Source organism: Hydrogenophaga flava NBRC 102514 (genome assembly GCF_001571145.1).
In the GTDB taxonomy this organism is placed as follows: Bacteria; Pseudomonadota; Gammaproteobacteria; order Burkholderiales; family Burkholderiaceae_C; genus Hydrogenophaga; species Hydrogenophaga flava.
In genome coordinates, this window is the sequence record NZ_BCTF01000019.1 from 1 (window position 1) to 53,377 (window position 53,377).

Consider the following 53,377-nt stretch of genomic DNA (forward strand, 5'->3'; position numbering starts at 1 on the left):
CACGAGGAACTCAAGTCTCTGTTCTGATCTGCGGGAGATCTGATCGGTTCCCCTACACCGTTTCCCGCTGTTCAAACCCTCCAGGCAATTCCCCGTCATCCCACTCGCTCACGATCACTCCATCCACCCGCGCCAAGTCCGGCCCACGCCGCGCCCAGTCGATCAGCGCCTGCACCGCCTCCGCAGACCCGCCAGCCAGCGCCTCCACGCTCCCGTCCCGCCGGTTGCGCACCCAGCCGGTGATGCCCAGTGCCTGGGCCTGTTGCGCCATGCTCCAGCGGTAGCCCACGCCTTGCACGCGGCCGGTGATGCGCAGATGGCGAACGATGGTGATGGCGTCCATGAGTTCTCCGTCAGCGCGTCAGCAGACGCCAGCCGGCCCAGGCCGCGATGGCACCGGGCAGGGCGAGCAGGAAGCCGCCGACGATGAAGATCGACGACAGGCCGCGGAACTCCGCGTCGGCGCCGCCGCTGTTCAGGCCGTTGAGAGCGCCGAGCAGGAAGTAGGCGCCGAAGAACAGCGCGAGGCCGCCCGAGGCCAGCAGGAACAGGCCGAGGAGCGGTCGGGGTTGGGGTGTCGCGGAGCGGGTCAAGGCATCGCCTCACTGGGCCGACAACGGCAGCCCGAACACCCTGTCGAACGCCCAGTTGAAAACGAAGGTGTAGAGCAGGAAGAACATCGCCAGCCCGATCTCCAGCACCAGCGCGTGCTCCAGGCTGATGCCAAGCCACCAGGCGAACAGCGGCACCAGCAGCACCAGGAAGCCCAGCTCGAAACCGACGGCGTGCGCCACACGGCGCCCGACGCTGCGGCCGCGCACGCGCTGGCGCGACTCCCAGCGCTCGAACAGGGTGTTGTAGACCAGGTTCCACACCACGGCGATCACCGCCGAGACCACCGCGACCACACCGGCGCGCTCCAGGCTGGCGCCTGAACCGGCGGCCAGACCGGTGCTGCTGATGGCGATGGCGAACAGTTCGTAGAGCGTGACGTAGACGACTTTGCGGCGGGCGCCTTGCATGGGGACAGAGGGTATGGGGTACGGGGTTACTGGAGCCGGCAGGGCGCGGCTATGCTCCCCCGATTGTGATGTCTGGGCTGGAGCGCGCGATGCTGGATGTGGTCTGTCTGTGTGCCGAGTGGTGCAGTGCCTGCCGGGCCTGGCGGCCCGACTGGGACGCGGCCGCCGCGCGCCACCCGCAGCACCGCTGGCAGTGGCTGGACATCGAGGACGAGCCGGACCTGATGGACGAGGTGGGGCTGGACATCGAGACCTTCCCCACGATGCTGATCGCGCGCGGCGGCCAGGCCCTGTTCCTCAGTGCGATTCCGCCGCAGCCGGCGTTTCTGGACCACCTGCTGGCCCGTCTGGGCGCCTCCGATGCCGCCCCGCAGGGCGTGGCGCCAGAGGCGGTGGCGCTGGCGCAGCGCCTGGCCGCCCGCCACCGCGCCTGAGCGCCCTTCTTGCAGCAAAGCACCGGAACCGGGCGGCCCGATGTGCCGAATCGGGGCATCCGCCTGTCGGAAACCCCCGTCTTGCACCGATCTGATGCACCAATCTTGCATACAAGCCCTGTAGACAGGCTGGCACGGTTCTGGCAACAATGGTTTTCAACCACCCTTGCCCACCATGACCTCCAGCGACATCGCCGACCGCATTGTTGAAGCCATCCTGGCGCAGAAGCTCGCGCCGGGCGCGCGCCTGGGCGAGCAGGCGCTGTCCATGCTGTTCGACTGCAGCCGCACCCTGGTGCGCGAGGCCATGATGCAGCTGGCCGCGCGCGGCATCGTCACCGTCAGTTCGCGCCGCGGCTGGTTCGTGGTGGAGCCGTCGGAGACTGAGGCGCGCGAGGCCTTCGAGGCGCGGCGCGTGATCGAGACCGGTCTGATCCGCAGCGCCGCACCGATGGACAAGGCCAAGCTGGACAAGCTCAAGCGCCACATCCGCGAGGAGAAGCAGGCGCTCAAGGGCACGGACGTGGGCCGGCGCAGCTACCTGCTGGGGGACTTCCATGTGTGCCTGGCCGAATGCCTGGGCAACCAGTTGCTGGCCGACACGCTGCGCGACTTCACCGCGCGCACCACGCTGATCGCCATGCTCTACCAGAGCACGCACGACGCGGCGCATTCGTGCCAGGAGCACGTGGACATCGTCAAGGCGCTCGAAGCCGGCGACACCGCGCGCGCCGAGGCGCTGATGGCCCAGCACATCGGCCATGTGCAGCAGGCGCTGCGCCTGGACACGGCCGCGGCCGACCCGCTGGCCAACCTGCGCGCCGCGCTCGCGCCCGTCTCAGGCCCGCGCAACGACCCCGACTCCCCTTCCTCCCCCACCTACCTAGGAGCTGTTCTATGAAGACCACCAAACGCCACCTGCTCGTCCTCTCGGCCAGCCTCGCCATTGCCGCGCTCGCGGGCGGCGCGCAGGCGCAGACCGCGCTGGACGACGTGATGAAGGCCAAGGCGATCAAGATCGCCATCCCGACCGACTTCCCGCCCTACGGCTTCGTCGGTACCGACCTGCAGCCCCAGGGCCTGGACGTGGACATGGCCAAGTACATCGCCACCAAGCTGGGCGTGAAGGTCGAGCTGGTGCCGGTGACCAGCGCCAACCGCATCCCGTATCTGCAGACCAAGAAGGCCGATCTGGTCATCTCCACGCTGGGCAAGAACCCCGAGCGCGAGAAGGTGATCGACTTCACCATCGCCTACTCGCCGTTCTTCCAGGCGGTGTTCGCGCCCAAGTCCATGCCGCTGGCCTCGTTCGCCGACCTGGCGGGCAAGTCGGTGGGCGTCACGCGCGGCGCCATCGAAGACCAGGAGCTGACCAAGGTCGCACCGGCCGGTGCCGACATCAAGCGCTTCGAGGACAACAACGCCACCGTCTCGGCCTTCGTCTCGGGCCAGGTGCAGGTGATCGCGACCGGCGCCTCGGTGGCCGGCAACATGATGGCGCGCAACCCGCAGCTGGGCACCGAATACAAGCTGCTGCTCAAGGACAGCCCGAACTTCATCGGCGTGGCCAAGGGCGAGGACGCGCTGCGCACCAAGGTGAACGAGGTCATCCTCGCCGCGAAGAAGGCGGGCGACATCGATGCGATGGCCAAGAAGTGGCTGGGCCGCCCGGCCGGCACGCTGCCGGAATAACGCGCGCTGACGCACACGAAGGACGGGCGCCATGCGCATCGAACTCGACTTCCTGGCCGTGCTGGAGCAATGGCCGCTGCTGGCCACCGGCGTGGCCTGGACGCTGGGGCTGACGGCGGTCTCGGCCCTGCTGGGCGTGGCCGTCGGCGTGGCCTGCGGCTGGGCGCGCAGCCATGGCCCGCTGTGGCTGCGCTGGGTGGTGGGCAGCTATGTGGAGATCATCCGCAACACGCCCTTCATCGTGCAGCTGTTCTTCGTGTTCTTCGGCCTGCCGGCGGCGGGCGTGAAGCTCACGCCCGAAATCGCCTCGGTGATCGCGATGGTGGTCAACCTCGGCGCGTATGCGGCCGAGATCGTGCGCGCCGGCATCGAGGCCACGCCCAAGGGGCAGTACGAGGCCGCGGCCAGCCTGGCGCTGAACAAGGCGCAGACCTTCATCCACGTGGTGCTGCCGCCCGCGCTGCGCAAGGTCTGGCCGGCACTGACCAGCCAGATCATCATCGTGATGCTGGGCTCGGCGGTGTGCGGCCAGATCGCCACCGAGGAGCTGAGCTACGCGGCCAACCTGATCCAGAGCCGCAACTTCCGCGCCTTCGAGGCCTTCATCGTCGCCACCGGCATCTACCTGTTGCTGGCGATCGGCGTGCGCGCCTTCCTCAACTGGCTCGGCCCGCGCTTCATCTTCGGTCAGGGAGGTGCCCGTGGTTGATTTCACCCTCTGGGACATCCTGCGCAACCTGCTGCTGGCCGCGCGCTGGACGGTGGCGCTCTCGCTGGTCGCCTTCGTCGGCGGCGGTCTGGTGGGCATGCTGCTGCTGGTGGCGCGCACCGCGCGCTGGCCGGGCGCACAGACCTTCGTCGCCGGCTACGTGCAGCTGTTCCAGGGCACGCCGCTGCTGATGCAGCTGTTCCTGGCCTACTTCGGCCTGGCGCTGTTTGGGGTGGACACCTCGGCCTGGGTCTCGGCGGCGCTGGCGCTCACGCTCTACACCAGCGCCTTCCTGTGCGAGATCTGGCGCGGCTGCGTGGCCTCGGTGCCCAAGGGGCAGTGGGAGGCGGCGCAGAGCCTGGCGCTGAGCTTCGCCGAGCAGCTGCGCTACGTGGTGCTGCCGCAGGCCACGCGCATCGCCATCGCGCCCACCGTCGGCTTCCTGGTGCAGGTCATCAAGGGCACGGCGCTGGCGTCCGTCATCGGCTTTGTCGAGCTGACCAAGGCCGGCACCATGATCACCAACGCCACCTTCCAGCCCTTCCTGGTCTACAGCTGCGTGGCCCTGATGTATTTCGCGCTCTGCTTCCCCGTGAGCCTGACCGCGCGCCGCCTCGAAAGGAAATTGAATGCCGTCCGCTGACACCGCCACCCCCATCGTCGACATCCAGGCGCTGCGCAAGTCCTACGGCGCCAACGAGGTGCTCAAGGGCATCGACCTGCAGGTCAAGCCCGGCGAGGTGATCGCCATCATCGGCAAGAGCGGCTCGGGCAAGAGCACGTTGCTGAGGTGCATCAACGGGCTGGAAACCTTCCAGTCGGGCGCGCTGACGGTGGACGGCCAGCCGCTGCTGCACGAGGACGCCGCCGCCATGCGCGCGTTACGCCAGCGCGTGGGCATGATCTTCCAGCAGTTCAACCTGTTCCCGCACCTGAGCGTGGGCCGCAACGTGATGCTGGCGCCCGGCCTGGTGAAGAAGACGGCGAAAGACGCGGGCGAGCAGCAGGCGCGCCAGCTGCTGCAGCGCGTGGGCCTGGGCGAGAAGTTCGACGCGTATCCCGAGCAGCTCTCGGGCGGTCAGCAGCAGCGCGTGGCGATTGCGCGTGCGCTGGCCATGGAACCGAGCGTGCTGCTGTGCGACGAGATCACCTCGGCGCTGGACCCCGAGCTGGTGGGCGAGGTGCTGCGCGTGGTGGAGTCGCTGGCCGACGAGGGCATGACGCTGCTGATGGTGACGCACGAGATGGGCTTTGCGCGCAAGGTCAGCGACCGCGTGATCTTCATGCACCAGGGCCGCGTGCACGAGAGGGGCCCGCCCGACGAGCTGTTTGCGGCACCCAAGACGCCGGAGCTGCAGCAGTTCCTGGCGTCGATCCACTGAGCGGCGCGCAGCCGTTCACTCCTGCAGGGTCCACTGCGCCTGGCCCTGCGCATCGCGCACGCCCACTGCGGTGCAGGGTCGGCGTTCCACCGACACCGGCCGACGGCCCTGGGCCAGCGGGCCAAGCAGCTGCGAGGGGTGGTGCACGAAGCGCACGGCCTGCGGCGCGGGCTCGTCGGTGCGCGCACGCTGCAGCTCCAGGTGGGCGCGCTCGAACGCCGCCACCTCGTGCAGGTAGGGGTCGTGCGAGGCCCGGGCCAGCAGGAAGTCGCAGAACTCGATGGCCTCGGGCAGGAAGTAGAAGGTCCTGGGCGGGTGCTGTGCCCAGAAGTCGGACAGCGCGGCCTGCAGCGCCTCGCCCTTGAGCAGGGTGGTGGTCAGCGGCAGCAGGGCCTTGATCTTGCCCAGGCGGAATCCTTTGTGCAGGGTCTGGTTGGTGTCCAGCCCGGTGCTGGCGGCGATGGCGTTGAGCCGGCGCCGCTCCAGCGCGCTCAGGTCCGCGTCCTCCGGAAACCCTTGCGCCAGAACCGACGCGCGCCACGCCGGGTCGATGACCAGTCGGGCCATCACTGACTGGAATGTTGCCAAGCTCATGCCGCCACCTTGAAGTCCAGTTCGCAGGTGACCGCAGGCTGCGGCTGGCACGACTGCCAGAGCCGCTTCATGCGGCGCAGGTCGGCGCGCACCCGGGCCTCGCCCACCACGTCGAACCACGAGCCGAACAGCTCGAACACCACCGCGCCGACGTTGGGGCAGCGGGGCAGGGTGTATTCCAGCAGCGCCCACACGGCGTCGGGCACCGCGTCGCTGTGGGCGTCGAGGTAGACGCCGTCGAGCATCATGCCGCCGGCCACGTGGATCTCGCCCACGTTGTTCAGGTCCAGCGCGTCGACGAAGGCGCGCGCGTCAAAGCCGTGGTTGACCGCGTTGGTGTGCACGTTGTGCAGGTCCAGCAGCAGGCCGCAGCCGCAGCGCTCGCACAAGGTGTTGAGGAAGTCCGCCTCGTCCATCTCCGCCTCGGGGATGTCGAAGTACCAGACGTTGTTCTCCAGCAGGAAGGGCACCGGCACCGCCGCCTGCACCTGCCGCACGCGCGGGCGGATGAGGTCGATGGTGGCCAGATCGCGCGGCAGCGGCAGCGTGATGCCGACATTCACGGCCTCGCCGCGGTGATCGGCCACGTGAAACGCGAGGTGGTCGCTGTGCCAGGGAAAGCGCAGGCGCTGGTGCCAGCGGCGCAGCTGCTGCAGGTGCTGCGGGTCGAAGTGGGCGGCGCTGCCGATGGACAGGCCGATGCCGTGGGGGATGACCGGCATGCCGCGCGCGATGCCATCGAGCCAGGCGACGTGCTCGGTGTCGTCGAGGTAGCGCGGTTCGTGCCCGGGACCGAGGTCGGTCCACAGGATGTCGGGCACCACCTCGACCATGTCGAAGGCCCCGGCCGGCCGTTCGATCAGACCCCGCAGGGGGGTCTGAAAGGCCAGTCCCACGCCGAGCTTGGGCAGCGGCAGCATGGCGGTCTCCGGCTCAGCGGATGCGACCGTTGACGATGTCTTCGATCACGAAGCGGTCCAGCCCCGAGAGGCAGGGCCGGCAGCCCTTGAGGCCCGGCAGCTCCGGGATGGTGAGGGTCTGCTTGAGCACGTCGACGATCTTGTCGAAGGGCATGTCGTTGGACAGCGCGAGCCGGACTTCGCGCACCTGCGGCGTCTTCTTGATGGTGGCCATGTGTCTCTCCTGCGTGGGGTTGTGCCGCCCGACATGGAACGGCAGGGCCATGCTAGGAGTCGACCCCGGCAGGGTCATCCCTCGCCTGAATGAGCGCGGCGCGGGTGTTTCATCAAACGGATGGAGACGCGGTCAGTCCGAGAAAGCTGTCGAGGATGTGGAAGTGGTCGTCGTGGAAGCGGTCTTCCATCGCCGCCAGGTCGGCGATGGGCACCCACTGCGCCGAACGCGCGTCGTCGCTGCCCTGCACCTCGGGCAGCGGGCGGTGACCCAGGTCGAAGTGGTGGGCGTGGGTGATGACGCGGCCGCGCGCGCTGCGGTCGGGGTGGTCGAACACACGCACGCCCCTGAGCGCGTGCGCGATGTCGGCCGGCAGCAAGTGCAGGCCGGTCTCTTCGTGCAGCTCGCGCAGGGCCGACTGGTAGACCGTCTCGCGCGGCTCCAGAAAACCGCCGGGCAGCGCGAACAGGCCCTGGCCGGGCGCGCGGCCGCGCACGATCAGCAGCACGCGGTCGGCGCACTGGATCAGCGCATCGACCGTGACGAACACCGGCGGATAGGGCGCGCTGGCCCACAAGGCCTTCTCGGCGCGCAGGCTGGCCCACTCGTCCGCCAGTTCGCGGTAGCGGGGCAGCTGGGCCCAGGCGCGCAGGAAGTGGATGGTCGAGGGCGGCACCTGGCTGACCAGGGCCGCGAGCGCAGGCTCCAGCGGATGGCCGGCGGCGCCGAACAGCGCGTCGCGCACCGCGCTCGAATGCAGCGCGCCCTGCGAGCCCACGTCGTCCAGCAGCCAGCCGGGAAAGTCGTCGAGGTAAGTGCTGGTGGCGTCCTTGTGGTGGCCCACCAGCACGGTCTGCCCGGGCGGCAGAGTGCCCAGCTGCGCCAGCACGCCTTCGCGCACCGCCTGCACCCAGCGCTGGCCGTCGTAGTGGTCGCGCACTGGCAGAAAGCCCACGCGCGCCGCCTCGTCGGCGCCCAGCGCCAGGCGGATCATCTCGACGCGCTCGGCCCAGGTGAAGGGGTTCTTGGGGCTGCGCGCCTGGAAGGCGGAACCGATGACGACCACCACGCGCGGTGCGAGCGCGAGGGCACGGCGGATCACGGCGAGCTGGCCCAGGTGCAGGCCCTGGAAACGGCCGATGCAGACGGCGGCGGCGAAGGTCGGGGTAGTGGCGTTCATGGTGCTCAGAAGTGTTGGGCGGCGATGGGCATCTGGCGGCCGGAGCCGAAGGCACGGGCGCGCACACGGATGACGGGCGGGGCCTGGCGGCGCTTGTACTCGCTGCGCGCGACCATGCGGCGCACACGGTCCACCAGCGCGGCGCCCTCGGGCTGCTGCAGCAGGCGGGCCACGAAAGTCTCGACCTCGACGCGCTCCTCGCGCGCCAGGCCGTGGCCTTCGATCAGGTGCTTGAGGACTTCGTCCAGCACCTCGTAGGGCGGCAGGCTGTCGGTGTCCTTCTGGTCGGGCGCGAGTTCGGCCGAGGGCGGCTTCTCGATGATGGCCTGCGGAATGATGTCGCGCCCGGCGGCGTCGTTCAGGTGGCGCGCGAGCGCGAACACCTCGGTCTTGTAGAGGTCGCCGATGAGGCCCAGGCCGCCGTTGGTGTCGCCGTAGAGCGTGCAGTAGCCGACCGACATCTCCGACTTGTTGCCGGTGGTCAGCAGCAGGTGGCTCCAGGTGTTGGAGTACTCCATGAGGATGGTGCCGCGGATGCGGGCCTGCAGGTTCTCCAGCGCCAGGCCCTGCAGCGGCGCACCGAAGGCGGCTTCGAAGCCCGCGCTGTAGCCCTGCACCAGCTCGACGATGGGGTGGCGGTGCAGGCGCACACCCAGCGCGTCGCACAGCGTCTGCGAGTCGTCCACCGAGCCCGCCGACGAATACACCGAGGGCATGGTGATCGCCGTCACACCGTCGGGGCCGAAGGCTTCGGCGGCGAGCGCGAGGGTGATGGCCGAGTCGATGCCGCCGGACGAGCCGACCACCGCCTGCGTGAAGCCGCAGCGGCGCGCGTAGTCGCGCAGGCCGAGCACGATCTGCTGGCGGTAGAAGACCATCGTGGACAGGCCTTCGGCGGGGACGGCGGGCAGGGCGCCACCCCGCGCGTCGCGGAAGCCGCTGGCCTCGAAACGCAGCGTTTGCACGTCCTCCACAAAGCGCCGCGCCTCGAACACCACACCGGCCTTGGGCTCCACCGCGAAGGAGGCGCCGTCGTAGACCAGCTGGTCGTGGCCGCCGACCTGGTTGACGTAGAGGATGGGCAGGCCGTGGCGGCGGCTGGCGGCGCCGAAGATCTGGTGGCGCTGTTCGCGCTTGCCGATGTGGGACGGGCTGGCGTTGATGGAGACCACCAGGTCGGGCGCGGCGTCGCGCAGGCGCTCGAACGGGTTCACCGCGTAACCGCTGCCGTCGTCGTTCCAGCCGTCCTCGCAGATCAGGAAGCCGACCTGCGCGGTGCCAATGCGCAGCACCTTGGCCACGTCGGGGCCGGGCTCGAAGTGGCGCCGCTCATTGAAGATGTTGTAGGTGGGCAGCAGCTGCTTGGCGTATTCGAGCAGCACCTCGCCCGCACGGACCACGCGCAGCACGTTGCTCAGCGGCTTGCCCGGGCCGCCGTGCGCCACCGGCAGGCCCACCACCCAGTGCAGCGCGGGCATCTGGCGCGACGCTTGCAGCAGCGCTTCGAAGCCGGCGTCCACGCGGGCCATGAAGTGCGGCTCGTCCAGCAGGTCGCCGGGGTAGTAGCCGGTGAGGGAGAGTTCGGAGAAGACGACCAGCTCGGCGCCGTCGTCGCGCGCGCGCTGCGCGGTCGCGACCATCTTGCTCACGTTGCCGTCCATGTCGCCCACGGTGACGTTGAGCTGGGCCAGGGTGATGGTGATCATGAGGCCTCCGCGGGCACGTTGAACACCTGGCGCAGGTAGGCCAGGAAGGTGGCGTCGTCGCACAGGGTCTTGCCCGGCGAGTCGGACAGCTTGGCCACCGGCTGGCCATTGGCGCTGGTGAGCTTCATGACGATGTTGAGCGTCTGCAGGCCAACGTCATTGGACAGGTGGGTGCCGATGCCGAAGCCCAGCTGCGTGCGGTCGCCCAGCGCGCGGTAGAGAGCGATGGCCTTGTCCACGGTCAGGCCGTCGGAGAACACCAGACGCTTGGTGTGCGGGTCGATGCGCAGCTTTGCGTAGTGCGCCAGCGCCTTCTCCGCCCAGACCAGCGGATCGCCCGAATCGTGGCGCAGACCGTCGAACAGCTTGGCGAAGTAAAGGTCGAAGTCGGCGAGGAAGGCGTCCATGCCGACCACGTCGGTCAGCGCGATGCCCAGGTCGCCGCGGTACTCCTGCACCCAGTCTTCCAGCGCGGCCTTCTGCGAATCGCGCAGGCGCACGCCCAGCGCCTGGTAGGTCTGCAGGTACTCGTGCGCCATGGTTCCGATGGGCACCAGGCCCAGGTCGGCGGCCAGCCGCACGTTGGAGGTGCCTTTGAACACCTGGGGCAGGCGCGCGCTGAAGGCCTGCACCACCTCCCGCTGCCAGGGCCGCGAGAAGCGGCGGCGCACACCGAAGTCGAACAGCTCGAAGGGGTGGCGCAAGGGCGGTTGCTGCACGAAGGCCTCGATGGCAGCGATCTTGGCGTCCAGCCGGCGGCGCCCTTCGGCCTCGGCCGCGGCGCGGTCGAAGCGGCGGAAGTACAGCTCGTTGACGATGGCCAGCACGAAGATCTCGAAGGCCATGACATGCACCTGCGGCCCCTTGGCCACGATGCGCAGCTGATCGCCCTCGGCGTAGGCCTCGATGAAGCCGCGCTGGAAACGGAAGATGCGCAGGAAGTCGACGAAGTCGCTCTTGATGTAGCGCAGACCGCCGAGGTAGCGCAGCTCGTCCTCGCTGAACGAGAGCGCGCACAGCGCATCCAGCTCGGCGTTGACCTCGTCCAGCAACTCGGTCAGCGGGTAGGCGGGCTGGTTGCGGCAGACGAAGCGGTACTCTGCCTGCGTCTGCGGATGCCGGTGCAGCATGGTCTGCCACATCGTGAACTTGTAGAGGTCGGTGTCCAGCAGGCTGGTGATGACGGGTTCCATGGTGGCTCCGGGTTCAGGCATCGGCCTGCAGAAGGGGAAGGACCTCGGCGCAGGTGGCCAGGCGCGCGCCCTGGCGCTGCAGATCCGAAAGGAAAGCGGCTGCTTGCGCCTCGAAGCCGGTGACCGGGCTCATCGCGTCGGTCAGCAGCACCAGCTTGTCGAGCCGGCGCGAGGGCAGGTGCTGCGCCAGGTGTTCGACGGAGGACTTGACGCAGTGGCTGCTGGCCTCGCCCGCGATCACGATGCGCTCGGCCTCGTCGAGGCGGGCGATCAGCGCGGTGTTGAGCTGCGTGTCGGCATCGGCCGCGTCGGGCACCTCGGCCTGCAGGGCGCTGTAGTGCTCGGTCCAGGGGTTGCTGCCCTTGCCGACCTTCTGCACCACGGCCAGTCGCCGGTCTTCCCAGCGGTTGTAGGCGGCCCGGACGGCGGGGTGCACGTTGTGACCCCAGCTGCCGATCTCGCAGTGCACGGGCCAGACCATCAGCGTGTAGCGGCCGGCCTGCTCCAGCGCGTCGAGGTAGGCCAGCGTGCGGAGCAGGGCGCTCGCGTCGCGCGGCCGGTATTCGCCTGCGCGGACCTGGGCCGCGGTGATGGCGGTGAACGGATTCACGGCCGCACCTTCGCCGGTCTGCCAGAAGGTGGGGTGGGCGATGTCGTAGCGCTGGTGCGAATCGAGCGTGACCACGATGCGATCAATGCCGTCACCCCCGGCGTCGATCAGCGCGGCCAGGCGCAGCATGTCGGCATGAGCACCGCTGACCGGCAGCGCGGGCGCCGTGGTGGCCTGGCGCAGCGGGTCCAGGGCGCGCCAGCCCTCGGGCAGGTCACAGAAGTCGTTCTGCGGGTCGATGATCAACAGGGTGGTGCGGCTGCTCATGGTGTCCTCCTGGGTCGATGGTAGGTGAAGGCGGCTCCTTCATCCACCGCATAAGTTGCACTGTACAACTTATATGGGTTGTATAGTACAACTTAATTCCGGAGTGTCAAGCCATGTCCTCTTCGAGAGCGGTTTCCAGCAACCTGAACTTCGAACGGCCCCTGGTGACGGTCGATGTGGTCATCTTCACCGTCGTCGACGAGCAGCTGTGCGTGCTGCTGGTGCGACGGCCCGAGGGCGATGGCGAGCCCTTCCCCGGGCGCTGGGCGCTGCCCGGCGGTTTCGTCAATGTGCACCAGGACGCCTCGCTGCAGGCCTGCGCCGAACGCAAGCTGCGCGAGAAGACCGGCGTGGTGGCGCCCTATCTGGAGCAGCTGGGCAGCTGGGGCGACGCCCGGCGCGATCCGCGCGGCTGGTCGGCCACGCACGCCTACTTCGCGCTGATCGCACAGCCCGCGATCTCCACCGGCAGCGGCGCCGTCACCGAGTGGGTGGCCTGCGACCAGGCGCTGCGCCGGCGCCTGGCCTTCGACCACCACAGCCTGCTGGACGCTGCGGTCGAGCGCCTGCGCGGCAAGGTGGAATACACCTCGCTGCCGGCCTTCCTGCTGCCCGAGCCCTTCACCCTGCCGCAACTGCAGCGCATCTACGAAGTGGTGCTGGGCCGTCCGCTGGACAAGAGCGCCTTCCGCAAGCGCATGCTCGATGCGGACTTCCTGGTCGAAACCGGGACCCTGGCCCGCGAGCATGGGCGGCCGGCGGCGGGCTACCGGCTGCGGGACCGCGAACAGGCCACCCTGTTTCCGCGCACCTTCAAGGCCGCAGAATGAGTCGCCTTTAAAACCAGGAAAAATAAAAGTCTGGCTTTTTATCTATTCAAGGAATATGATGCGGTGGTGAGCGGGGTTCGCTGGCATGCGCCAACCGAAGCCTCAAGGCTGGTGGCCCCTGTGCCGCACAGCCCGTCTCCGTGCCCTGCGGCCTTGCGGCTCTGGCGGCATCTGTCCTCGCGGCATCCTTTGAAGCCGCTTCTCTCTGCGCCACCGGGCTGTGTCCCGACCACGGCGCCATCTCTCTGAAAGGCTCGCCATGAGCACCAAACTGTACGTGGGCAACCTGCCCTACTCCGCCGACGAACATTCGTTGCGCAACAACTTCGCCGAGTTCGGCGATGTGGCATCCGCCAAGATCATGATGGACCGCGACAGCGGTCGCTCCAAGGGCTTCGGCTTCGTGGAAATGGGCTCGGCCGACCAGGCCGAAGCCGCGATCAAGGGCCTGAACGGCCTGTCCGTCGGAGGCCGCAACATCGTGGTCAACATTTCGCGCCCGAAAGAGTCGACCGGTGGTGGCTACGGCGACCGCGGCGGCCGCGGCGGCTACTGAGCCCTCCCGCTCCTCGCGAAGAAGCCGGCCCTCTGGGCCGGTTTTTTTTTCGCCTGCGCGCAGGACGGCGTCAGGCCGTGGCCCGGTCCAGCGCCTGGTCGATGTCCCAGAGGATGTCGTCGATGTGCTCCAGGCCGACCGAGATGCGCACCATGTCCGGCGGCACGCCGGCCGCGAGTTGCTGCGCCTCGTCGAGCTGGCGGTGGGTGGTGCTGGCGGGGTGGCTGATGAGGGTGCGCGTGTCGCCGATGTTGACCAGGTGGCTCATGAACTGCGCGCTCTCGATGAACTTCACGCCCTGCTGCAATCCACCCTTCACCCCGAACGCCAGCAGGCCCGAAGCGCCGCGCATCTGCCGCTTCATCAGCTCGTGCTGCGGGTGGTCGGGCAAGCCGGGGTAGTTGACCCAGCCCACGCGCGGGTCAGCCTGCAGGTACTGCGCGACGGCCAGCGCGTTGGCGCAGTGGCGCTCCATGCGCAGCGGCAGGGTCTCGACGCCCTGCAGGATCTGCCAGGCGCTGGTGGGCGCCAGCGACGCGCCGAACACGCGCAGGCCTTCCATGCGGCAGCGCATGGTGAACCCGAAGTTGCCGAAGGTCTCGTAGAACTTCACGCCGTGGTAGCCCGGCGAGGGCTCGGTCATGCCGGGGAACTTGCCGTTGTCCCAGGGGAAGCTGCCGCTCTCGACCACCACGCCGCCCAGCGTGCTGCCGTGGCCGGCGAGGTACTTGGTGGCGCTGTGCACCACGATGTCGGCGCCGAATTGGATCGGGTTGCAGAGGAAGGGGCTGGGCACGGTGTTGTCCACCACCAGCGGCAGGCCGTGCGCGTGCGCCACGTCGGCGATGGCGGGAATGTCGAGCACCACCATGCTGGGGTTGCCCAGGGTCTCGGCGAACAGGGCGCGGGTGTTGGGGCGGATGGCGGCGGCGAAGGCCTCGGGGTCGGTGGCGTCGACGAAGCTGGTCTCGATGCCGAACTTCTTGAGGTTGACGGCCAGCATGGTGACACTGCCGCCGTAGAGCGCGCCGGCGGCGACCACATGGTCGCCGGCCTGCAGCAGCGTGGTCAGCGCCAGCGCCTCGGCCGCCATGCCGCTGGCGGTGGCTACGGCGGCGCGCCCGCCTTCGAGCGCGGCCACGCGCTCTTCCAGCGCCGCGACCGTGGGATTGGACAGGCGCGAGTAGACGTTGCCGAAGGTCTGCAGGTTGAACAGGCTGGCCGCATGGTCGGCGCTGTCGAACACGAAGCTGGTGGTCTGGTAGATCGGCAGGGCGCGCGCGCCGGTGGCCGCGTCTGGGATCTGGCCGGCGTGGATGGCGAGCGTCTCGGGCTGGAAGTTGCGGTCGGCCATGGGGTCAGCCCTGCTTCGGACGTTGCGACGAAATCACCTTGGTGTTCACGCCGGCCCAGTTCAGGCCGCCGAAGAGGCGCGCGTGTTCGATCTTCACGCAGCGGTCCCACACGGAGTCGAGCCCGCCCTCGGTGGCGATGCGGTCGGCCTCTTCGCTCATCAGGCCCAGCTGCTGCCACAGCGTTTTCGCGCCGATGGCGACCGCGCTCTTCGCAATCGCCGGAATCTCCTCGACCTTGCGGAACACGTCGACCATGTCGACCGGGAACGGAATGTCTTCCAGCCGCGCATAACTCTTCTCGCCCAGGATCTCGGGGTAGCGCGGGTTCACCGGCACGATGCGGTAGCCGCGCTCCTGCATGTACTTGGCGGCGAAATAGCTGGGGCGGTGCCATTCGGCCGAGAGGCCGACCACGGCGATGGTGCGGTCGCGCGCAAGGATGCGGCGCAGGGTGGGGATGTCGTCTTGCATGGACCGACACAATACCGCCATGGCCAGCGAACGCAAGGCACTGCCTGTCATCGACCCGACGCGCTGCACCGGCTGCGGCTGGTGCGTGGCGGTGTGCCCGCCGCATGTGCTGTCGCTGGCGGTGGTGCCAGGCTGGCAGAAGAAGAGCACGCTGCACGACGAGGTCGGCTGCACCGGCTGCGCGAAGTGCGCGGTGCGCTGCCCGTTCGATGCGATCTCGATGCTGCGTATAGCCGATTTGCCGTCCGGACGCTGAGGGCGCGCCACATGGGCGGAACACGGCACGTCCTCCCGGCGACACGCTGCGCGGTTTGCTGCACCGCGGCATGATTTCGTCATGCGCCTGCATCCGGCGGGCGCCCCACCTCCCCGGAGCACCCGTTTCATGAGCGACCTGTCGCAACCCACCCACGCCCCCGTCCTGCTGGACAAACTGCAATGGCGCTACGCCACCAAGAAGATGGACCCGTCCCGCGCAGTGCCGCAGGACAAGGTGGACCGCATCATCGAGGCCGCGCGCCTGGCGCCCACCTCCAGCGGCCTGCAGCCCTTCGAGATCTTCGTGGTCACCAGCAAGTCCGTGCGCGAGCAGATCCAGCCCATCGCCTGGAACCAGGCGCAGATCACCGACGGTTCGCACCTGCTGGTGTTCGCCGCCTGGGACACCTACACCGCCGAGCGCATCAACCACATGTTCGACCTGGTGAACACCGAGCGCGGCTTCACCAACGAGGGCTGGGAAAACTACCGCCAGATGCTGCTGAAGACCTACCCGCAGCGCGACGCGCAGGTGAACTTCGAGCACGCCGCCCGCCAGGCCTACATCGGCCTGGGCGCCGCGCTGATCGCCGCCGCGTTTGAAGAAGTGGACGCCACGCCGATGGAAGGCTTCGACCCCGCCAAGCTGGACGAGATCCTGAAGCTGCGCGAGCGCGGCCTGCGCAGCGTGGCCATCGTGCCGCTGGGCTACCGCGCCGAAGAAGGCGACTGGCTGGTGAACCTGAAGAAGGTGCGCCGCCCGCTGGAGCAGTTCGTCACCGAAGTGAAGTGACCCCCCCGGGCGGCTGCGGGCCTCAGGCGGCCTGCAGCGCCCCGCGGTGAATCTGGAACGCCGCCACCGAGGCCACCAGATCCCGCGCCTGGTCGTCCAGGCTCTGTGAGGCGGCGGCAGTCTCTTCCACCAGGGCCGCGTTCTGCTGCGTGGCCTGGTCCAGCTGGGTGATGGCTTCGCCCATCTGGCTCACGCCGGTGCTCTGTTCCTGCATGGCGGCGGCAATGTCCACCACCAGCTGGTTCACCCGGCGGATGGACGCCACCACCCCGGTCATCGCGGTGCCGGCCTGGTCGGCCAGCGCGGCGCCCGTACCGACCTGGTCCACGCTGGCCTCGATCAGCTGCTTGATCTGCCGCGCCGCATCGGCCGAGCGGCCGGCCAGCGCCCGCACCTCCGAAGCCACCACGGCAAAGCCGCGCCCCTGTTCGCCGGCCCGCGCCGCCTCCACCGCCGCGTTGAGCGCGAGGATGTTGGTCTGGAAGGCGATGCCGTCGATCACGCCAATGATCTCGGCGATGCGCCGAGAGGCCTCGTCGATGCTGCGCATGGTGCGCACCACCGCCGTCACCGTTTCGCCGCCGGCCTCGGCCGCTCGCGAAGCGTCGGTGGCCAGCGTGCGGGCCGCCTGCGCGCTGTCGGCGTTGAGGGCGATGGCGCTGCTGAGCTGCTCCATCGACGCGGCCGACTGTTCCAGCGCGCTGGCCTGTGCTTCGGTGCGGGCGCTCAGGTCCTTGTTGGCGCTGGCGATCTGCGCCGAGGCCGAGCCCACATGGTCCACCCCGCGGTGCACCTGGCCCACCAGGCTGCGCAGCCCGTCCTGCATGACGGCCAGCGATTGCAGCAGCTCGGCCACTTCGTCGCGGCCCTGCACCTGGACATCTTTCGTGAGGTCACCGGCCGCGATGCGCCCGGCCACCGCCACGCCTTCGCGCAGCGGCCGCACGATGCTGCGCGCCAGCACCGCCGAGGCCACCAGGCCCAGCACCAGCGCGGCTGCCCCCAGACCCAGCTGCAGCAGCTGGGCACCGTCGATGGCGCCGCCCACGGCCTCGCCGCGCTCCTGTGCCAGCTCGTCCTGCAGCGCGCGCAGGGTGTCGATGGGTTGCTGCAGCCGCGCCAGCGCCGGCAGGGTCTCGCTGCGCAGCAGCTGCCGGGCTTCATCGATGCGGCCGGCCTTCACCAGCGGACCCACCTGGACGAACGAAGCCACATAGGCCGCGCGGGACGTGCGCAGCTCGGCCAGCGCGGCCTTGCCTTCGGGCCGCACCACCAGCCGGTCCAGCGTGAGCAGGGCCTCGTCGATGGCCTTGCGGTTGGCGTCGATGCGCGCCTGCACCACGGGCAACTGCGAGGGCTCCATCAGCAGCAGTTCGGCCGTGTTCAGGCCATTCGCCCGCGTGGCCGTGTCGATCACCGACACCGCCGTCACCTTCACCATTTCGTGTTCGATCAGCTGGCGGTTTTCCTGCCCGATCTGTCTCAGCGACAGCAGCGACGAGGCCACCAGCCCCGCGATGAGCAACAACATCAACCCGAAACCGGCCGCCAGCCGCACACCGATCCGGAACCTGGACACACTCCCCATGCTGAACTCCTGGCGCGCGCACACCGCGGCCTGATGCGGAGTTCTTCGGCGCGGCATGGGCCGCGCTGAATACTTCTGAAGAACTATGCCGCCAGCGGCGACCCGCTCTCGGGGAAGCAAAGGTCTGCGCAGACGCCGCTGTGGTCGCTGGGCCGCACACCCCGGGCGTCCGGGCGGTCGAGCACCACCCCCACAGGCTCTGCAGCCAGCGTGCGGCCGCCGGCCGGACGGCGCAGCAGGATGTGGTCCAGGTTCCTGGCATGGCCCGCCGCATCCACATGGGTCGCCTTGGTCCGTCCGGCAAAGGCATCGATCAGGCGGCCCTCCCGCAGGAAGCCGGCGAGTTCTTCGTCCTCGGGGCCGGCGTTGAGGTCTCCGCACAGCACCACCGGCCGCGCCGGATCGGCGCCGTCCATCGCCGCCAGCGCGGCGGCGAGTTGCTCGCGGCGCAGGTCGGCACGATCGCTCAGGTGCGTGAGGTGCAGGTTGACCAGCCACCAGTCGCCCGCCGGGCCCGGCAGACGCACGCATTGCGCCAGGCGCTCGCCGTCCCGCGCATCCTGCGGCAGCACCAGCACCCGCTGCTCCAGCAGGGGCTGGCGGCTGAGCACGGCCAGGCCCGAGGTCGTGGGCGTGCGGCGCAGGCCCACCGTGCGCAGCTTGGGCCGCGCGGGCACCCAGGACAGGTGCATGCGCAGCGCGCGCGCCAGCGCCAGGGCGGTGTGGGTGAGTCCGTCCGCGCTGCGCAGGTCCTCCTGCAGGGCGATCGCGTCGGCCGACAGCGCCGCCAGCCCGCCCACCATGGCGTGGACCCGCCGCGGGTAGTCGCCTTCGGCCTTCCAGGTGTTGAGCGAGACCAGCCTCATCGCGCGCAGGCGGCGCGATCACCGAAGCGCACCCGCAGCGCCGCGAACAGCATGTCGACGGCCTCGGTGAGGGGGCCGTCGTTGACGATGCGGATCGCGCTGGCCGGCAGCTCGACCTCGATGCCCCGCGCCAGCCGGTCCGAGATCGCCTGCACGCTCTCGCGGTTGCGGGCCCGCAGGCGCTGCAGCAGCACATCGGCCGGTGCGGTGATCTGCACCACCGTGGCCTCGGGCCAGTGCCCCAGCAACTGCGGCAGGTGGCCGCGGGAGCCGTTGACGAACACGCAGTGCCCGCTCGCCAGGGGCGCCAGTTCCGGGCGGCGGATGCCGTAGGCGTGGCCGTTGGCCTGCCAGTGCATCGCGAAGGCCCCCGCCTGCTGCAGGCGTTCGAACGCCGGCCGGTCCACACACTCGTTGGTCTCGCCACCGGCCTGCGCCGCCCGCGTGATGGTGCGGCGCGCCCAGTGCGCAGGGGGCATGCCGATCCAGGCCTCGCGCAGGCGGTGCAACACGCTGTCCCTGCCAGCGCCCGAGGGGCCGATCACGTAGATGAGACGTTGCGTCATGCGCGCAGCTCCAGCTGTTCGAGCAGCACGAAGTCAGCGCCCGGGCTCGGTTCGATGAAGATCGAGAGGCGGTCCAGCCGCATCGGTGGCAGGGCGCCGAACTGCCGCGAGGCGGCCACCCACAACCGGCCCACCACATCGTCCGGCACGCCGGCCAGCGAGCCTGTGAGCGAGAAGTGGAAGCGGAACCGGTCGAACACCCACGGGTAGCCCCAGGCCAGCATGAGCGCGTCCTCCTCGGGGGTGAGCGGCGCGCGGCGGCGGCGCGCCAGCTCGGCCTCGCTCAGGGGCGCGGCCAGCGGCTGCAGCCGGCGCACGCAGTCGTCGGCCAGCGCACCCAGCGCTGCCGGGGCGTTCTCCGGCCGCAGCGCCAGGAACGATCCCAGGCGGGTCACCTGCAGATCGCCCAGCTCGAACGCGCGGTGCTCGCGGCAGATCGCGGCCACCGCGTCGCGCAGGGCCCAGAGGTTCGATTGCGGCGACAGCCGGAACGGCGCCTTGAGCGTGGCGTGCCAGCCGTAGCGGCGCGGGTCGGCGGTCAGGGCGGTCTGCACGGCGGCGTCGACCCGGCCGATCTCCGGCATCGGCAGGCCGCAGCGGCGGGACGCGCAGCGCCCCAGCCACTCGCTGCCGCGCTCCCACCAGTCGGTGCCCGGTGCGGGTGCGGCGTAGATGGCGACGCGGTGCGGCGCGAGAACGTCATGCGACATGGTCGTGGTCCACGGTGAGGGTGACGCGGTCGCCCGCGAACCAGGTGCAGGCGTATTCGATCGGCACGCCCTCGGGGTCGACGTTGACGCTGCTGACATACAGGGCAGGCCGCGCCGCGGGTTGCTTGAGGTGCGCGGCCACATCGGGTTCGGGCAGTCGCGCCGAAATGCGGCTCTGGCGCCGTGTGTAGTCGGCCACACCGCGTTCGGCAAAGGCCTGGGTGATCGACCCGCTCTGCCGCACCAGATCGTCCAGTCCCGCGAAGCGCGGGCAGGGAAAGTAGCGGTCGCTGACGTGCAGCGGCTGGCCCCCGCCGTCGCCGATCACCTGCAGGTGCAGCACCGTGCTGCCGCTGCGGATCTCGAGCGCCTTCGCAACGTCCGCGCTGGCGCGCAGGCTGCGCGAGGCGAGCACCTGCATGCCACCGGGCAGACCGGCCTGCGCCAGGCTCTGGCGGCGCCGCGTGCGGCGGCCCAGCACCAGGTCGACCGCGAAGTCCTCGACGTAGGTGCCGCTGCCCTGGGTGGAGCGCACCAGGCCGATCTGGCCCAGGCTGGCCAGCGAGCGGCGGATGGTGTGGCGGTTGACGCCGAACTGCTCGGCCAGCGAATGCTCCGAGGGCAGGCGTTCGCCCGGGGCATAGATGCCGCTGCCGATGGCGTCGGCCAGTTCGTGCGCGATGCGGGCCCAGAAGCTGTGTCCGGGGTCGGGCAGGAGCAGGGCGGAAGAGGGTGCGGTTCTTGTCATGAAAGGGACACAGGTGAAACCTAAGCTGGTGGCCGACCACAAGTTGTCTACACAGATTTCAGACTACCACCAAGATGTTTCACGCGTTTGACAACACCGGGCCGAACCGGCCCACACCGCGCCCCGAATGGATGGCCCTGCTGTCCCGCGCGCCGCTGCCCCTGCTGGAGCAGGCGCTGTCCGCGCCCGCCGCCGCGCCGCTGCAATGGCTGCGCAAACCCGAGACCGGGCTGTACATGGTGCAGGGCCGCGCAGGCGGCACCGGCCAGCGCTTCAACCTCGGCGAGATGACGGTGACGCGCTGCGCGCTGCGCGTGGGCGGCGAGGACAGCGCCGTGGGCGTGGCCTACGTGATGGGCCGCAACCACCGCCAGGCCCAGCTCGCGGCCGTGGCCGACGCCCTGCTGCAGGACCCGGCGCACCACGAGGCGCTGGACGGTGCGCTGCTGCAGCCGGTGCGCCAGCACCTGGCGCTGCAGCAGGCGCAGCGCGCCGCACGTGCGCAATCGACCCAGGTGGACTTCTTCACCGTGGCGCGCGAATCCGGAACACCGGACGAAGGAGAAGACGAATGAAGGCCGACGACCTGCAACAGGTGCGCCCCGGTTTCCGCGATCCGGCCATCGGCAGCCAGGCGGTGTTCCGCAGCGCGCTGTCGGCGCTGTCGCACCCCGGCCGCGTGATCGAGATGCCCGATGTGTCCGAGTTGCCACGCCATGGCCACGGCGCCGCCGCGGTGCTGCTGCAGGCGCTGGTGGACAGCGACTGCAGCGTCTGGCTCTCGCCGGCGCTGGCGGGAACCGACGCCGCGGCGTGGCTGCGTTTTCACACCGGCTGCCACTGGGCGGCCGACGCCGCTTCGGCGCGCTTCCTGTGGGTGGCCGAGGGCGACGCACTGCCCGCGCTGGCCTCGCTGGACGCCGGCAGCGACGCTTACCCGGACCAGTCGGCGACCTGCGTGGTCGAGCTGCAGGCGCTGGACGCCGAAGGCGCCGACGGCCTGGTGCTCACCGGCCCTGGCATCGCGAGCGAACAGTCGCTGTGCGCGAGCGGCCTGCCCGGGGACTTCGTGGACCAATGGGACACCAACCACCGCCGCTTCCCGCGCGGCGTGGACCTGTTCCTGGCCACGCCCACCCACATCGCGGGCCTGCCCCGCAGCACGCGCGTCCGCGCAGCACAAACCGCCGTGGAGGCCTGACCATGTATGTGGCCGTCAAAGGCGGAGAAACCGCCATCCTCAACAGCTACAAGCTGCTGGCCGGGCAGCGCCGCGGCGACCCGCAGCAGGCCGAGCTGAGCGTGGACCAGATCCGCGGGCAGATGAAGCTCGCGGTGGACCGCGTGATGACCGAAGGCTCGGTCTACGACCCCGAACTCGCGGCGCTGGCGATCAAGCAGGCCGCGGGCGACCTGGTCGAGGCCATCTTCCTGCTGCGCGCCTACCGCGCCACGCTGCCGCGCCTGGGCACCACGCGGGCGCTGGACACCGCGCAGATGCGCCCGGACCGCCGCATCTCGGCCACCTTCAAGGACCTGCCGGGCGGTCAGATCCTCGGCCCGACCTACGACTACACCCAGCGCCTGCTGGACTTCACGCTGCTGGCCAACGCCGCCGCGCCGGGCGTGGACGCGCCGGCCAGCACCGCCGTGCCTGCGCCCGCGCCGCGCGTGGTCGACCTGCTGAACCAGGAAGGCCTGATCGAGACCCACCCGGTGCCCGAGGGCGACCCCGACCCGGTGGACCTGACGCGCGAACCGCTGCGTTTTCCGGCCGCCCGCGCCACGCGCCTGCAGAACCTGGCGCGCGGCGACGAGGGCTTCCTGCTGGCCATGGCCTATTCGACCCAGCGCGGCTATTCGCACACCCACCCCTTCGTGGGCGAGGTGCGGCTGGGCCAGGTGGCGGTGGAGCTGACACCGGAGGAACTGGATTTCCCGATTTCCATCGGCGACATCGAGATCACCGAGTGCGAGATGGTCAACCAGTTCGCGGGCAGCAAGACCGAGCCACCGAAGTTCACGCGAGGCTACGGCCTGGCCTTCGGTCACAGCGAGCGCAAGGCGATGGCCATGAGCCTGGTGGACCGCGCGCTGCGTGCGCCCGAACTGGGCGAGACCGTCGAGGCGCCCGCACAGCAGCAGGAGTTCGTGCTCTCGCACAGCGACAGCCTGGAGGCTTCGGGCTTCGTGCAGCACCTGAAGCTGCCGCACTACGTGGACTTCCAGTCCGAGCTGGAGCTGGTGCGCCGCATGCGCGCCGAAGTCACCCGCCCCGCCGACACCGAACAGGAACGCGCATGAACGCCCCACTGCATCCCGAGCTGTTGAGTCCCGCGGCCCCCGCCACCGAGCCGGGCGTGAACTTCGCCTACCTCGACGAGCGCACCAAGCGCATGATCCGCCGCGCCATCCTCAAGGCGGTCGCCATCCCCGGCTACCAGGTGCCCTTCGGCTCGCGCGAGATGCCGCTGCCCTACGGCTGGGGCACCGGCGGCATCCAGGTCACGGCCTCGGTGATCGGCCCCGACGACACGCTCAAGGTGATCGACCAGGGTTCGGACGACACCGTCAACGCAGTCAACATCCGCCGCTTCTTCCAGCGCACCACCGGCGTCGAAGTCACCACCCGCACGACCGAGGCCGACATCATCCAGACGCGCCACCGCATCCCCGAGACGCCGCTGCGCGAGGGCCAGGTGATCGTCTACCAGGTGCCGGTGCCCGAGCCGATGCAGCGGCTGGAGCCGCGCGAGACCGAGACCCGCACGCTGCACGCGCTCGCCGAGTACGGGCTGATGCACGTCAAGCTCTACGAGGACATCGCGCGCCACGGCCACATCGCCACCACCTACGACTACCCGGTGATGGTGAACGACCGCTACCTGATGGCGCCGTCGCCGATTCCGAAGTTCGACAACCCCAAGATGCACATGAACCCCGCGCTGCAGCTGTTCGGCGCCGGGCGCGAGAAGCGCATCTACGCGGTGCCGCCGTACACCAAGGTCGAGAGCCTGGGTTTCGAGGACCACCCGTTCGAGGTGCAGAAATGGGACGTGCCCTGCGCGCTGTGCGGCGCCACCGACAGCTTCCTCGACGAAATCATCACCGACGACCAGGGCTCGCGCCTGCACGTCTGCTCGGATTCCGACCACTGCCAGGAGCGGCAGGCGGCGCAGGCCGACGCGGTGCTCATCGGCGCGGGAGCGGCCACGTGAGCGAGGCCCTGAACCTGCGCGAAGCCACCGCCGACGACCTGCCGGCCGTGCTGGCGCTGTACGCCCAGCCGGGCCTGGACGACGGTGACGTGCTCGGCGTGGAGCAGGCGCGCGAGGTCTTCGCCCAGTTCGCGCGTTACCCCAGCTACCGCCTGTTCGTGGCCATCGATGCCGCGGGCGCGGTGGTCGGCAGCTACGCCCTGCTGGTGATGCACAACCTGGCCCACCGGGGCACGCCCTCGGCCATCGTCGAGGACGTGGTGGTGGACCAGGCCTGCCGCAGCCAGGGCATTGGCCGTCAGCTGATGGAACACGCCCGCACGCTGGCCCGCGAGGCCGGCGCCTACAAGCTCGCCCTCTCTTCCAACCAGAAGCGCACACGCGCGCACGCCTTCTACGACGCGCTGGGCTTCCAGCGCCACGGCATCAGCTTCGTGATCACCCCATGACCCTGTCACACACCCCCCTGCTGCGCGCCACCGGCGTCAGCAAACGCTACGGCCAGCAGCTTGCCCTGCACGAGGCCTCCTTCGAACTCTGGCCCGGCGAGGTGCTGGCCATCGTCGGCGAATCCGGCTCGGGCAAGACCACCCTGCTCAACGCGCTGGCCGCGCGCCTGCGGCCCGACGAAGGCCAGATCCTGTTCCAGGGCCGCGACGGCCGGCTGGACGATGTGCACGCCATGAGCCAGGCGCAGCAGCGCCTGCTGGCCCGCACCGACTGGGGCTTCGTGCACCAGCACGCGGCCGACGGCCTGCGCATGGACGTCTCGGCCGGCGCCAACGTCTGCGAGCGCCTGATGGGCCTGGGCCAGCGCCACTACGGCCAGCTGCGCACCCAGGCCGAAGAATGGCTGCAGCGGGTGGAGATCGACCCGATCCGCATCGACGACGCGCCGCGCACCTTCTCTGGCGGCATGCGCCAGCGCCTGCAGATCGCGCGCAACCTGGTGACGCAGCCGCGCCTGGTGTTCATGGACGAACCCACCTCGGGCCTGGACGTGTCGGTGCAGGCGCGCCTGCTGGACCTGCTGCGCCAGCTCACGCAGCAGATGCAGCTGGCCGTCGTCATCGTCACGCACGACCTCGCCGTGGCGCGCCTGCTGGCGCACCGCATGGTGGTGATGCAGCGCGGCCGCATCGTCGAATCGGGCCTGACCGACCAGGTGCTCGACGACCCGCAGCACCCCTACACCCAGTTGCTCGTCTCTTCCGTCCTCCAGCCATGAACACACCCGTCCTCACGCTGCAAGGTGTGTCCAAACGCTTCACGCTGCACCACCAGCACGCCGCCGAGCTGCGCGTGCTCGACCAGGTGGACCTGGACCTGCACGCGGGCGAATGCCTGGTGCTCGACGGCCCTTCGGGCATGGGCAAGAGCACGCTGCTCAAGCTGGTCTACGCCAACTACCGCGCCAGCAGCGGCACCATCACCCTGCGCCACGTCGACGGTAGCACGCTGGACATCACCCAGGCCACGCCGCGCGAGCTGGTGGCCATGCGGCGCGACCGCGTGGGCTATGTGAGCCAGTTCCTGCGCGTGATCCCGCGTGTGTCGGCGCTGGACGCGGTGGCCGAGCCGCTGCTGGGCGAAGGCGCTCCCGCGCCCGAGCGGGTCGAGGCCGCACGCCTGGAGGCCGCCGCCTGGCTCACGCGGATGCGCATTCCCGAGCGCCTGTGGCCGCTGCCGCCCGCCACCTTCTCCGGCGGCGAGCAGCAGCGCATCAACATCGCGCGCAGCCTGATCAAGCCCCGCCCGCTGCTGCTGCTGGACGAACCCACGGCTTCGCTGGACAAGGCCAACACCCGCACCGTGATCGATCTCATCCACGAAGCGGTGGCGCGTGGCGCCGCGCTGATGGGCATCTTCCACGACCCCGAGGTGGGGGCCGCCGTGGCCACCCGCCGCATCGACATCGCGCAATTCAGGAGTGCCGCATGAATCCCGTCGTGTTCCGCAACGCCCGCATCGTGCTGGGCAACGAAGTGGTCGAAGGCAGCCTCGCGGCAGCCGGCGGCACCATCGCCTCCATCGACCCCGGCCAGCGCCAGGGCCATGTGGGCCTGGACCTCGAAGGCGACTACCTGTTGCCCGGCCTGGTGGAGATCCACACCGACAACTTCGAACGCCACCTGATGCCGCGCCCCTCGGTGCAGTGGGCCGAGATGCCGGCGCTGCTGGCGCACGACGCCGAGGTGGCCGCCGCCGGCATCACCACCGTGTTCGACGCGCTGGGCGTGGGCGACGCCGACCCGGACAGCCTGCGCGGCAGCACTTGGCACGGCGTGGTCGACACCATCGACACCTGCGCCCGCGAAGGCCTGCTGCGCGCCGACCACCACCTGCACGTGCGCTGCGAGCTGCCGGCGCCCAACACCATCGACCTGTTCGAGCCCTTCCACGGCCACGACCGCCTGTCGCTGATCTCTCTGATGGACCACACGCCCGGCCAGCGCCAGTGGGAGAACATCGACGTCGCCAAGGTCTACTACACCGGCAAGAAGGGCTGGAGCCTGGAGAAGTTCCTGCGCCAGGTGGAACACGCGGCCGAGCTGCAGGCGCGCTACGCCGACCCGCACCGGCAGTATTTCGTGGACTACTGCCGCACCCATGGCATTGCCATGGCCAGTCACGACGACACCACCGAGGCCCATGTGGAGCAGGCCCACGCCGAGGGCGCCAGCGTCTCGGAGTTCCCGACCACCGTGGTCGCTGCACGCGCGGCGCACGAGCGCGGCCTGCTGACGGTGATGGGCGGGCCCAACGTGGTGCGCGGCGGCTCCCATTCGGGCAACGTGGCAGCAGCCGAACTGGCGCGCCAGGGCCTGCTGGACATCCTCTCGTCCGACTACGTGCCGGGCAGCCTGCTCAGCGCTGTGGTGCGGCTGGTGGACGACGGCATCCTGGACATGCCTGCCGCAGTGGCCACCGTCACGCGCAACCCGGCGCGCGCCTGCGGCATGGACGACCGCGGCGAGATCGCGCCCGGGCAGCGCGCCGACCTGGTGCGGGTGAAGCTGGTGGACCTGCCCGACGGCCGCCGCCAGGCGGTGGTGCGCGGTGTGTGGCGCGAGGGCGAGCGGGTGCTCTGAGCCGCACGCCCCGCGAGCGCCATCGAAAGTTCCCGCAGCCTTCAAAGAGCTGTCACACAAGCGCCGGACACTGCGACTTGTCTAGATAACTTTGATTCACGGAGCACGACCATGTCTTCAGCCCTGCGCATCCAGAACCTCAGCAAGCGCTTTGCCGGCGGCAAGCTGGCGCTGGACAACGTGAACCTGGACATCCGCCCTGGCGAGATGGTGGCGCTGATCGGCGCCTCCGGCTCCGGCAAGTCCACCCTGCTGCGCCACGTGGCCGGTCTGATGGCCGCCGACGCCACACCCGGTTCGGTGATCGAGGTGGCTGGCCAATGCGTGCAGCGCGAGGGCCGCATCCAGCGCGACGTGCGCCGCATCCGCTCGCAGATCGGTTTTGTGTTCCAGCAGTTCAACCTGGTGGACCGTCTGCCGGTGCTGGTCAATGTGCTGGTGGGCCGGCTGCACAGCATGCCCTCGTGGCGCGCCTGGACGCGCTGGTTCACCGCGCAGGAACGCGCCCTCGCCATCGAGGCCCTGGGCCGCGTGGGCATCGCCGAGTGCCACGCGCAGCGCGCGTCCACGCTCTCGGGCGGCCAGCAGCAGCGCGCCGCCATTGCCCGCACCCTGGTGCAGGGCGCCAAGGTGGTGTTGGCCGACGAACCCATCGCCTCGCTCGACCCCGAGGCTTCGCGCAAGGTGATGGAAATCCTGGCCCGCATCAACCGCGAAGACGGCTGCACCGTGGTGGTCTCGCTGCATCAGGTCGACATGGCCATGCGCTACTGCCCGCGCGTGGTCGCCCTGCACCAGGGCCGCGTGGTGTTCGACGGCCCATCGCGCGAGCTCACGCCCGCGCTGCTGCGCAGCCTCTACGGCATGCAGGCCGACGAGATCCTCAATGGCAGCTCGACGCTGCACGACACACCCGCCTCCACCGCTTCTCCCGCGCCAGCGCCCAACGTGGTCGCCTGGCCAACCCCCTTGGCCCAGGCTGCCTGAGCCTCCTTCCGCCGACCCTTCCACCTTGCATCCAAGGACACTTCCATGATCAAGCAGACCCTCGCCGCCGTATCGCTCGGCCTGACCCTGAGCGCCTCCTGGGCCCAGGACATCAACTTCGGCATCATCTCGACCGAGGCCACCCAGAACCTCAAGGCCGACTGGCAGCCGCTGATCGACGACATGGCCAAACAGACCGGCCTGAAGGTCACGGCCTTCTTCGCGCCCGACTACGCCGGCATCATCGAAGGCATGCGCTTCAACAAGGTCCAAGTGGCCTGGCTGGGCAACAAGTCGGCCATGGAAGCGGTGGACCGCGCCAACGGCGAGGTGTTTGCCCAGATGGTCAACGCCGACGGCACCCAGGGCTACTACTCGCACCTGATCGTGCACAAGGACAGCCCGATCAAGTCGCTGGACGATGTGCTCAAGAACGGCAAGTCGCTGTCCTTCGGCAACGGCGACCCGAACTCCACCTCGGGCTTCCTGGTGCCGGGTTTCTACGTGTTCGCCAAGAACAAGGTCGACGCGAAGACCCACTTCAAGATCGTGCGCAGCGCCAACCACGAAACCAACGCCCTGGCGGTCGCCAACAAGCAGGTCGACGTGGCCACCAACAACAGCGAGAACCTCGAGAAGATCAAAGAACGCCAGCCGGAGAAGTTCAACGACATCCGCGTGGTCTGGACCTCGCCGCTCATTCCCCTGGACCCGCTGGTGATGCATAAGGACCTGCCCGCCGCCACCAAGGAGAAGCTCAAGACCTTCTTCTACAACTACGCCAAGACCGATGCGCGCGAGAAGGAGATCGTGATGAAGATCTCCAAGCTCTCCGGCTTCAAGCCCTCGACCAACGCGCAGCTGACCCCGATCCGCGAACTGGACCTGTTCAGCAAGCGCAACAAGATCGAGGCCGACGCCACACTGGCCGCCACCGACAAGGCCAGCAAGCTGGCCGACATCGACAAGCAGCTCGCCGCCCTGCAGTGACGCGCGGCTGAGCCCAGGCCCGCCCGATCCGACGGCGGGCTTTTTTTCGACCGGAGAACACCATGACCACCACCTCCACGCTACCGGCACGCGCTGCTCCGACTGCGGCCCCCCAGAAGCGCAGCCTGGGCTGGTACCTCGGCTGGGCCGCCCTGCTGCTGGTGCTGGCCGGCTCCTGGAACGGCGCCGACATGCGGCCGCTGGAGCTGCTGCGCGACTCGGGCAACATGGCCCAGTACGCGGGCGAGTTCTTCCCGCCCAACTTCGCCGACTGGAAGATGTACGTGCAGGAGATGGTGGTCACGCTGCAGATCGCCGTCTGGGGCACGGCGCTGGCGGTGGTCTCGGCAGTGCCGCTGGGCCTGCTGGCCTCGTCGAACATCACGCCCTGGTGGATTCACCAGCCGGTGCGCCGGGTGCTCGATTCTTTCCGCGCCATCAACGAGATGGTGTTCGCGATGCTGTTCGTGGTGGCCGTGGGCCTGGGCCCGTTCGCCGGCGTGCTGGCGCTGTGGATCCACACCGCGGGCACGCTGGCCAAGCTGTTCTCGGAAGCGGTCGAAGCCATCGACCCGCAGCCGGTCGAAGGCATCCGCTCCACCGGCGCCTCGGCGCTGCACGAAATCGTCTACGGCGTGATCCCGCAGGTGATGCCGCTGTGGATCTCGTACACGCTCTACCGCTTTGAAGCCAATGTGCGCTCGGCCTCGGTGGTGGGCATGGTTGGGGCCGGCGGCATCGGCGTGGTGCTGTGGGAAATCATCCGCGGCTTCCAGTACGCCGAGACCGCCGCCGTGATGATCATCATCATCGTCACGGTCAGCCTGATCGACCTGGTGTCGGCCCGCATCCGCAAGCTCATGATCTGAGGAGAACACCATGGCCCTGACCCTCGACGACATCGTCCGCCTGCTCGACCAGCGCGGCGCGCAGCAGTACGGCCTGGAGGCCGTGAGCCAGCGCGTGCACGCCCTGCAGTGCGCCCACCTGGCCGAGACCGCGGGCGAGCCGGACGAACTGGTCATTGCCTGTCTGCTGCACGACCTGGGCCACCTGATCGCGGCCGAGAACGCCGGTACCATGGACACCGACATGCGCCAGGACGACCTGCACCAGTACACCCCGCTGCCCTTTCTGCGCGGCGTCCTGCCCGACGCCGTGCTGGAGCCGATCCGCCTGCACGTCGACGCCAAGCGCTACCTCTGCCAGGCCGAAGGCACCTACTACGCCTCGCTGTCGACCGCTTCGGTGCACAGCCTGGCCCAGCAGGGCGGCGCCTACACCGCCGTGGAGTCGCGCGCCTTCCTGCTGCAGCCCTTTGCCGAAGACGCCGTGCGCCTGCGCCGCTACGACGACCTGGCCAAGGACCCGGCCCGCGCGGTCCCGCCGCTGGACCACTACCTGCCCCGTCTGGAACAGCTGATGCTCCAGACCGCATGAGGTGAGGCACACAGGCCAGACCGGGGTGGTGCTGCGGCTGGGCACCACGCAGACCCTGGCCTGGGCCTCGTCCTACTACCTGCCCGCCCTGCTGGCGGCGCCGCTGGCGGCGGAACTGGGCATGGCGGTCACCCATGTGTTCGGCGCCTTCACGCTGGCGCTGGTGATCTCGGCCCTGGTCGGACCGGCCGCGGGCCGCGCCATCGACCGGCACGGCGGGCGCGCGGTGCTGCTCGCCACCAACCTCCTGTTCGCTGCCGGTCTGGCTGCGCTGGGTTTCGCTCAGGCCGAATGGCAGGTCTGGGCCGCCTGGTGCGTGGTCGGCGTGGCCATGGGCAGCGGGCTCTACGACGCGGCCTTCGCCACCCTGGTGCGGCTCTACCCGGTCAGCGCACGCAACGCCATCACCGGCATCACGCTGATCGCCGGCTTCGCCAGCACCGTCGGCTGGCCGCTCACGCAGTGGGGCCTGGACACGCTGGGCTGGCGCGGCACCTGCCTGGGCTGGGCGGCGCTGCACATCGCCGTCGGGCTGCCGCTGCACCGCTGGCTGCCGCGCGGGCGGGTGGAAGAGATGCCCGCAATACAAGTCGCGGTCTCCCCGGACAGCCATGCATCAACGCCCGCGGCCACGACACACACTTCCGCCGGCCAGGGCGTGGCCCTCGTGCTGGCCGCCGTGTTCGCCATCGCCTGGTTCACCAGCACCGCGATGGCGGCCCACCTGCCGCTGCTGCTGCAGGCCCAGGGGCTTTCGGCCTCCACCGCGCTGGGCGTGGCCATGCTGGTGGGGCCGGCGCAGGTGGCGGGGCGGTTGCTGGAGTTCGGCTTTCTGCGCCGCGCGCACCCTTTGCTCTCCAGCCGGTTCGCCACCGCGGGCCACCCGCTGGGCGTGCTGCTGCTGGCGCTCGGCGGGCCGCTGGGCGGCTGGCTGTTCGCGGTAATGCACGGCATGGGCAACGGCATCCTGACCATTGCCAAGGGCACGCTGCCGCTGGTGGTGTTCGGCGCTGCGGGCTATGGCGAACGGCAGGGCTGGCTGATGGCGCCGGCCCGCGTGGCGCAGGCGTTTGCGCCGGTGCTGTTCGGCCTGGCCATGGCGCACTGGGGCGGTCGCGCGCTCTGGCTCACCGCCGGGCTCGGGCTGCTGGCGCTGGCCCTGCTGCAGGGGCTGGCGCTGCACATGGCGCGCCGCGACGCGGTGCCGGCTACGACCCCACGGCCTGACGCGCCAGCTTGAGAAAACGCGCGCGGTCGGCGTCGCCCAGCGACTGCAGGATCTCGTCCTGCAGGTCGCGCACCACCGGCACCAGCGCCTGGATGATGCGTTCGCCCTCGGGCGTGAGCGAGAGCACGCGCGCCCGGCGGTCGCGCTCGCTGACGACGCGGTCGACCCAGCCCTTCTGCTCCAGCCGCTCGATGACGCCGCCGATGGTGGCGCGGTCGTAGGCAATCATTTCCGCCACCCGCGCCTGGTCCGTGCCCGGGTGGTGGTGGATCGCGTCCAGCGCCGCGAACTGCACCGGCGTCAGGTCGAAGCCCGCCGCCTGCGTGCGCTGCACGAACACCTGCGTGGACAGCTGGTGCAGCCGGCGGATCAGGTGCCCCGCCATGTCGAGTGAGTCCATGCCCGCGCTCCGTTTCCAAGTTGATTGATAAGTATACGTACCGTCTTGACAAGAATTAGTAAGCATAGATATCATTTGCCCACTCACCCCGGTTCCCGAGCCCCCACCACACAGGAGACAGGCCATGCAGTTCTACAAAGACGGTTTTCGCGGCGGCAACCCCGACATCAAGCAGGCCGCGCCCAACCGGCGCAACCGCGGCGTCAACGAGCCGCTGCCGGAGAAGGTGGACGTGCTGATCGCCGGCACCGGCCCGGCCGGCCTGTGCCTGGCCGCGCAGCTGGCGCAGTTCCCCGGGATCGAAACGATGATCGTCGAGCGCATGCCCACCAACATCATCAAAGGCAAGGCCGACGGCATCAACACGCGCACCATGGAAATGTTCCAGGCCTTCGGTTTCGCCGACAAGGTCAAGCGCGAGACCTACTGGGTCAACCAGACCAACTTCTGGATGCCCGACCCCGCCAACCCCGCGCACATCCGGCGCGTGGGCCGGGTGCAGGACGTGGCCGACGACAGCTCGGAGATGCCGCACATCCTGATCAACCAGGCGCGGCTGCACGAGCTGTTCCTCGAAGTCATGAAGAACTCGCCCTCGCGGCTGGAGCCCGACTACAGCTGGGAGATCGTGGGCCTGACCATCGATGAGACCACCGACGACCACCCGGTGACCGTGACGCTCAAGGACGCCAGCGGCGTGAACTGGTGGGCCACGCGCACAGTGCGCGCCAACTACGTGGTGGGCTGCGACGGCGCCCACTCGGCCGTGCGCAAGGCCATCGGCGGCGTGCTGCACGGCGACGCGGCCAACCAGGCCTGGGGCGTGATGGACATCCTGGCCAACACCGACTTCCCGGACGTGCGCCAGAAGTGCCTGATCTCGTCGGCGAACGAAGGCAATGTGCTGATCCTGCCGCGCGAAGGCGGCTACGTGTTCCGCATGTACGTGGAACTCGACAAGCTCAAGGACGGCGAGAAGGCCGCGAGCAAGAAGTTCACGCAGGACGACATGATCGCGGCCGCGAACCGCATCATCCAACCCTATTCGCTGGACGTGAAGGAGGTGGTCTGGTGGTCGATCTACGACATCGGCCACAGCATCACCGACAAGTTCGACGACGTGCCCGAAGGCAGCGACCGCGCACCGCGCGTGTTCACCGCCGGCGACGCCTGCCACACCCACTCGCCCAAGGCCGGCCAGGGCATGAACGTGTCCATGCAGGACACCTTCAACCTGGGCTGGAAGCTGGTGCACGTGCTGCAGGGCCGCGCCGATGCGAGCCTGCTGCGCAGCTACTCCAAAGAGCGCCTGACCGAAGCCAGGCGCCTGGTCGAGACCGACCACGAGTGGTCGCGCATCATGTCCGCGCCCACCACCCAGGCCGAGCGCGAAGGCAAGGAAGAGCCGCGCATCATCCGCCAGTTCAAGGCCAACCTCGAGTTCACCGGCGGCACCGCGGTGAAGTACGACACCTCCACCCTGTTCGCGCCCGGCACCCACCAGGCGCTGGCCAGGGGCGAAGAGATCGGCCGCCGCTTCCACTCCGCGCCGGTGGTGCGCCTGTCGGATGCGAAGCAGATGCAGCTGGGCCATGTGGCCGAAGCCGACGCGCGCTGGCGGATCTACGCCTTCGCGGGCCGGAGCGACCTGGGCCAGCCCGGCGCGCCCATCGCGCAACTGGCCGACTGGCTGGAGAACGACCTTGCCTCACCGGTCGTGAAGCACACACGAACCGGCGAAGACATCGACGCCATCATCGACGTGCGCGCCGTGTTCCAGCAGACCTTCGACCAACTCGACTACGGGCAAATGCCCTCGCTGCTCAAGCCTCGAACCGGCAAGCTCGGCCTGCAGGACCACGAAAAGATCTTCTGCGTGGACCACAAGGGCGCGGGCGACATCTACGACATGCGCGGCATCGATCGCGAGAAGGGCTGTCTGATCGTCGTGCGGCCCGACCAGTACGTGGCGAACGTGTTGCCGCTGGATGCGCGGAAGGCGCTGTCGGCGTTCTTTGCTGGCGTGCTGCGCTGAGGCGAGGCGGCGCGGCAAGCGACGGGGCCGGCCTCAGAGCCGGCGCGTGTAGATGAACCTGCCATCCACCTGCCAGAGCAGGGTGAGCGAGCCCCACCGCTCCACCAGGGTCAGGGTGGACGAGCGGTCGGTGGCTGTCGCCGACCACATCTTGCTGCCCTCGCCGTCGAAAACAGGGGCGCCGAACAGAGACCGCAGCATCTCTTCGGCGTCGGCTTTCGTCATGGCGTGAAGGCGCTCCAGCAACGCGCGTTCATCGGGTGTCATGGCTGCGAGCGCCTGGGCGTTGAGCGCCTGCAACTGGGCCTCGCGCGCTTTGATCTCCTCAGTCATGTCATAGCCGTGGCGCCACGTGCTCAGCAGGCCGTCCGAACTCTCGACGCCGAAAATGTCCATCAGTTCGACGAGGTATCCAAGGAATCGATCCTGATCCTCGCCCTCGGTGGCTTCGAACTTCTTCATCACCGGCTTGAACATGCCCAGCACGACCGGCTTGGTCTGCCGGGACGGCGACAGCTTGCGTAGCGAGCGCGCCAGCTGGTTCACCCAGGCTTCGTACTTGAGCCGCTCCGCCTCGTCCAGGTCAACGCGGTAGAACGGCTCGTTCACGAACTTCTTCTTCGCGATGAAGCGGTCCAGCGCCTGCCTGCGATCGCCGGTGGTCATCCCCTGGGGTGGAGGGTTGGCCCACACATAGACAGACGCCGCGCTCAGCAGGGCAGACAGAAGAAGGGTTCGGCGGGATGGGATGGGCATATCTCTCTGTTTCCGTTGGGATGGAAGGTCAGTGACCCGGCGATCTGTTGGTGGCGTCCAGTCGTTGAACGTATTGCCGCACCTTTGCCTCGAACTGGTTCAGGAAGGACGAATGCACGCAGGCCTCGTCGAGCGTGCGCGCCCTGCGAACGTCCAGAAGGATCTCGTCGCACTGAGGTGCCGTCGCACCATCGGCTCCGCAGAGAATTCCAGAGGGCCATTCGTGCTCGCTGTATCGAAAACCATCGATCAAGTGCTCCAAGACACGCGCCTTGGCGTACTGGTCATCGGGCTTCAGGGCGAGCAGACGTTCCGCCAGTTGCATGCCCGTCTGACGACCGATCTGTACCCAGAGATGCTCGGATCTGTACAGATTCTGGTCACAGCGCTCGAGCATCTCGATGCACCAAGGGTCGGATCGCTGGTGCCCGGCCAGAAGCACGGGAAAGATCACCTGCTCAAAAAGCTCATGCCGGATCGTATGCCGCGCGGGGTGATTGATGAAGTACCAGCGCGTCCACTCCTCGCGCTCGTCATCGGTTGCAAACGTTTCGATGAAGCTCGCGATCAGGCTTGCCGCCAAGCGTTTGTTGCCCTGCTCCTTGGCGACCTCGTACTGTTCAAAGAGAGCCTGATTCATGCAACTTGTACCGGTGCGGAGAGAGTTCGATGCGCAGTGGGCGCTCCTTCGCAGAATGCATCAGGTGTCGATGGACACATGAACCAGCTTGTCATTCTCAAAGTGGCATGTGTAGAGGAAGCCAGTCCGATCCGTGAGGCACTCAAATGTGATCTCCCATGGGAGCAGCCGATTTCCATCCAAAGGAATGTGGATGCCTCCGAGCTGAAAGGTTTGGCGCCAGTCCGCAGCAACAGGTTTTCGGTGCATTTTCTGATGGTCGAGCGCCAAGTGCTTCGAAACTCTGGTGTAGGTCGCATCGACGTCTTCAACCACATCGCGATAGAACTTGACCTGCGATTCGGTCGGAACGGCGTCGCCGATGGTGTCGATGGAAATAGCCAGTTCGTCGTCTGCATAGGCCTCGTGCAGCCAGTACGGCCCTGCTTTGCCTTTCTCGAGCAAGAGCACGCCGAAGACGTCATGCTGGATCGTCTGTTTCTGCTTTGGAGAAAGGAACTGACGCAGGGATCGAAGCATTGAGCAATACCGTGTTTGTGAATCAGCGTGGTGTTTCAGATATCAGTCCGTGCACAAGGCAAGGGCCCTTCTGAGCTCCGCTCCCAGAGTGTCCGGTTCGATGGCCAACGGAAAAATGTTCTTTGAACCGGGGATGGCATGAAACCCTCGCATATCGCCTTTTCCTCCCCCGTTGTGGGTGGGTTGCAGTTGGAACGATGTACCGTCAAAGAGTATCCGCACCAGAGAAGAGAGTCGCTGGAAAGCCCGCTCAGTCTTCACCCCAGCAGCAGCTAGTCTGGGGAGAGCTTCACCCTTCCAGTCCGCCGGATGTGCAACGACCCGGGAGGACGAGGCGAGCGCAGCACTGACCGCAAGGCCAAGTTCGTGGTCTGAGGCAGTCAGCGGCAGCACCGCGAACGGCGCTGTCGACAACAGGATACCGGCACTGGTCGGACAGTTTGGATGCACAAGGATGCGGTCTTTGAAACGATAGACAGAGGCGTGTTGCATTCAAGGAATGTCGGTTCGGATTCTTCTTCGATCGTATCCGTCGACAGCGATCAGGCGGCACCCGTCGTTTCCAAGGAACGGGTTGGAGCCCCCCACACTTCGGCCCATACCAAAGCATCCGACCGGCTGGCCGCGTCACAGTGAACACCCCGTTCCACTCAGCGTCCGACGACATGCCCATCACCTGCTTCATCCGCTACCAGATCGACCCCTTCCAGCGCGACGCCTTCCGCCAATACGCCGAGGCCTGGGGCCGCATCATTCCCCGCTGCGGCGGCAACCTGCTGGGCTACTTTTTGCCGCACGAGGGCAGCAATCACATCGCCTGGGGCCTGATCGGTTTTGACAGCCTCGCGGCCTACGAGCGTTACCGCGCCGTGCTGCGCACCGACCCCGAGGGCCGCGCGAACTTCGAGATGGCGCAGGCGCAGCGCTTCATCCTGCGCGAGGAGCGGACCTGGCTCGAAGACGTGGCCAGCACCATTCACCAGCCCCGGCAGGTGCTGCCGTGACCGTTGCCGCGTGTGCTGCGCTACGCTGAGGGCGATGACCAACACCCCCCACGAACCCCGCCTCGCCCGCGTGGCCGCCATGGTCGCGGACCCGGCGCGCTCGCGCATGCTGGCCTATCTGCTCAGCGGCGAATGCGCCAGCGCCAGCGAACTGGCCCGCGCCGCGTCCGTGACGCCCGCCACCGCAAGCGGCCACCTCGCCCAGTTGCTCGAAGCCCGCTTCGTGGCCTGCGAACCGCGCGGCCGCCACCGCTACTACCGCCTCGCCGACGCCGACGTGGCCCATGCGCTGGAAGCCCTGGCCGTGGTGGCCGAGCGCGGTGAGCACGAAAGCGAATGGGCCTCGCCCGAACGGGCGCGCCTGCGCGAGGCACGCTGCTGCTACGGGCACTTGGCGGGGCGGCTGGGCACCCGGCTGTTCGACGGCCTGATGGCGGCCGACGGGCTGCAGCCGGCGAGCAGCGGCTACACGCTCACCGACAGCGGCCGCGCGTGGCTGCTGCGGCTGGGGTTCGAGGCGCCCGAGCCCGGCAAGAAGCGGCGCTACGCCTACCCCTGCCTGGACTGGTCCGAGCGGCGCGACCACCTGGCTGGCGAACTGGCCGACCGGCTGTATCTGCACCTGGTGGCGCAGGGCTGGGTGCGGCGGGGGACGGGGCGGGATGTGGCGGTGACGCCGGTGGGGCAACAGGCCTTGTTGCCCCTGTTGGCCCCTCAAACCTGAGGGGCCGGCCTGGCCAGGTCGCGGTCCAGCAGGCAATCGATGAAAGCGCTCAGGATCGCGGCCTGGTGGTGCCGGTTCGAGTAGTAGACGAACAAGCCCGGGCGCGTGATCGACCAGTCGGCCAGCACCTGCACGAGCTGTCCCTGAGCGAGGTGCTCATCGACGCGCTCGCGGTCGAAGGCATAGGCGATGCCCAAGCCTTGCAAGGCCGCGGCGACGCCGATGTCCGAGTGGTTGGTGACCAGTGGCCCGGACGCCGCGACCTCGATCCGCCGGCCCCTTTTCTCGAACTCCCACTGGTAGGCCCGGCCGTCGGTCTGCAGCCGCCAGTTGATGCAGGCGTGGTGATGCAGGTCGGCGGGTGATTGCGGCAGGCCGTGCCGCGCCAGATAGTCCGGCGACGCCACCGCGACCATCTTCACGTCCGGCGTCAGGCGCACGGCGATCATGTCCTTCTCCAGCCGTCCGCCCACCCGGATGCCCGCATCGAAGCGGCCCGCGACGATGTCGCTCAGCCCGTCGTCGACCACGATGTCCAGCGTCACATCCGGGTGCGCACGGTGAAACCGGCCCAGCCGCGGCGCAATGATCTGCCGCGCCGCCATGCCCAGGGTGTTGATGCGCAGCGTTCCGCTCATCTGCCCGGCCGCCGCGCTGGCCTCGGCCACGGCATCGGCCATCACCCGGAACAGCGGTGCGATGCGGGCGTACAGCTGCTCGCCCGCTGCGGTCGGTGCCACGCTGCGCGTGGTGCGGTTCAGCAGCCGCGCACCCAGCCGCGCTTCGAGCTGGCGGATGGTCTGGCTCAGCGCGGAAGGCGACACACCCAGGTGCTCGGCGGCCCGCGCAAAGCTGCTGCGCTCGACCACGGCGGCAAAGGCTTTCAGTTCGGCGTAGTCGGAGCCGCGCATTGTGTATTCATTGCTAAACAACCCGTTCAGATTCTAGGTGATTCACTAATTTCTCCGGCGCTTGCATCCTGAGGGCTCCAACCAACAGGAGTCTTCACATGACGAGCTTCGATCTTCAACTTCAAGGCCAGCGCGCGCTGGTCTCGGGCGGCACCAAGGGCGTGGGCGCCGCCTTGGTGCGCGGCCTGCACGCAGCGGGCGTACAGGTGATGACGACGGCGCGTTCGCTGCCCGCAACGGCCATCGACGGCGTGACCTACATCGCCGCCGATCTCACCACGGCGCGAGGCGTGGCGGACGTGGCGCAGTCGGTCCTCAGCCAATGGGGCGGCGTGGACATCCTGGTCAATGTGCTGGGTGGCTCCAGCGCGCCGGGCGGCGGCTTCGCGGCCCTGGACGATGCGCACTGGTTCAACGAACTGAACCAGAACCTGATGCCGGCCGTGCGGCTCGACCGCGCGCTGCTGCCCGCCATGCTGGCCCAGGGTTCCGGCGTCATCGTTCACGTCAGTTCCATCCAGCGCCTGCTGCCGCTGCCGGAATCGACCACCGCCTACGCCGCGGCCAAGGCGGCCCTGTCCACCTACAGCAAGGCGCTGTCGAAAGAGGTGACACCCAAGGGCGTTCGCGTGCTGAGCGTCGCGCCCGGCTGGATCGAGACGGAGGCCTCGGTGGCTCTGGCCGAGCGGCTGGCCCGCCAGGCCGGGACGGACTACGAAGGCGGTCAGCGGATCATCATGCAGTCGCTGGGGGGCATCCCGCTCGGACGACCAGCCAAGCCAGAAGAGGTGGCCGATCTGATCACCTTCCTGGTGTCGCCGCGCGCGGGCTCCATCTCAGGGTCGGAGCACCTGATCGACGGTGGCACGGTGCCGACGGTCTAGGACGGCGCCTACCCCGCGTGGGCGCGCAGCCAGGCCACGATGTCGGCCGTCACCTCATCGCGGTTGGTCTCGTTCAGGATTTCGTGGCGGCCACCGGGGTACAGCTTCACCGTCACGTCGGCCAGGCCCGCGTCGCGGTAGCGCTGGCCCAGCAGCTGGATCAGCGCGCCGCCGCCGGCCAGCGGGTCGGCGTCGCCGGAGGCGATCAGCACTGGCAGGTCGCGGCGGATGCCGGCCAGCCGCGCCGGGTCGGCCACGCGGGGTGCGGGCGCAAACAGGGCAGGGATCACATCGGCCGGCACGTCCCAGCCGCACCAGGGGTTCGCCACGTAGGCGTCCACCTCGGCGGGATCGCGGGACAGCCATTCGTAGCCCGTGCGGTGTTCGAAGCCCGCGTTGAAGGCTTCGAGCCCTGCGGGTCCGTCCGCGGGCGCGTTGGCCATGGCCGCGGCAAACGCGTCCAGCGCGGTCGAGCCGGACAGCACCACACCCGACCAGGTGGCAGAGTGGTCGAGCATGGCCGCCTGCGCGGCAAACGAGCCCATCGAATGCGCGAACAGAAACACCGGCAGACCACCGTGCCGCGCACGCAGCGTGGCGCCGAACTGCGCCACATCGGCGATCAGGCCGCCGAACCCGGCGGCGCCGAAGTCACCCAGCCGCCCGTTGGCGGTGCGCCCGTGCCCGCGGTGGTCGACCGCGTGGACCACGAAGCCGGCCGCGTTGAGCGCCCGGGCAAAGCGGTCGTAGCGTTCGCCGTGTTCGGCCAGCCCGTGGGCGATCTGCACCACGCCGGCGGGTGGGCCGTCCACGTCGGCCCAGGTGTAGGTCGTGACCTGGGTGCTGTCGGCGTCGGAGAGAAAGGAGGAGGTGGAGGTGCTCATCGCTTCATTCTCACCCCGCACACGCTCCGCCCGACCTAGTGAAAACGGCAGGGCGCGCCGATGTGGTCAGGCGTCGATCTGCATCGCCGGGCGTGCCTGCACCTTCTGCAGCCAGGCGTTCGTGGTCGGATGGTCGGCCACCGGCGCCCCCAGGTAGACGCTGTAGCCGATCACCGACGCCACGACCAGGTCGGCCAGCGTGTACGCATCGCCGAGCAACCAGGGCCGCTCGCTCAGGCGCCCGTCGAGCACGGTGAGCAGTTCGTCGATGGCCTTGTGCGCCGCGGTGCCGTGCGCGTCGCCGGGCGTGCCCATGTCTTTCGCGGCCTGCATTCGAAACACCTGCGCGCCGTAGGTGACATAGGCCCAGGTGCTCCACGACATGGCCTGCAGGTGTTCCGGCGTGCCGCCGGCCGGCCACAGGCCGCTTTTCACGCCATAGGTGTGGCCCAGCCACAGCTCGATGGCCAGCGCCTCGAACATCGGCGCGCCGTCCACCGTGAGGGTGGGCACCTTGCCGTTGGGGTTGAGGGCCAGGTAGTCGGGCCGGCGCTGCTCGCCGGTGGTGATGTCGACCTTGACGCGCTCGTGCGACACGCCGAGTTCGGCGAGGGCGCAGGCGACCGGGGTAGCGCTGGACATGGGGTACCAGTAGAGAACGATCTTGGACATGAGGGGCTCCTTAAAGACGGTGGTTGGCGGGCCCGACACCGCGCCGAACCCGTGGCTGCAATGTCGCGCCCATTGCGGACAGTTCCGGCCCTCGATAAACGCTAGAGTGCGTCCATGCTGTCATCGTCCTCGCGCCTGCTGCGCGTCCTCTCGCTGCTGCAGACCCGCAGCCACTGGGCCGGCCCCGAGCTGGCCGAGCGGCTGGCGGTGCACCCGCGCACGCTGCGGCGCGACATCGACCGGCTGCGCCAGCTCGGCTACCCCATCCACGCCAGCAGCGGCGTGGCGGGCGGCTACGCGTTTCGCGCCGGGCAGACGCTGCCGCCGCTGCTGCTGGACGACGAAGAGGCGCTGGCCGTGGCCATTGCCCTGCAGATCGCCGCGGCCGGCACCGTGAGCGGTGTGGAAGAAAGCTCGCTGCGCGCGCTGGTGAAACTGGAACAGGTGATGCCCACCCGCCTGCGCCGCCGCACGGGTGCGCTGCGCTCGGCCATCGTGCCGGTGCAGCGCATGGGGCCCACCATCGACGCCAGCGTGCTCGCCACCCTGGCCACGGCCTGCCGCGACCAGTTGCAGGTGGGCTTCAGCTACCGCGACCTGCGCGGCCAGGCCAGCGTGCGCCAGGTGCAGCCGCACGGGCTGGTGCACACCGGCCACCACTGGTACCTGGTGGCCTGGGACCCGGCGCGCGACGACTGGCGCACCTTCCGCATCGACCGTGTGCAGGGCACACCCCGCACCGGCGCGCACTTCGCGCCACGCCCGCCGCCCGCGGGCGACCTGCGCGCCTACGTCACCGGGGCCATGGCCGGCGTGCACCCGCAGGGCGACCAGGCGCGCGTGGTGCTGCACCAGCCGCGCGAGGTGATGGCCAAGACCATCCCCCCATCCGCCGCCACGCTGGAAACGATCGACGACGCGCACTGCCTCATGCTCTGCGGCACGGGCCAGCTGGACTCGCTGGTCTACTGGCTCATTGCGCTGGACGTGGAGTTTGATGTGCTGGAGCCGCCCGTGCTCAAGGAGCGGCTGCGCCGGGCGAGTGAGCGGGTGGGACGGAGCTTGGCGCGAGGTGGGGGGTGAGCCTTAGTGGCTTTGGCGAAAGTTTCGGCTCCACTTTAGGACCGCCATGGGCTGACTTCGGTCTTTCCAAGGTGGTACCTGAACATTCGCGGATCCTTCATCCAGTCATTTACTGAGCAAGACCTGAATTGACTGATCGAAAATTTGGACCATTGTTGACAAACGTCGGGCAGAGGATGCTTTGGGCCCTGGCGTTCTGGTCGGAGGTGAGTGTCCAGGCACTGCGCACTGCCGTTACCAAGACTTTTCTCACCTACCGCTAGATGCAGAGGTCAGCCTTGATCAGGTCCCACTCAGCAGACAACTGGTCATTCATCTTGTGGAAGAGACTTGACGACAACGTGATGCCTGCTGTTGCCTTTGCTGTCTCGTACTTACCGAGTGACTCCAGCGTTTGGGCCCTGAACGTTGGCGTTGGTGGTTTCGATTGGAATATCCGATGCATTTCGTCGTAGGTATTCTCAAACCGGATTCGCAACCATTCCAACCTCAGCCACTTCGACAGGATTTGCTCGCTGAAGACAGCCTGGGATGCCGCAACGATCAGACCGAGATCGGCGTGCCGGTTGAGCACACAGATGAACCACAGCGCGCCGTAGGTTGCAACTTTGATACGTTCAGTGCTGGCCATACGCAATACGATGGCCTTGCTGAAGTGGCTGTTCTCCATCACCTGAGCTGCCATCCGGTCGACGGGATCGGTTAAGTCGTTGTTGTAGTAGCCATCGGTCTTCTGGTGGCTTAGGGTTACGCCGCAGGCGCTGGCGAAGAAGTCCTGTCTGCGCTTGTCTTCGGCGCGCGGCGTCCAATACAGGCGGTTGACGACACCAACGATGAACAGCGTGATAACGCAGACAGCGAAGCTCGTCTGGACTATTTCGTACTCGAGGGGATACATGGCCCTCTCAACGAACAGCGAGATGATCGAAAGGATTGCCGTCACATAGAACAAGCCGTCTGCAGTCTTCTCGGCGCGATCAACAGATGCGTAGTAGTTCTCACGGACTGGATCTGATTTGGACATCCGGTGCGCCTCAGCAGTAGTAGTTAGGAAATGCTTCGTTGTATAGGAGGCGCCACCAATAGAACGCGTCAGAAGTCGCGCCATCGATAGACGCCTTGCGCGCCTTCTGAGCCCTCATGACAGCTGTGCTGAGTTTGGACAGCGCGTCCTCACGCTGCGCTTCACTCTTACACGCAGCTACAAAGCCAGAGAAGCCAGTAGGCTCCTGGAGCTTAGCCAGTTGGTGGTCCCACAAACTCTTCAGCACTCGAGCCACGTCTATGTCATAGACAATGGAGGGCTCGCTCTCTGCATACTTGGCGACGCGCATTTCCAAATAGAACGAAGAGAGTGGAACACTGCGATGGAACTTCCAAGCCTTGATGAAGCGGATCAGCGGCTTGACCTTGCCGTCCAAGCGCCTGTCAATGCGAGCGACATAGTCGTTGTGAGAATCCGGGCTGATGCGCATCCAACCGCCACCGCCATCCGCTATCTCGTAGACCTTGTGCCCATTGGACTCGCCGATGTAATCTGCTGGGACAACCTCGGTAGATTCGGACCTGTAAGTGCCAAATGGCACTGCTACAGCAGGCGTGTTCACCCGGACGCCGGTTTTTGGAAAGCGTGTATCAAGGGCATCGCGGATTTTTGACAGCGAGTATGTCGAAGATTGGGTCAATCGGGCGGTAGGGATAGATGCGAGGTAGTCGATATCGCTGAAGCCGGAGACGCTGGTCCCATTGCCGAATGAACCGATACGCACGAAGCGCGTAAGTCCGAAGTTTCCGATGAGGCATTGCTGGATCGACGCACGGTGTCGAGTTGCAGCCTCGGTTTCGGGGGCCTTGGCTTTCAACTTGATGAGGAAGTCTTGGAATCCATCTTCGATAGATCTGGGCATACCGCTTCCCTTAGTCCCCTGTCGATACGGCTACATCTAACTTGAGTGCCCGGCGCTTGCGCGGCAACGTCGGGTGTTCACCGCCTCCTGCCCAGATGCGAGTTGTCAACCAGTCCTCAAAGTACCAGAGCCACTCCTCAGTCCACGGGATGAAGGTCTCTATCAGCTTGAGCTGGGGCGCCCACTCACGCCGCTTCGGCCACCAGAGGCAAAGCAAGACGCCCACTCCATCGTGCCGGTAGACGTGCGGAATCGGATCGCTGCCAGCTAGGGATAGGAGATTCGGGGACATGACGAACACCTCGGGCGCACGTGAATCTGGGCTCAGGCGCAGTAGGCAGCCATAGTCGCGCCCGAATCGACTGGGTCTCACCGAGAAGCGGAACTGCAACTCCCTGCCGCCAACTAGGCGCACCGTGGCACCGGGCATCCCTATCCCTCTAAGCTCCATGGCCCGCTGAGCCAGCGTAGGCAGGGCGACTGGAATGGCCGCTTTCATCAATCACCAAAAAAAGTGTGCGCGCGTGCGGTCGTGGCGATAGGGGCACCGGACGAGAGCAGTACGACTTTGCCAATACCAGCCGTACTCTGGCGCTGCCGGGCCTCTTCGTTCCGGATCGCCCGGGCAGCGCGCTTGCCGAACGCGGTTTCCAGCTTGGCCAGCAGCACGCCCATACCCGCCTGGGCTTCAATCGATTCGACGATATCGGCCAACTGCTCCTTGATGAGTCCATGCCACGAGTTGAACGCAGCTTGCCGTGCCGGAGTGTTCATGCTTGACGCTAGGTTTTCGCCCGGCGCCGATGGGTTTTGAAGCACCCAGTGCTCGGCGCCGTTCTGCAGGAGCGTGCGTTCAAAGTACACAGGCAGGGTTTCGACAATATCGAGCAGCAGCTCCAACGGGCTGTGGTGGGGCAGGGGCGCTTGAACGGCGTAGGCGGCGGCGGCAAGAGTCGTAACGAAGACGGACGAAGGAGCCAGGTCTGCTGAGGTGCCGACGGCTGTGCCGAATGCGACGTTGCGGTGCAGCTTCAGCATTTGTACAAGGCGACTGAGCAACCGATTGAACACTTCCTCAGCGACGGGCAATGGTGTGACATTGGCGCGAGTTTCGGCCTCAAAGGCTTCCGTGAATTCCAGGCTGGACGTGAAGTTCGGTGAGATTGCCGCAGCCTTGTCAAAGGCTCTTGCGTAGCCTTTCGGGTTGGTCTTATCGTAGATGTGTAATTTGCGGTCGGGAATGCGTCCGAGCGTGTCACCGTAGATGCTGACGATAGAGGGCTCGTCGATGATGGGGGCAATGTCGGCGAACATGCTGTCAGCGTACTCAAGTGTGACGCAGCGCTCCCAGCGTTGGATGCGAAGGCCGTGCGCGTTGGCGTAGCGCTCCAACGCGGCGAAGAGATTGTTGAGTAGTCGAGCAGGTCCTGCGGCTCCACCATACTCGCGCATCGCCCGACCATGTAGGCGAGCAATGAGGTCGATGTCAAACCCTTCGCGTGTTTCATCCATGGGTCTGACGAGCGTGCCAAGTTGTCGTGAGCCGTGAGCATGAATTTCATGCAGCAGGCCGTTGAACTCTGGACAGGTCGACAAGAACTCAGCGGTGCTGCGATATGAGGATTCCAACGCATCTAACTGCGTAGATGTTGGCTCGTGCAGCCGCCCAATCGCGTCGATTAGGTAGAAGAAACGTGCAGATGATCGGTGAGAGACACGCCGTCCAGGAACTGCTGGATGGGAGTTTGGTTGGAGCAGCGCAGGCATTTATTCCCCAAGGTGGTTGAGTGTGGTTAGGCCATCAATCAGCTTTGCGTGAGCTGTTTACGGTAGAGAGCAGGCGGTCAGCGAGAGCAGGTTGTCCGTCCAGACGCCGTCTGCATAGGTGCGGATGTACGGACGGCGGCCAGATGGGCGCACCACGCCAACGTATGCTTCATCGCCACGGGCGTTGCGGACATAGAACGTGTTGGTCTTGCTGTCGATGCTGTCAATAATCTTCTCTACGGACCACTTCCACGGTCCTTTGGGGTTGCCTGCGTGAGTGATGTGCTCGTGACCTCCCTGTGGCTGAGATTTCGTGATACAGGTGATTTGAACTTTGGCCATATTCTTCTTTCACTTTTGTACGTATCTGGGCAGTGTTATTGCGCGAGACTGTTTCGGTAGTTCAAAACACAACCAAGCCCTGGCTGCCAACAAGCTTGTCGAATGGGCAGAGTTGCTGGTCTACGTCGCGTTTGAACTGTGTTTATTCTCAAGGCGCGAGCCTAAAAAGAGCGAAATTCGCCATACGAAGCTCTTCATAAACAGCGTGCTGCCCTTAAGAAATCTGAAGGCACCTCAAGGAACCCGAATTCACCAGCAGGCTGTATCCGAGTACGCTCAAGAAACTACGAAACCCAAACTCACATGCCTCACGCCCTAGTCGTCGATGATGATGTCGTCATAAATAAGTACATGGCCAACTTGCTTAGTAGGTTGCCCGGCATACGCGTCTCTGTCGCGTACGATCGCGCTGGCGCGGTCACTCTGATAGAGGCAACAGAGTTTGATGTTGCTATCGTTGACGTCGACTTAGGCCCTGACCCGCTTCGACCAGGACTCAAGTACGCGGGCCTGAAGCTCCTTCAACTGCTAGGGAGTAGTAAGACACCGACGATCATCGTGTCTGGTATTGACGCTGAAAATATTCCGGACATTGCACTTTCGTTGGATGCCTACGAATTCGTCAGCAAGCCGATTCGGGACTCGGATCTTGTAAACAAAGTGCAGCACGCGCTACGCGCAAAGACTGACAACAACGAAAGCGATGACGGCGTAGCCTCTGAAGCCCTCGCAGGCTCCTCGCTGACCCGAGACCCGACGCGTACGCTGGCATGGAGATGGAAGGGAATACCGGTCAGGCTCACTATGACCCAGTCACGACTCGTACATGTATTGGTGGAGTCGATGGGAAAGACAGTGCAAAAGAGCGTGCTATTGAAGCAAATGTCCACTGCGCAGAGTGACGCCGCATTGATGACTCACATTTCGACCGTCAGGGCGCGCTTCAAGGATGTTGATCAAACATTCTCTGCCATCAAGACCGTGCCCGCAAAGGGGTACGTTTGGAATGAAAATTAAGCAGTTTTTAAACTGGCGCAAGTTCGCTCTTTCGATATCGACTGCAGTTCTATTTTTTCTTCTTCTGATCGTTTCCATAGGTGCAGTGCGCGATATCGTCAGGACGGCTGACGCTGAGGACCTAACCACTCGTCAAGCAATTCTTGGGGCGGAGTTGACGAGCTTTTTACTAGCTACGCGAACCGAAGATGGGACATTCCTGCTCGACGACCCCTCGCAGTACTCCGCTGCAGGAAGGAAGCTGACGATTGGCAGCGTCCAGAAGCCATTCTTTGAGTACCTTATACGCACGGCCAACGCAAAGTACGTTCAAGCACAGAACCTTCAGTGGAACGCTCCGCAGGCTTGCGATACTGAGTTTCCAGTTCAAAAAGGGAGTCCACTGGGCGCTGCATTTGGCTTGCGCGCATGCATGGCTACCCTGGCCAACGATCCAGCAGGGCGATACGTCTACTTCACTTTGAAATTCCCATCGCCAGCAATTTCTCGTCATAGACGTGGCACCTCACCAACAACTTCTGACTACATCCGACTCCGATTCAATGGTCAGCGCCAACTTGTTGCGCTGCTCGTCTTCGAGACACCTCCTCTTGCGGAAAGCCGGTATCCATCACAGCTCAAGCGTTTTGATGGATTACATGAAGTCACTGCATACACCGAAGATGGAGCACTTATCAGGCGAATCAACGCGCAGGCCTTTGAAAGCCAACAGTCTGATGGCGCCGATGTGAGCGCAAATTACGTCACGGTCGTTGGAAGGATCGACTCAGCGGAACTACTAACAGACGGCTCATCGATCTGGCCAGCGCCTTCGCTTGCGAACATCACTGTGGGAATCGATATTGCCCATCTAGACGGCGACAAGGCTATGGCCCGATTCAGCGTCTCCTCGGACACTATCGGAACGGCGCTGGCTTCTGTGGAGCAGTCTTATCGACAAAACATCAAGTCGAATTCACACCTAGAGATCACGCGAAATGGACGGAAGATCTGGGAGTCAAGCCAGCTTGAAGCAAATGCGCAACCCGGTCGCTTTGACGCCTTTCAGAAGCTATCGGACTGGTGGACCGCCCATGTGATTTCTTCTATCAGCGGACGCAGCGTTCGTCGCGTTAAGGTCGAAATGCCGTTCTCCCAAGGCTCGCCGATAGTTGCGACGCTGGCCAGCAACCCCTTCCCCATGCCGGCCATCGTGGCGCGTGCATTCTTGTGGTTGTCGCTTGGCGTGCTACTCATTGCCATCCTTGCATTTGTTTGTCTGGCTGCCATCTCGCGCATCTGGCAGATTTCGAAGATTGCCGCGAAGATTGCTTACAGACCTCTTCACACGCAGGAGTTGAAGGCGTTCTCAATGCGGCAAGACGAGACGGGGGCTTTGGCTCGCATCATTGAGGTGCTTGTGCGCCGCAGCAGTTCCAGGGACAGGCGACTGTCTTACAAGCATCGGGCAGATGACGCCCGCATCAAGACGCGTCAGGCAGTGCTCGAGGCGATCGGCCATGAGATCCGCTCTCCACTCCAAACGCTATTGAAGTTGGAGCACAGCAATCCTGCTGTGAGCACTTTGCTTGAGCGCATGGATCGAGCCGTCGAAGCACTCTACGCAGCGACGAGTATCGAGGCAGGCATCCAGAGCGGCCGCATCGTCATCGAAGAACTCGATATCGCAGAGTATCTATCTGTGTACTGCGAGAACGCCTCAGACGAGGCGATGTTGGTGGTTTTCTCTTCAACGGCAGGATCGGTGTTGGCGAGCTTCGATCCGATCAATTTCGAACAGGTACTGGAACACATCTTGGACAACGCTCGGCGCCTACGCACTCCCAGCAGTAATGTGTATATCAACTTGAGCGAGTCGGCGACGTGGGCAACAGTAGAGATCTATAACGAGGGAAGTCATATCGACGGAGACCTCGAATCCATCTTCAACTACGGTGCTTCTAGCAGCGACGGGCCAAACAACAAAGGCCAAGGACTTTTCGTTGCTCGGATGTACTTGAGCAAGATGAGCGGGTCCATTAAGGCTGAAAATCGCGGCACCGGGGTTGCAATCACGATCGACCTGCCCAAAGCAACCCCACGCCCGGAGCGCCGGCCCACCTTGCTTGGGCTTCACAGTTCCGTCTTCGCATCCACAGGCAAGGCGGCCTGAAGTTATGTGTCCCGGTAGGTTGGTAGTGCTAGCTTGAATCAATCACAAGCAGACGTTGCGCACTGCTGTGTAGGCGATGTTGGCAATGACTTGATACCAGTTGGAGAGGGCGATCACTTTTCAATATGTCAAACGTCTACCCTTTCCACACACAGGTCTTTCGGGCGTGACCGGCGAATGACTGCAACTGCTGTATTTCGGTCCCTCTCGCCTAGAGCGGATGCTAAGCCTTAGCCCTTCTGCGTCAGCCAGGCCCTCCAGCCACCAAGCTGCGTGATCTCGGTCCCGCCCTCCACCCCGATCGCCTCACACACAAACCCGCTGACCCAGCTGCCATCGGCCAGCTTCACCTTGCCGATGCCCAGCGGCGCGGGGATGCCGTCGACGAAGCTGCCGAAGTGTTCGGCGGGCAGTTCCCACACTTCCATGTCGATAGCGGCGCCGCCTTCGTTGACGCGCACCATGCCGGGCCGCTGGACCGGGCCGCCGGCGAGGGCGTAGAACCTGTATTCGGGTGCGGACTGCACCGCGCCGAGCAGGCGCGCGCCGCGTTGTGTGAGTTGCCAGTTGAGCGGCAGGCCGCTGAGGTGTGCGCCGCAGACCGCAACCTTGACGGTACCGGCGGTGTTGCTGCCTTTGGGCAGATCGGTGCTGTTGATGGCGGGGGTGTCGGCCAGCGGTGCGGTGGTGGCGCCGAGTGACAGCGCGGCCTGCGCGCGATGGAAGCGGTCGGCCAGGCGCAGCAGGGGCACGTCCTTGAACGCGGGCGCGGCCAGGGTCACGCCCCAGGGCAGGCCTTGCGCGTCGCCGCTGGCCTGGAAGCCGGCGGGCACCGCGACGGCGGCGTAGTCCAGCAGGTTCATGAAGTTGGTGTAGTGGCCCAGGTTGCTGTTCAGGCGGATCGGGTCGGCCTGCATGTAGGCGATGCGGTAGATCGTCCCCGCCGTCGGCGTGAGCAGGCAGTCGATGTCTTTCCACACGGCGTCGCACACGCGCTTGAGCGCCTTGAGCTTGTAGCTCGCGGCGAAGGCGTCGGCCGCGGTCTTGCTCTTGCCGCCTTCGATGATGCTGCGCACGGGCGGGAACACGGCTTCGGGCTGCGCTTCGATGAAGTCCTTGATCGCGACGTAGCGCTCGGCGACCCAGGGGCCTTCGTAGAGCAGGCGCGCGGCGTCGAGGAAGGGCGCGAGGTCGACCTCGACCGCGGTGCCGCCGAGGGCGTGGAGGCGCTCGATGCTCTGCGCGAACAGCGCGACGACCGCTTCGTTGCCGAAGAAGTTGAGGTCTTGCGGGCGCGGCACGCCAAAGCGGAAGGCGCCGGCCGAGAAGTCGACGCCGAAGGGCTTGGCGGCGCGGCTGAAGGCGTCGGCTTCGTCGGGCACAGCGGCCACGGCCAGCACGGCCTGCGCGTCGGCGGCGGTGAGGGCGAAGATGGACACCGTGTCCACCGACCGGCAGGCCGGCACCACGCCGATGGCCGAGAGCAGGCCGATGGTGGGCTTGAGGCCGATGAGGTTGTTGAAGCTGGCGGGCACGCGGCCCGAGCCGGCCGTGTCGGTGCCCAGCGAGAAGCTGACCCAGCCCTTGGCCACGCTCACGGCCGAGCCGCTGCTGGAGCCGCCCGAAACAAAGTCGGGGTTGAAGGCGTTGCGGCAGGCGCCGTAGGGTGAGCGGGTGCCGTTGAGGCCGGTGGCGAACTGGTCGAGGTTGGCCTTGCCCAGCGGCACGGCGCCGGCCGCGATGAGCTGCTGCACGAGAAAGGCGCTCTCCGTGGGCGTGTAGGCGTATTCGGGGCAGCCCGCGGTGGTGGGGATGTGCGCGAGGTCGATGTTGTCCTTGAGCGCGAAGGGCACGCCGTACAGCGGCAGGCTGGCCGGGTCCACGCCGTCAGCACTTTCCAAACGGGCGACATAGGGCTCGATCTCCGCGTCGGTCAGGCGGTGGATGAAGGCGTGGTTCGCGTCGCTCGCGCAGCGGCGCATGGCTTCGGCGATGACGGCGCGCACCGGGGTGCCGGCGGCGTAGGCGGCGCGCAGGCTGGCGAGGTCGAAGGACAGGTCCTGGAGGTGGGTGGTCATGGTGGGCTCCGCTGATTTGGTTTTGTTCATTTTTCGGTGACGAGAACCAGCACGTCCTGGCCGGCGGCCACGGGCGCGCCTTCGCGGCACATGAGGCGGTGCACGGTGGCGTCGTGCGGGGCGAGCACGCTGAATTCCATCTTCATGGACTCGACGACGAGCAGCACGTCGCCGGCGGCCACGCGCTGGCCTTCGCTGACCAGCACCTTCCACACGCTGCCGGGCACGCTGCTGGCCAGCGGGCGGCCACCGGGCGGCAGGTCCAGCTCGACGCTGGCGTCGGCCGAGGCCACGTCAACGTCGCCCGCGTAGGTGAGCTGGCCGCTCGCGGCCCAGCGCTCGCGCTCGGCGTCGAAGGCGGCCTGCTGCTGCGCCTTGAAGGCGCCGATGCTGGTGGCGTTGTCGGCCAGGAAGCGGCGGTAGTCGCGCAGGCTGAAGCTGGTCTCTTCGATCTGCAGCGCGTAGCCGCCGTGCGGGAAGGCGGCGCGGATGCGCAGCAGCTCGTCCTGGTCCACCGGCACGAAGCGGATCTGGTCAAAGAAGCGCAGCAGCCAGGGCTGCTCGAACACGGAGCCGGGCTCACCGTGGCGCCAGCGGTTCCACATCTGCAGCGTGCGGCCCACGAACTGGTAGCCGCCGGGGCCTTCCATGCCGTAGACGCAGAGGTAGGCGCCGCCGATGCCGACGGCGTTCTCTGGCGTCCAGGTGCGCGCGGGGTTGTACTTGGTGGTCACCAGGCGGTGGCGCGGGTCCACCGGCGTGGCCACCGGCGCGCCCAGGTACACGTCGCCCAGGCCCAGCACCAGGTAGCTGGCGTCGAACACGACTTTGAACACATCGTCGATGCGGTCCAGCCCGTTGATGCGGCGGATGAACTCGATGTTGCTCGGGCACCAGGGCGCGTCGGGCCGCACCGACTGCATGTACTTCTCGATCGCCAGTTTGGTCTGCGGGTCGTCCCAGCTGAGCGGCAGGTGCACGATGCGGCTGGGCACTTCCATGTCGTCGACGGCGGGCAGCGCGGCCTCGGCCTCGACCAGCACCTTCAGCAACTCGGCGCGCGAGACCTTGGCGGGGTCGAAGTGCAGCTGCAGCGAACGGATGCCGGGCGTCATGTCGACGATGCCGGGCAGGGTGCCCGCTGCCATGCGCGCTTGCAGCGCCTGCATGAGCACGTGCACACGCAGGCGCAGTTCGATGTCGAGCACCAGCGGGCCGAACTCGACCAGCAGGTAACGGTCGCCGGCCTGGCGCACCACCATGGCGGGCACGGCCTCGTCTTCGCGCGCGGGGTCGGCCAGGACGATGGGTGTGGGGTGGGCGGTGGCGTCGTCGGCCGGCGTGGCGGGCAGGGCCTGCGTGAGCGAGGTCAGCGCGGCCTCGACAGACGCACTGCGCGCGAGTGCTTCATCGAGCGAGAGGCGGTGGAAGCGCACCGTGTCGCCGGGGCGCAGCTGGCCGAGCTTCCAGAGTTCGGCGTTGATCACCACGGCGGGGCAGACGAAGCCGCCGAGGCTGGGGCCGTCGGGGCCGAGGATGACCGGCATGTCGCCGGTGAAGTCGATGGCGCCAATGGCGTAGGCGTTGTCGTGGATGTTCGAGGGGTGCAAGCCGGCCTCGCCACCGTCAGCACGCGCCCACTGCGGCTTGGGGCCGATCAGGCGCACGCCGGTGCGGCTGGAGTTGTAGTGCACCTCCCAGTCGGTGGCGAAGAAGGTGGTGACGTCATCGGGTGTGAAAAAGTCGGGCGCGCCGTGCGGGCCGTAGAGCACGCCCACATCCCAGTGGTGGGTGAAGGCGGGCACGGTGTCGCCGGACACGCTCACGCCCGCGGTGCCGGCGCCCGGCGCGGCCAGGTGCAGCACGTCGCCGGTGCGCAGGTGGCGGCCGGCGTGGCCGCCGAACTGGCCGAGCGTGAAGGTGCTGCGGCTGCCCAGGTACAGCGGCACGTCGAAGCCGCCGCCGACAGCCAGGCACAGGCGC

The 53,377-nt window shown here is 67.2% G+C and carries 62 protein-coding genes (1 of these 62 cut by a window edge); 30 read left to right on the forward strand and 32 right to left on the reverse strand.

The genetic code is table 11. The features are described from left to right. Positions 1-52 precede the first annotated feature (52 nt). Genes HFL01S_RS16440 through HFL01S_RS16450 form a run of 3 tightly spaced genes read right to left on the reverse strand, consistent with a single transcriptional unit; the run spans position 53 to position 1,022 of the window. Entirely contained in the window at positions 53-343 is a 291-nt protein-coding gene (locus HFL01S_RS16440; RefSeq protein ID WP_066260620.1) for an acylphosphatase, read from the reverse strand. 10 nt (positions 344-353) lie between these two features. Then, a complete protein-coding gene (locus HFL01S_RS16445; protein WP_066260621.1) occupies positions 354-593 on the reverse strand; it encodes a hypothetical protein in 240 nt (79 codons plus the stop codon). 9 nt (positions 594-602) lie between these two features. Continuing rightward, positions 603-1,022 carry a PACE efflux transporter gene (locus HFL01S_RS16450; RefSeq protein WP_066260622.1) on the reverse strand — a complete coding sequence of 140 codons (420 nt, stop codon included), beginning with the start codon at positions 1,020-1,022 and terminating at the stop codon, positions 603-605. 89 nt (positions 1,023-1,111) lie between these two features. Here HFL01S_RS16450 and HFL01S_RS16455 point away from each other — a divergent pair, with 89 nt between their 5' ends. The 6 genes from HFL01S_RS16455 to HFL01S_RS16480 all read left to right on the forward strand — a co-directional run bounded on the left by HFL01S_RS16455 (position 1,112) and on the right by HFL01S_RS16480 (position 5,239). After that, entirely contained in the window at positions 1,112-1,456 is a 345-nt protein-coding gene (locus HFL01S_RS16455) for a thioredoxin family protein (RefSeq protein ID WP_245644837.1), read from the forward strand. Between the two features lie 175 nt (positions 1,457-1,631). After that, on the forward strand, positions 1,632-2,357 hold the full coding sequence (locus HFL01S_RS16460; protein ID WP_066260625.1) for a GntR family transcriptional regulator: 726 nt from the start codon (positions 1,632-1,634) through the stop codon (positions 2,355-2,357). Continuing rightward, positions 2,354-3,148 carry a transporter substrate-binding domain-containing protein gene (locus tag HFL01S_RS16465; RefSeq protein ID WP_066260626.1) on the forward strand — a complete coding sequence of 265 codons (795 nt, stop codon included), beginning with the start codon at positions 2,354-2,356 and terminating at the stop codon, positions 3,146-3,148. The genes HFL01S_RS16460 and HFL01S_RS16465 overlap by 4 nt, the downstream gene beginning before the upstream one ends. Positions 3,149-3,179: 31 nt before the next feature. After that, positions 3,180-3,857 carry an amino acid ABC transporter permease gene (locus HFL01S_RS16470; protein WP_066260627.1) on the forward strand — a complete coding sequence of 226 codons (678 nt, stop codon included), beginning with the start codon at positions 3,180-3,182 and terminating at the stop codon, positions 3,855-3,857. Beyond that, the gene (locus tag HFL01S_RS16475; RefSeq protein ID WP_066260773.1) at positions 3,850-4,500 is read left to right on the forward strand and encodes an amino acid ABC transporter permease; all 651 of its coding nucleotides are present in this window, start codon (positions 3,850-3,852) and stop codon (positions 4,498-4,500) included. The genes HFL01S_RS16470 and HFL01S_RS16475 overlap by 8 nt, the downstream gene beginning before the upstream one ends. Further along, positions 4,487-5,239 (forward strand): amino acid ABC transporter ATP-binding protein, encoded by a 753-nt coding sequence (locus HFL01S_RS16480; protein ID WP_066260628.1) that lies wholly within the window; start codon positions 4,487-4,489, stop codon positions 5,237-5,239. Before HFL01S_RS16475 ends, HFL01S_RS16480 begins: the two co-directional genes overlap by 14 nt. Before the next feature lie 15 nt (positions 5,240-5,254). Here the strand turns inward: HFL01S_RS16480 and HFL01S_RS16485 are convergent, their stop codons facing one another. From HFL01S_RS16485 to HFL01S_RS16515, 7 genes are all read right to left on the reverse strand, one after another. Then, positions 5,255-5,806 (reverse strand): hypothetical protein, encoded by a 552-nt coding sequence (locus HFL01S_RS16485; RefSeq protein WP_066260630.1) that lies wholly within the window; start codon positions 5,804-5,806, stop codon positions 5,255-5,257. Between the two features lie 23 nt (positions 5,807-5,829). Next, positions 5,830-6,753 carry an MbnB/TglH/ChrH family RiPP precursor modification enzyme gene (locus HFL01S_RS16490; RefSeq protein ID WP_066260631.1) on the reverse strand — a complete coding sequence of 308 codons (924 nt, stop codon included), beginning with the start codon at positions 6,751-6,753 and terminating at the stop codon, positions 5,830-5,832. A gap of 13 nt (positions 6,754-6,766) precedes the next feature. Further along, positions 6,767-6,967 (reverse strand): hypothetical protein, encoded by a 201-nt coding sequence (locus tag HFL01S_RS16495; RefSeq protein WP_066260632.1) that lies wholly within the window; start codon positions 6,965-6,967, stop codon positions 6,767-6,769. A gap of 112 nt (positions 6,968-7,079) precedes the next feature. Further along, on the reverse strand, positions 7,080-8,147 hold the full coding sequence (locus HFL01S_RS16500) for a bifunctional nicotinamide-nucleotide adenylyltransferase/Nudix hydroxylase (RefSeq protein WP_066260634.1): 1,068 nt from the start codon (positions 8,145-8,147) through the stop codon (positions 7,080-7,082). Between the two features lie 5 nt (positions 8,148-8,152). Continuing rightward, on the reverse strand, positions 8,153-9,853 hold the full coding sequence (locus HFL01S_RS16505) for an NAD+ synthase (protein ID WP_066260635.1): 1,701 nt from the start codon (positions 9,851-9,853) through the stop codon (positions 8,153-8,155). Further along, complete coding sequence (gene pncB / locus HFL01S_RS16510; RefSeq protein WP_066260637.1) at positions 9,850-11,046, reverse strand: nicotinate phosphoribosyltransferase; 1,197 nt, start codon at positions 11,044-11,046, stop codon at positions 9,850-9,852. Before pncB ends, HFL01S_RS16505 begins: the two co-directional genes overlap by 4 nt. Before the next feature lie 13 nt (positions 11,047-11,059). Then, the gene (locus tag HFL01S_RS16515; protein ID WP_066260639.1) at positions 11,060-11,923 is read right to left on the reverse strand and encodes a cysteine hydrolase family protein; all 864 of its coding nucleotides are present in this window, start codon (positions 11,921-11,923) and stop codon (positions 11,060-11,062) included. 113 nt (positions 11,924-12,036) lie between these two features. Here HFL01S_RS16515 and HFL01S_RS16520 point away from each other — a divergent pair, with 113 nt between their 5' ends. Beyond that, positions 12,037-12,753: an NUDIX hydrolase gene (locus tag HFL01S_RS16520; RefSeq protein WP_066260641.1), complete on the forward strand. Its 717-nt coding sequence runs from the start codon at positions 12,037-12,039 to the stop codon at positions 12,751-12,753. 259 nt (positions 12,754-13,012) lie between these two features. After that, positions 13,013-13,309 carry an RNA-binding regulator gene (gene rbp, locus HFL01S_RS16525; protein ID WP_066260642.1) on the forward strand — a complete coding sequence of 99 codons (297 nt, stop codon included), beginning with the start codon at positions 13,013-13,015 and terminating at the stop codon, positions 13,307-13,309. Positions 13,310-13,379: 70 nt separating this feature from the next. On the opposite strand, the gene HFL01S_RS16530 is transcribed toward rbp, so the two are convergent. Both HFL01S_RS16530 and HFL01S_RS16535 read right to left on the reverse strand, forming a co-directional pair. Further along, positions 13,380-14,663: an O-acetylhomoserine aminocarboxypropyltransferase/cysteine synthase family protein gene (locus HFL01S_RS16530; RefSeq protein ID WP_066260643.1), complete on the reverse strand. Its 1,284-nt coding sequence runs from the start codon at positions 14,661-14,663 to the stop codon at positions 13,380-13,382. Between the two features lie 4 nt (positions 14,664-14,667). After that, positions 14,668-15,135 carry a CoA-binding protein gene (locus tag HFL01S_RS16535; protein ID WP_066260645.1) on the reverse strand — a complete coding sequence of 156 codons (468 nt, stop codon included), beginning with the start codon at positions 15,133-15,135 and terminating at the stop codon, positions 14,668-14,670. Positions 15,136-15,154: 19 nt separating this feature from the next. On the opposite strand from HFL01S_RS16535, the gene HFL01S_RS16540 reads away from it, so the two are divergent. Continuing rightward, entirely contained in the window at positions 15,155-15,391 is a 237-nt protein-coding gene (locus HFL01S_RS16540; RefSeq protein ID WP_066260774.1) for an ATP-binding protein, read from the forward strand. Positions 15,392-15,520: 129 nt separating this feature from the next. Then, on the forward strand, positions 15,521-16,186 hold the full coding sequence (locus HFL01S_RS16545) for a nitroreductase family protein (RefSeq protein WP_066260646.1): 666 nt from the start codon (positions 15,521-15,523) through the stop codon (positions 16,184-16,186). A gap of 22 nt (positions 16,187-16,208) precedes the next feature. Here the strand turns inward: HFL01S_RS16545 and HFL01S_RS16550 are convergent, their stop codons facing one another. From HFL01S_RS16550 to phnF, 5 genes are all read right to left on the reverse strand, one after another. Beyond that, entirely contained in the window at positions 16,209-17,774 is a 1,566-nt protein-coding gene (locus tag HFL01S_RS16550) for a methyl-accepting chemotaxis protein (protein WP_084383407.1), read from the reverse strand. Between the two features lie 83 nt (positions 17,775-17,857). Beyond that, positions 17,858-18,640, reverse strand: coding sequence for an endonuclease/exonuclease/phosphatase family protein (locus tag HFL01S_RS16555; protein WP_066260648.1), 783 nt, complete (start codon positions 18,638-18,640; stop codon positions 17,858-17,860). Next, entirely contained in the window at positions 18,637-19,206 is a 570-nt protein-coding gene (phnN, locus tag HFL01S_RS16560) for a phosphonate metabolism protein/1,5-bisphosphokinase (PRPP-forming) PhnN (protein WP_066260649.1), read from the reverse strand. The genes HFL01S_RS16555 and phnN overlap by 4 nt, the downstream gene beginning before the upstream one ends. Next, positions 19,203-19,916, reverse strand: a complete 714-nt coding sequence (locus HFL01S_RS16565) for a DUF1045 domain-containing protein (protein ID WP_066260650.1) — start codon at positions 19,914-19,916, stop codon at positions 19,203-19,205. The genes phnN and HFL01S_RS16565 overlap by 4 nt, the downstream gene beginning before the upstream one ends. Further along, positions 19,906-20,664 (reverse strand): phosphonate metabolism transcriptional regulator PhnF, encoded by a 759-nt coding sequence (phnF, locus tag HFL01S_RS16570; protein ID WP_066260652.1) that lies wholly within the window; start codon positions 20,662-20,664, stop codon positions 19,906-19,908. The genes HFL01S_RS16565 and phnF overlap by 11 nt, the downstream gene beginning before the upstream one ends. 74 nt (positions 20,665-20,738) lie before the next feature. Between phnF and phnG the strand changes: the two genes are divergently transcribed. From phnG to HFL01S_RS16635, 13 genes are all read left to right on the forward strand, one after another. Further along, positions 20,739-21,239 carry a phosphonate C-P lyase system protein PhnG gene (gene phnG / locus HFL01S_RS16575; RefSeq protein ID WP_066260653.1) on the forward strand — a complete coding sequence of 167 codons (501 nt, stop codon included), beginning with the start codon at positions 20,739-20,741 and terminating at the stop codon, positions 21,237-21,239. Then, entirely contained in the window at positions 21,236-21,865 is a 630-nt protein-coding gene (gene phnH / locus HFL01S_RS16580; protein ID WP_066260655.1) for a phosphonate C-P lyase system protein PhnH, read from the forward strand. Before phnG ends, phnH begins: the two co-directional genes overlap by 4 nt. A 2-nt stretch (positions 21,866-21,867) precedes the next feature. Further along, positions 21,868-22,968 (forward strand): carbon-phosphorus lyase complex subunit, encoded by a 1,101-nt coding sequence (locus tag HFL01S_RS16585; RefSeq protein ID WP_066260656.1) that lies wholly within the window; start codon positions 21,868-21,870, stop codon positions 22,966-22,968. Further along, complete coding sequence (locus HFL01S_RS25760; RefSeq protein ID WP_066260658.1) at positions 22,965-23,882, forward strand: alpha-D-ribose 1-methylphosphonate 5-phosphate C-P-lyase PhnJ; 918 nt, start codon at positions 22,965-22,967, stop codon at positions 23,880-23,882. Before HFL01S_RS16585 ends, HFL01S_RS25760 begins: the two co-directional genes overlap by 4 nt. After that, entirely contained in the window at positions 23,879-24,331 is a 453-nt protein-coding gene (locus HFL01S_RS16595) for a GNAT family N-acetyltransferase (RefSeq protein WP_066260659.1), read from the forward strand. Before HFL01S_RS25760 ends, HFL01S_RS16595 begins: the two co-directional genes overlap by 4 nt. Next, positions 24,328-25,110 carry a phosphonate C-P lyase system protein PhnK gene (gene phnK, locus HFL01S_RS16600; protein ID WP_066260660.1) on the forward strand — a complete coding sequence of 261 codons (783 nt, stop codon included), beginning with the start codon at positions 24,328-24,330 and terminating at the stop codon, positions 25,108-25,110. The genes HFL01S_RS16595 and phnK overlap by 4 nt, the downstream gene beginning before the upstream one ends. Continuing rightward, entirely contained in the window at positions 25,107-25,823 is a 717-nt protein-coding gene (phnL, locus tag HFL01S_RS16605; RefSeq protein WP_066260662.1) for a phosphonate C-P lyase system protein PhnL, read from the forward strand. The genes phnK and phnL overlap by 4 nt, the downstream gene beginning before the upstream one ends. Beyond that, on the forward strand, positions 25,820-26,974 hold the full coding sequence (locus HFL01S_RS16610; protein ID WP_066260663.1) for an alpha-D-ribose 1-methylphosphonate 5-triphosphate diphosphatase: 1,155 nt from the start codon (positions 25,820-25,822) through the stop codon (positions 26,972-26,974). The genes phnL and HFL01S_RS16610 overlap by 4 nt, the downstream gene beginning before the upstream one ends. Before the next feature lie 111 nt (positions 26,975-27,085). Then, a complete protein-coding gene (gene phnC, locus HFL01S_RS16615) occupies positions 27,086-27,961 on the forward strand; it encodes a phosphonate ABC transporter ATP-binding protein (protein WP_066260664.1) in 876 nt (291 codons plus the stop codon). A 45-nt stretch (positions 27,962-28,006) separates the two neighbouring features. Beyond that, positions 28,007-28,951 carry a phosphonate ABC transporter substrate-binding protein gene (gene phnD, locus HFL01S_RS16620; RefSeq protein ID WP_066260666.1) on the forward strand — a complete coding sequence of 315 codons (945 nt, stop codon included), beginning with the start codon at positions 28,007-28,009 and terminating at the stop codon, positions 28,949-28,951. Between the two features lie 62 nt (positions 28,952-29,013). Beyond that, positions 29,014-29,820 (forward strand): phosphonate ABC transporter, permease protein PhnE, encoded by an 807-nt coding sequence (gene phnE / locus HFL01S_RS16625; RefSeq protein ID WP_066260668.1) that lies wholly within the window; start codon positions 29,014-29,016, stop codon positions 29,818-29,820. 10 nt (positions 29,821-29,830) lie between these two features. Continuing rightward, positions 29,831-30,391, forward strand: coding sequence for a phosphonate degradation HD-domain oxygenase (locus tag HFL01S_RS16630; RefSeq protein ID WP_066260670.1), 561 nt, complete (start codon positions 29,831-29,833; stop codon positions 30,389-30,391). Position 30,392: 1 nt separating this feature from the next. Next, positions 30,393-31,631, forward strand: coding sequence for an MFS transporter (locus HFL01S_RS16635; protein WP_066260671.1), 1,239 nt, complete (start codon positions 30,393-30,395; stop codon positions 31,629-31,631). On the opposite strand, the gene HFL01S_RS16640 is transcribed toward HFL01S_RS16635, so the two are convergent. Further along, entirely contained in the window at positions 31,600-32,019 is a 420-nt protein-coding gene (locus HFL01S_RS16640; RefSeq protein WP_066260672.1) for a MarR family winged helix-turn-helix transcriptional regulator, read from the reverse strand. The two genes, HFL01S_RS16635 and HFL01S_RS16640, sit on opposite strands and share 32 nt — an antisense overlap. A 124-nt stretch (positions 32,020-32,143) precedes the next feature. On the opposite strand from HFL01S_RS16640, the gene HFL01S_RS16645 reads away from it, so the two are divergent. Beyond that, the gene (locus HFL01S_RS16645) at positions 32,144-34,054 is read left to right on the forward strand and encodes an FAD-dependent monooxygenase (RefSeq protein ID WP_066260673.1); all 1,911 of its coding nucleotides are present in this window, start codon (positions 32,144-32,146) and stop codon (positions 34,052-34,054) included. A gap of 33 nt (positions 34,055-34,087) precedes the next feature. Here HFL01S_RS16645 and HFL01S_RS16650 read toward each other — a convergent pair whose 3' ends face one another. From HFL01S_RS16650 to HFL01S_RS25155, 4 genes are all read right to left on the reverse strand, one after another. After that, positions 34,088-34,720, reverse strand: coding sequence for a DUF4844 domain-containing protein (locus HFL01S_RS16650; RefSeq protein WP_066260674.1), 633 nt, complete (start codon positions 34,718-34,720; stop codon positions 34,088-34,090). Positions 34,721-34,838: 118 nt separating this feature from the next. Further along, positions 34,839-35,450, reverse strand: a complete 612-nt coding sequence (locus HFL01S_RS16655) for a hypothetical protein (RefSeq protein WP_066260676.1) — start codon at positions 35,448-35,450, stop codon at positions 34,839-34,841. A gap of 60 nt (positions 35,451-35,510) precedes the next feature. Next, positions 35,511-35,969, reverse strand: coding sequence for a hypothetical protein (locus HFL01S_RS16660; RefSeq protein ID WP_066260677.1), 459 nt, complete (start codon positions 35,967-35,969; stop codon positions 35,511-35,513). Positions 35,970-36,011: 42 nt separating this feature from the next. Then, positions 36,012-36,461, reverse strand: coding sequence for a contact-dependent growth inhibition system immunity protein (locus tag HFL01S_RS25155; protein WP_157538914.1), 450 nt, complete (start codon positions 36,459-36,461; stop codon positions 36,012-36,014). A 173-nt stretch (positions 36,462-36,634) separates the two neighbouring features. On the opposite strand from HFL01S_RS25155, the gene HFL01S_RS16665 reads away from it, so the two are divergent. Then, on the forward strand, positions 36,635-36,973 hold the full coding sequence (locus HFL01S_RS16665) for an NIPSNAP family protein (RefSeq protein WP_066260679.1): 339 nt from the start codon (positions 36,635-36,637) through the stop codon (positions 36,971-36,973). Positions 36,974-37,007: 34 nt separating this feature from the next. Beyond that, positions 37,008-37,697: an ArsR/SmtB family transcription factor gene (locus tag HFL01S_RS16670; RefSeq protein WP_066260680.1), complete on the forward strand. Its 690-nt coding sequence runs from the start codon at positions 37,008-37,010 to the stop codon at positions 37,695-37,697. Here the strand turns inward: HFL01S_RS16670 and HFL01S_RS16675 are convergent. Then, a complete protein-coding gene (locus HFL01S_RS16675; protein WP_066260684.1) occupies positions 37,688-38,608 on the reverse strand; it encodes a LysR family transcriptional regulator in 921 nt (306 codons plus the stop codon). The genes HFL01S_RS16670 and HFL01S_RS16675 overlap by 10 nt on opposite strands. A gap of 98 nt (positions 38,609-38,706) precedes the next feature. Between HFL01S_RS16675 and HFL01S_RS16680 the strand changes: the two genes are divergently transcribed. Then, complete coding sequence (locus HFL01S_RS16680; RefSeq protein ID WP_066260685.1) at positions 38,707-39,492, forward strand: SDR family oxidoreductase; 786 nt, start codon at positions 38,707-38,709, stop codon at positions 39,490-39,492. An 8-nt stretch (positions 39,493-39,500) separates the two neighbouring features. Here the strand turns inward: HFL01S_RS16680 and HFL01S_RS16685 are convergent, their stop codons facing one another. Together HFL01S_RS16685 and HFL01S_RS16690 are read right to left on the reverse strand one after the other, a co-directional pair. Then, the gene (locus tag HFL01S_RS16685) at positions 39,501-40,376 is read right to left on the reverse strand and encodes an alpha/beta fold hydrolase (protein ID WP_066260686.1); all 876 of its coding nucleotides are present in this window, start codon (positions 40,374-40,376) and stop codon (positions 39,501-39,503) included. 66 nt (positions 40,377-40,442) lie between these two features. Continuing rightward, positions 40,443-41,048, reverse strand: a complete 606-nt coding sequence (locus HFL01S_RS16690) for a glutathione S-transferase family protein (protein ID WP_066260687.1) — start codon at positions 41,046-41,048, stop codon at positions 40,443-40,445. 114 nt (positions 41,049-41,162) lie between these two features. Between HFL01S_RS16690 and HFL01S_RS16695 the strand changes: the two genes are divergently transcribed. Further along, positions 41,163-42,131, forward strand: coding sequence for a helix-turn-helix transcriptional regulator (locus tag HFL01S_RS16695; RefSeq protein WP_066260689.1), 969 nt, complete (start codon positions 41,163-41,165; stop codon positions 42,129-42,131). Between the two features lie 259 nt (positions 42,132-42,390). Here the strand turns inward: HFL01S_RS16695 and HFL01S_RS16700 are convergent, their stop codons facing one another. The 5 genes from HFL01S_RS16700 to HFL01S_RS24730 are packed head-to-tail and all read right to left on the reverse strand — an operon-like array spanning position 42,391 to position 46,147. Further along, positions 42,391-43,155: a hypothetical protein gene (locus HFL01S_RS16700; RefSeq protein ID WP_066260690.1), complete on the reverse strand. Its 765-nt coding sequence runs from the start codon at positions 43,153-43,155 to the stop codon at positions 42,391-42,393. A 10-nt stretch (positions 43,156-43,165) separates the two neighbouring features. Beyond that, a complete protein-coding gene (locus HFL01S_RS16705; protein ID WP_066260692.1) occupies positions 43,166-44,038 on the reverse strand; it encodes an SMODS domain-containing nucleotidyltransferase in 873 nt (290 codons plus the stop codon). 10 nt (positions 44,039-44,048) lie between these two features. Further along, positions 44,049-44,537: a type II CBASS E2 protein gene (locus tag HFL01S_RS26025; protein WP_066260693.1), complete on the reverse strand. Its 489-nt coding sequence runs from the start codon at positions 44,535-44,537 to the stop codon at positions 44,049-44,051. Then, positions 44,537-45,805, reverse strand: coding sequence for an SMODS domain-containing nucleotidyltransferase (locus tag HFL01S_RS16715; protein ID WP_066260695.1), 1,269 nt, complete (start codon positions 45,803-45,805; stop codon positions 44,537-44,539). The genes HFL01S_RS26025 and HFL01S_RS16715 overlap by 1 nt, the downstream gene beginning before the upstream one ends. A 57-nt stretch (positions 45,806-45,862) precedes the next feature. Then, a complete protein-coding gene (locus HFL01S_RS24730; protein WP_084383411.1) occupies positions 45,863-46,147 on the reverse strand; it encodes a DUF3892 domain-containing protein in 285 nt (94 codons plus the stop codon). Between the two features lie 303 nt (positions 46,148-46,450). Here HFL01S_RS24730 and HFL01S_RS16720 point away from each other — a divergent pair, with 303 nt between their 5' ends. Beyond that, positions 46,451-47,164: a response regulator transcription factor gene (locus HFL01S_RS16720; protein WP_066260696.1), complete on the forward strand. Its 714-nt coding sequence runs from the start codon at positions 46,451-46,453 to the stop codon at positions 47,162-47,164. After that, positions 47,154-49,316, forward strand: a complete 2,163-nt coding sequence (locus HFL01S_RS24735; protein WP_169802347.1) for a sensor histidine kinase — start codon at positions 47,154-47,156, stop codon at positions 49,314-49,316. Before HFL01S_RS16720 ends, HFL01S_RS24735 begins: the two co-directional genes overlap by 11 nt. Before the next feature lie 230 nt (positions 49,317-49,546). Here the strand turns inward: HFL01S_RS24735 and atzF are convergent, their stop codons facing one another. Together atzF and uca are read right to left on the reverse strand one after the other, a co-directional pair. Beyond that, a complete protein-coding gene (gene atzF / locus HFL01S_RS16730; protein ID WP_066260698.1) occupies positions 49,547-51,394 on the reverse strand; it encodes an allophanate hydrolase in 1,848 nt (615 codons plus the stop codon). 26 nt (positions 51,395-51,420) lie between these two features. Then, positions 51,421-53,377 carry the 3' portion of an urea carboxylase gene (gene uca / locus HFL01S_RS16735; RefSeq protein WP_066260700.1) on the reverse strand. The gene runs 1,682 nt beyond the window's last position, so 1,957 of the gene's 3,639 nt are visible here — the last part of the coding sequence; the start codon falls outside the window, past its right edge; it ends in the stop codon at positions 51,421-51,423.

Bases quoted from the DNA above. Each gene is read 5' to 3' on its own strand.
- HFL01S_RS16440 (WP_066260620.1), bottom strand. From the start codon at position 343: ATGGACGCCATCACCATCGTTCGCCATCTGCGCATCACCGGCCGCGTG.
- HFL01S_RS16550 (WP_084383407.1), bottom strand. From the start codon at position 17,774: ATGGGGAGTGTGTCCAGGTTCCGGATCGGTGTGCGGCTGGCGGCCGGT.
- HFL01S_RS16540 (WP_066260774.1), top strand. From the start codon at position 15,155: ATGGCCAGCGAACGCAAGGCACTGCCTGTCATCGACCCGACGCGCTGC.
- HFL01S_RS16650 (WP_066260674.1), bottom strand. From the start codon at position 34,720: ATGACCACCGGCGATCGCAGGCAGGCGCTGGACCGCTTCATCGCGAAG.
- HFL01S_RS26025 (WP_066260693.1), bottom strand. From the start codon at position 44,537: ATGAAAGCGGCCATTCCAGTCGCCCTGCCTACGCTGGCTCAGCGGGCC.
- HFL01S_RS16520 (WP_066260641.1), top strand. From the start codon at position 12,037: ATGTCCTCTTCGAGAGCGGTTTCCAGCAACCTGAACTTCGAACGGCCC.
- HFL01S_RS16500 (WP_066260634.1), bottom strand. From the start codon at position 8,147: ATGAACGCCACTACCCCGACCTTCGCCGCCGCCGTCTGCATCGGCCGT.
- HFL01S_RS16495 (WP_066260632.1), bottom strand. From the start codon at position 6,967: ATGGCCACCATCAAGAAGACGCCGCAGGTGCGCGAAGTCCGGCTCGCG.
- HFL01S_RS16455 (WP_245644837.1), top strand. From the start codon at position 1,112: ATGCTGGATGTGGTCTGTCTGTGTGCCGAGTGGTGCAGTGCCTGCCGG.
- HFL01S_RS16670 (WP_066260680.1), top strand. From the start codon at position 37,008: ATGACCAACACCCCCCACGAACCCCGCCTCGCCCGCGTGGCCGCCATG.
- HFL01S_RS16685 (WP_066260686.1), bottom strand. From the start codon at position 40,376: ATGAGCACCTCCACCTCCTCCTTTCTCTCCGACGCCGACAGCACCCAG.
- phnG (WP_066260653.1), top strand. From the start codon at position 20,739: ATGTTTCACGCGTTTGACAACACCGGGCCGAACCGGCCCACACCGCGC.
- phnL (WP_066260662.1), top strand. From the start codon at position 25,107: ATGAACACACCCGTCCTCACGCTGCAAGGTGTGTCCAAACGCTTCACG.
- HFL01S_RS16665 (WP_066260679.1), top strand. From the start codon at position 36,635: ATGCCCATCACCTGCTTCATCCGCTACCAGATCGACCCCTTCCAGCGC.
- HFL01S_RS16720 (WP_066260696.1), top strand. From the start codon at position 46,451: ATGCCTCACGCCCTAGTCGTCGATGATGATGTCGTCATAAATAAGTAC.
- HFL01S_RS16480 (WP_066260628.1), top strand. From the start codon at position 4,487: ATGCCGTCCGCTGACACCGCCACCCCCATCGTCGACATCCAGGCGCTG.
- HFL01S_RS16700 (WP_066260690.1), bottom strand. From the start codon at position 43,155: ATGTCCAAATCAGATCCAGTCCGTGAGAACTACTACGCATCTGTTGAT.
- HFL01S_RS16555 (WP_066260648.1), bottom strand. From the start codon at position 18,640: ATGAGGCTGGTCTCGCTCAACACCTGGAAGGCCGAAGGCGACTACCCG.
- HFL01S_RS16680 (WP_066260685.1), top strand. From the start codon at position 38,707: ATGACGAGCTTCGATCTTCAACTTCAAGGCCAGCGCGCGCTGGTCTCG.
- HFL01S_RS16585 (WP_066260656.1), top strand. From the start codon at position 21,868: ATGTATGTGGCCGTCAAAGGCGGAGAAACCGCCATCCTCAACAGCTAC.
- HFL01S_RS16490 (WP_066260631.1), bottom strand. From the start codon at position 6,753: ATGCTGCCGCTGCCCAAGCTCGGCGTGGGACTGGCCTTTCAGACCCCC.
- HFL01S_RS16535 (WP_066260645.1), bottom strand. From the start codon at position 15,135: ATGCAAGACGACATCCCCACCCTGCGCCGCATCCTTGCGCGCGACCGC.
- HFL01S_RS16515 (WP_066260639.1), bottom strand. From the start codon at position 11,923: ATGAGCAGCCGCACCACCCTGTTGATCATCGACCCGCAGAACGACTTC.
- HFL01S_RS16610 (WP_066260663.1), top strand. From the start codon at position 25,820: ATGAATCCCGTCGTGTTCCGCAACGCCCGCATCGTGCTGGGCAACGAA.
- pncB (WP_066260637.1), bottom strand. From the start codon at position 11,046: ATGGAACCCGTCATCACCAGCCTGCTGGACACCGACCTCTACAAGTTC.
- HFL01S_RS16465 (WP_066260626.1), top strand. From the start codon at position 2,354: ATGAAGACCACCAAACGCCACCTGCTCGTCCTCTCGGCCAGCCTCGCC.
- phnD (WP_066260666.1), top strand. From the start codon at position 28,007: ATGATCAAGCAGACCCTCGCCGCCGTATCGCTCGGCCTGACCCTGAGC.
- atzF (WP_066260698.1), bottom strand. From the start codon at position 51,394: ATGACCACCCACCTCCAGGACCTGTCCTTCGACCTCGCCAGCCTGCGC.
- phnE (WP_066260668.1), top strand. From the start codon at position 29,014: ATGACCACCACCTCCACGCTACCGGCACGCGCTGCTCCGACTGCGGCC.
- phnC (WP_066260664.1), top strand. From the start codon at position 27,086: ATGTCTTCAGCCCTGCGCATCCAGAACCTCAGCAAGCGCTTTGCCGGC.
- HFL01S_RS24735 (WP_169802347.1), top strand. From the start codon at position 47,154: ATGAAAATTAAGCAGTTTTTAAACTGGCGCAAGTTCGCTCTTTCGATA.
- HFL01S_RS16565 (WP_066260650.1), bottom strand. From the start codon at position 19,916: ATGTCGCATGACGTTCTCGCGCCGCACCGCGTCGCCATCTACGCCGCA.
- HFL01S_RS16660 (WP_066260677.1), bottom strand. From the start codon at position 35,969: ATGCTTCGATCCCTGCGTCAGTTCCTTTCTCCAAAGCAGAAACAGACG.
- phnN (WP_066260649.1), bottom strand. From the start codon at position 19,206: ATGACGCAACGTCTCATCTACGTGATCGGCCCCTCGGGCGCTGGCAGG.
- HFL01S_RS16715 (WP_066260695.1), bottom strand. From the start codon at position 45,805: ATGCCTGCGCTGCTCCAACCAAACTCCCATCCAGCAGTTCCTGGACGG.
- HFL01S_RS25760 (WP_066260658.1), top strand. From the start codon at position 22,965: ATGAACGCCCCACTGCATCCCGAGCTGTTGAGTCCCGCGGCCCCCGCC.
- HFL01S_RS16705 (WP_066260692.1), bottom strand. From the start codon at position 44,038: ATGCCCAGATCTATCGAAGATGGATTCCAAGACTTCCTCATCAAGTTG.
- HFL01S_RS16695 (WP_066260689.1), top strand. From the start codon at position 41,163: ATGCTGTCATCGTCCTCGCGCCTGCTGCGCGTCCTCTCGCTGCTGCAG.
- HFL01S_RS16530 (WP_066260643.1), bottom strand. From the start codon at position 14,663: ATGGCCGACCGCAACTTCCAGCCCGAGACGCTCGCCATCCACGCCGGC.
- phnF (WP_066260652.1), bottom strand. From the start codon at position 20,664: ATGACAAGAACCGCACCCTCTTCCGCCCTGCTCCTGCCCGACCCCGGA.
- HFL01S_RS16640 (WP_066260672.1), bottom strand. From the start codon at position 32,019: ATGGACTCACTCGACATGGCGGGGCACCTGATCCGCCGGCTGCACCAG.
- HFL01S_RS16655 (WP_066260676.1), bottom strand. From the start codon at position 35,450: ATGAATCAGGCTCTCTTTGAACAGTACGAGGTCGCCAAGGAGCAGGGC.
- HFL01S_RS16505 (WP_066260635.1), bottom strand. From the start codon at position 9,853: ATGATCACCATCACCCTGGCCCAGCTCAACGTCACCGTGGGCGACATG.
- HFL01S_RS16460 (WP_066260625.1), top strand. From the start codon at position 1,632: ATGACCTCCAGCGACATCGCCGACCGCATTGTTGAAGCCATCCTGGCG.
- HFL01S_RS16545 (WP_066260646.1), top strand. From the start codon at position 15,521: ATGAGCGACCTGTCGCAACCCACCCACGCCCCCGTCCTGCTGGACAAA.
- HFL01S_RS24730 (WP_084383411.1), bottom strand. From the start codon at position 46,147: ATGGCCAAAGTTCAAATCACCTGTATCACGAAATCTCAGCCACAGGGA.
- HFL01S_RS16450 (WP_066260622.1), bottom strand. From the start codon at position 1,022: ATGCAAGGCGCCCGCCGCAAAGTCGTCTACGTCACGCTCTACGAACTG.
- HFL01S_RS16485 (WP_066260630.1), bottom strand. From the start codon at position 5,806: ATGGCCCGACTGGTCATCGACCCGGCGTGGCGCGCGTCGGTTCTGGCG.
- HFL01S_RS16690 (WP_066260687.1), bottom strand. From the start codon at position 41,048: ATGTCCAAGATCGTTCTCTACTGGTACCCCATGTCCAGCGCTACCCCG.
- HFL01S_RS16470 (WP_066260627.1), top strand. From the start codon at position 3,180: ATGCGCATCGAACTCGACTTCCTGGCCGTGCTGGAGCAATGGCCGCTG.
- HFL01S_RS16645 (WP_066260673.1), top strand. From the start codon at position 32,144: ATGCAGTTCTACAAAGACGGTTTTCGCGGCGGCAACCCCGACATCAAG.
- HFL01S_RS16675 (WP_066260684.1), bottom strand. From the start codon at position 38,608: ATGCGCGGCTCCGACTACGCCGAACTGAAAGCCTTTGCCGCCGTGGTC.
- rbp (WP_066260642.1), top strand. From the start codon at position 13,013: ATGAGCACCAAACTGTACGTGGGCAACCTGCCCTACTCCGCCGACGAA.
- HFL01S_RS16630 (WP_066260670.1), top strand. From the start codon at position 29,831: ATGGCCCTGACCCTCGACGACATCGTCCGCCTGCTCGACCAGCGCGGC.
- HFL01S_RS25155 (WP_157538914.1), bottom strand. From the start codon at position 36,461: ATGCAACACGCCTCTGTCTATCGTTTCAAAGACCGCATCCTTGTGCAT.
- phnK (WP_066260660.1), top strand. From the start codon at position 24,328: ATGACCCTGTCACACACCCCCCTGCTGCGCGCCACCGGCGTCAGCAAA.
- phnH (WP_066260655.1), top strand. From the start codon at position 21,236: ATGAAGGCCGACGACCTGCAACAGGTGCGCCCCGGTTTCCGCGATCCG.